This window comes from Bacillus sp. AP8 (assembly GCF_000321185.1).
GTDB classification, from domain to species: domain Bacteria; phylum Bacillota; class Bacilli; order Bacillales; family DSM-1321; genus Bacillus_AD; species Bacillus_AD massilioanorexius.
Genome location: NZ_CAPG01000010.1, coordinates 1 through 43,470, shown reverse-complemented (window position 1 = coordinate 43,470; position 43,470 = coordinate 1). Strand labels below are relative to the sequence as shown.

Genomic DNA, 43,470 nt, shown 5'->3' with positions numbered 1-43,470 from the left:
TGTTTTATGATCGCACTAATAGATGTCCACATGTCTCATGGAGGTCAACCATCCCATGTCTCACAGAGTCTTCGCTCTCAAATTCCTACGTCCAATCTTTCCATGAGGTGGATGTCAGTTATGCTGCCCCGTTTCTTCAAGCGAATTTATTTACAGGGTATTTTGGATATTAGTTAAATAAAACAAGCCCTAGAGAAATAATCTAAGGAAACAACAACTCAACTTTTCTATAAACGTCCCATCTTTTTTTACAAACATCGTGACTTTTTTAATACACTAGTTTCATGATAGTTCACTTTTCCATATTTATTGAGAGAGTATAGAACACTTTAAAATATAAGTATCAAGAGAAAATTATATTGAGGAAAATAAAGAAATGAACAAAGTAAAGAAACAGGAAAAATAAGAAGAAGTGGTATTTAAAAAGACTTTTCGCCAATATAAAATAGTAGACATTAACTCATCAACTTTTAGTAAATACACAAACGATGGTTGCCATAAGGATGTATAGAAAAATACTGAAATCAGAATTATAGATAATAACAGGCATTTCGATTATATAAAAAGCGTGTACCTCTTAAGGTAACACACTTTTTTTCATACTATTTTAATAACTATCATCAATTATTATTAAGGTTACTCTCATATTGAATTTTATTACTTAGAACATCATCATAAAATTGCTCTTTCGTGTCAATATAATCAATAGATTCTTCAATCTCCTGCAATTTCTCCAGCAACGCTTTTTTCTTAAATTCCAGTATGCTTTTTCTTTTCGGTATGGATGATTCACCTATTAAACATAAATTAAGATATTCTTTCATTTCCTTAATGCTCATTCCACATTTTTTCAGACAGGATAGACTTTTTATCCATGCAATATCCCTGTCATCAAAAACTCTGTAGTTGCGCTTATCTCTTTTTACATTAGGTATCAGTCCTTCATTGCAGTAATATTTTAGTGTTTCATAGGTCATCCCTACTTGCTTACATACTTCTTTCATTGAATACATAAAAACCTCCTATTTAAACAGTCCAGAAGTTAAAAATAGATATTGACCGGTAGTTACTACCGGGTAATATACTTTTATTGTACTTAAAAAAGCAATTACAGTTAAGGAGGAATAGACTATGGAATATGTAAAATTGAATAATGGTGTAAATATGCCAAAGCTAGGTTTCGGGGTATTTCAGATTCCAAAGGAAGAATGTGAAAAATGTGTACTTGATGCAATTAAAGTAGGTTACAGACACATTGATACAGCACAATCTTATTTTAACGAAGAAGAAGTCGGTAATGCAATCAGTAAGTGTGGTGTACCGAGAGAAGAATTGTTTATTACTACAAAGGTATGGATTGACAATTACGGTTATGAAAAAGCTAAACAATCTGTATTAAAGTCTATGCAGAAGTTAAAAGTTGATTATATCGACTTGGTTCTGCTTCATCAGCCATACAGTGATTATTATGGTGCCTATCGTGCACTGCAAGATTTGTATGAACAGGGAAAAATCAGAGCGATTGGAGTTAGTAACTTTTCTCCAGATAGATTAGCTGATATTGCAGCCTTTAATAAAGTTACTCCGCAGATAAATCAAGTAGAAACAAATCCATTACATCAACAGATTCAGGCACAGCAAAATATGATAGAGCGTAATATTCAGATAGAAGCGTGGGCTCCTTTCGGTGAAGGGAAAAATAATATGTTCCAAAATCCTGTCCTAAAAGAAATTGCTGATAAATACAATAAATCTGTTGCACAAATTATTTTAAGATGGCTTATGCAAAGAGATGTTGTTGCTTTGGCAAAATCTTCTCAGGTAGAACGTATGAAAGAGAACTTTGAAATATTTGATTTTAGATTATCAAAGGAAGATATGGATAAAATCGCTACTTTAGATACGAAAACAAGCCTATTTTTTGACCATCAAACTCCAGAAACTGTTGATTGGTTTAGACAAATGATAGAAGAAAGAAAAGGTAAAATTTAATATCTTTTGCATAAAAAAGAATGTTTTCCTTTATTAACGCTAAAAAGTGGAGATAATGTGGGAAATGATAGTTATATATTTTAAAGAATATGAAAAACAGATTTTTCAGCGTCCTGACACTAGTTACTTAATAACAAGGCAATTTAATACTGAACCTTTTTACCCGTACCACTAGATAAAAAGAGAACACAATTATATTTTACCTCAAAAGAGTTTGACCTATCTTGAGTTCATAGATGAAAATTATTATCCATGAACTAAGGGCAGCATAAGAGAATACAGGAAATCAAGATTATCTTCTCAATGCGACCATTCAAGGGTCGCATTTTATTGTATGTAAGGGAATTTCAATTTACAAGTGCTCTGATTGTTATTTAGAAATATATTTTGGATATTAACCAAAAAATTTAATGAATAGGAAGCATCTATCCTCAAAGTATTTTCCATTTTATCTCTCCCTTTAGTTGCAAAACAAAAAAGAGCTGATCACACAGCTCTTGATATAGAAGTAAAGCCCCCGTTAATTGAATAAAAAACTAAAGGACCTAGAGACGTTCTATTCTTTTATCACTTCAAAGGGAGCAGCGACATATGTGGCTCCAAAACTTTGTATAACTCTGTATTCACCTGTGACTAATTTTTCTTTCAAGGAACTTAACAAGCATGTTTTTGATTTTTTCTCATTAAGCTGAAGAGTGTACCCTGTATCAATAACTGCTATATCTTCTTTAAAAGGATAGGAATACCAAGTTCCATTTATATTTCTCTCTAAATAAAACCCCTCACCGTAAGTAAATTCATCTTGACTTTCATTCTGAAAATTAACAGTGATTTCATTATCCGTTGTTTTATATTGTTCTTTTTCAGTCTTTATTGATATACCATTATTTGAACTTAAAAGTTCTTGTTCTGTTGCCTTTACAAGCGTTTCTTCCGACTCTTCTATTACCATTGATTGAGTTTCCGTTTTCACATTTCCACTACACACTACTAAAATGATTGTTCCAAGTAAAAATCCAAGAGAAAAATATTTTTTCAACATTCTCACCCCTTAAAAAAACTACATCTGTTAAAATGCTATGCATTCTATTAATCATTATATGCTCTTTCATATAAGTTTGAAGGGTCTTGAGAATAGATTATAAACAAATAAACTGGGAGGATCTAACAAACTTTAAGATAATTATTTCAATTCAATCGTATCCAATAGGGGGATTCATGACCTTGAAATTGGCCTCACAGAACGTATAAACATAAAGTGTAAAGTACTAGCTTCGAGCGAGCAGAAGTTTCCATTAGAAACTATTTGATTCCCTATTTTCAAGCTACACCTTTAGATAAGATTACAATGTATGATATTAATCAGTTGTACGTACAGAAATTACAAACTGGGCTAGCCAACGCTACTGTCAAACTCATGCATAATATCTTGTCAAAGGCTTTTCAAAAGGCTCTTAAATGGGGATTAATTAAAAGAAAGGATGCATTAGCCGATTACAAATTACAGCAGGACGAGCATCCAATGGATTTGGTTTTCCCTTCAAAGAACGGCACGTACCTAGAGCCGAGAAATTTGTTGCGCAAATATAAAATGCTCATTAAGAAAGCAAACGTACCGTATATACCGTTTCATAATTTGCGTCATACACATGCAACGATTTTAATGCGGATGGGTGAAAATCCAAAGGTTGTTAGTGAACGACTCGGTCATGCACGAGTCGGTATTACGTTGGATATCTATTCTCATACAAATGAGGAAATGCAGAAGAAAACTGCAGAGAGATTTGATGAAAACTTCTGGACATAATGGACAAAAAAGAAAAAATACAACCGCTAGAAGCATTGATACTGTAAGCTGAAGTGAGCTTTTTGTGCAGTCTATGTGCAATGAATAAAAATACAGGGATAAAATGGTTTTATCTAAAAACAAACAAAAAGCCCAAACCCTTGATACCACTGGGTTTGAGCTTCGCTAAAATGATGACCCGAGAGGGATTCGAACCCTCGACCCCATCCCTGTCAATTTTGTTTGGTAAAACCAAACTAGTTCAACTAAATTAAATACGTATGAAAAACATTGATTTAATAAGATTTCTATATCCTTTAAAATCAATTCAGTTAAATAAATTAAACTCAAAAAAATAATTATGTGAGCAAGTGGTCTTCCAAACACAGCAAAAATATCAATTATTTAAAATAGGATAAAGTGAATGTAATTCATAGTAGGAAAAATAATTCTCCTTGAAAAATTTTAAACAATAGTACTTTATGGAATGTCTTATATGTTTTCTATCATGTGAATTAAGAGGCAACAACAATTGGAAGTTCTCTCTATAAAGATTTAAGATACTTGAAGAAGTGCTTTTAATAAAGTAAAGCTATACTAAATACTAAATTTTTTTTATAAGAGATAGAAATAGAAATGTTACTATATCCTTTATTTTTAAATAGTTGATCAGCATTATTATGTAATACTACAGTTGGTTCTCCTTTATTTTTTTTACAATTTCAATGTCTTTCCATTTTATATTAGTATTTGTTAAAAAACCCTCTTCAAGCGCTTTAATAACAGCTTCTTTAGAACTGAATCTGCCAGCAATATATTCAGTCCTTCTACTCTCAGGGTAATCACTTGCTAGTTCAAGTTCTCTTTGAGTGAAAAGAAAATTCATATATTTTTCATTTTTAAGTATAAGCTTAAATTCGTTTTTCTCTGATATATCTATACCGATTTTCATAATTTCATCCAATAACAGTTGCCAATTTATTTTTTATTTTTTCATTTTTTAATATCTTCACGCTCTCTAACTCTAAATGTTGTTCTAATGTCTGAGTCCATTTATATGAAATGCGATACTTTCCATTAGTATATGAATCATATTTACCCTTTAATGCAAATTCTTTAATAGAACTTTCAGTACGTAAAAGTTCATTTTCTTCTAAAATTTGATTTGTAATTGTTTTCATATTTAAATATTTATATAAATATTCATACATCTCAATCAATGCTAAGTAACCATAGCCAATTCGATATTTTGGTAAAATACTTATTGATAGTTCACATGTTCTGTTTATCCAATCAATAGATGTGATCCAACAGTAACCAACAATCTGTTCTAGACTTGTTTTAATTATATAATGACGTTTGATATCTTGTTGATGCGATATGCCTTGTAAATGAATATTCTTAATTTGATTCTCATCAAACAACATAGAAAGATGATTTAAATTTTTTTGTACATGATAATCATATAGAAGATCCATTCTATTTTTAATATCACTTTCTTCCAAATGAAAAATCAATAATTTATTTTTCATCCCGCTTCCCTCCAATCAATAAAATATAACCTTTGATTATGAAACACACCATCATAAAAAAGATGATTATTCAGATTAGCTATTTCACAAAAACCGATTTTTTGAAAAGAGGATAATCTTTCATCATTTATTTCTTCAAATTTAATAAAATTGCCAATATTATAAATATCATGAATAATATCTAAAAATTCAACTATTAAAATATCACTTTCTAATACATTATCCTTTAAACAAAGAAAATCAATAACTGCAAGGTCATCTGTAAAATCTATTATTTCTATTAGAAAAACCCCTACAATTTGATTTTCAATGTAAGCGTTATATACATTAATGTTTTTTTGTACAAGTTTCTTCTTAATCAAATTTACATTGTCCAAATATGGGTTAACTGAAAAGTAAGTTGTTTTGACATTCGATATTTGACTTAATGTATCCGTACTTTCATCTAAACTTATTTTACGAAAGTCTATCATTAATATCTCCTCCCTTCATTAGAGCCCAAATTTCTCTATTTCTTCTTTTATGGCTCCAAAATAGATGTCCAGGAATAACACCTTCTTTTTTAAAACCAGCATGTTCTAAAATATTGATTTCATTTTTCCTTTAAGGACGAATAAATCCATATATTCGATTCAATTGTAATGTATTGAAAGCATATTCAATTGATTCTTCAACTAAGTCCTCAATTTTAAGATTTAAACTATCAAATATTGAGATTTGTATTTTAGAACGTCTATTAATGAAATCTATATCTTTATAATAAACAAAAGCTTTTTCTGGTACTTCTAATAGCCTTTCATCTTTTACATTAGTGGAAACATTATATTTAGGATAATAAATTTGAGGATTATTCTCTCTTATAGAAATTATTTCCTCAGGAATCCAATCCCACTCATATATTCTTTTTGAAACTCCCCTGTATCCCATTAACATTAGCTTCCCCCCAATTCAACGCCAAATCTACTTAATTCTTGAACTTTTTCTTTCTGACTTAATTCCAATTGTTCTTGTTTTGTTATAAATTTATGAAAATATATAATCGCATGTGATCTATCATCTTTTTGAATTAAATTATCCAATTTCCCTTCTATTGTAAAACCAATGTTTTTTAATAATGTTATATAATCATCATCAAATTCAACACAGTTAGTTGCTAATTTAATAACTCTAGATTTATGAGTGAACGCTTGAATAATCTGCTCAAGGATGTAACTACATGTTTGAATATTTAATTTATTAGAGAATCTAAAATCAATACTATAGTGTTTAGCAGCTTCCATTACAAGGTTGAATTCTACTAAACCTATAACCTTATTATTTGAAGTAATAATCATTGTTTCGGATTCTACTAAGTTGAGTATTTCTTCCTCACTTAAGTATTTAGGCGACATAGTCTTAAAGTAAAAATTTGATTCAGTAAATAATTTCAATATCTCTGTTGAATAGTGATTTTCATAATTTTGAACCATAAAACTTACGTTTCCACTTTCTTTTAATCCGGCAATTTTAAATTCATTTCTTATGACTTTTAACACAAACATCATACTCACAAATCCTAAAATATTCATACAAGAAATTGTCCAATATAAGTATTCCAGTTGATTATAATGACCTGTTAGATACCAGCCAACAATAATTATTGACAAAAAATAAACTAAATTCAGTCCTAATGCTAAAAAGCCTTTATTAATCTGTTCTAGTGTTGTAATAATCATTAGAATAACACCAAAGAATACAAAGGATACTTTACTGTACATATAATCGAATCCATACCTACAGTATAGACAGATTATCGAAAAGCTAAACAGAAATGAAGAGGAGAAATATATAATGAATAACTTTGAAATTTTAACTGCACAAGACATTGCAAAACTGTTAAAGGTATCTCGCGCTACAGCATACGAAATTATGGATCGTGACGACTTTCCAACGATTCGAATCGGACGAAACAAGCGAGTAATGGCACACGAATTCATGAATTGGATTCAAAATCAAACAAATAAACAATTAGCTTAAGGGGGATTTTCATCATGTCAGTCAGAAAAACAAGTAAACATTCCTGGTCTTTTAGAGTTGATGTAGGGAAAGATCCTACTACTGGAAAACGCCGTCAAATATATCGTGGAGGCTTTCCCACTAAGAAAACTGCCGAACTAGCCAAAGCTGAATTTATGACTAAAGTGAAAAACGAAGGATTCTTTACTCCTATTAATGAGATTATGGAAACCTTTATACATAGATGGCTATACACCGTTTACAAACATGAAGTACAATCAACAACCTTTGAGCGTGCAGAGAGCACCGTAAAGAATCATATCTTACCGGCTTTTGCTCAATCTAAAGTAAACGATATAAAAACATTTGATGTTCAGCAATTCTTATCTAATAAAGCAAAAGATGGTTTATCACCAGCTACTGTGAAGGTGATTAAAAACACACTAAGCAAAGCATTCCAAACAGCGATTGATTGGGAATTAACTCGTAAGAATCCAACCGAACGCGTAAAATGCCCTTCTATTGAAAAGAAAGAAAAAGAAACTTGGAATCCTGATGAAGTCAAGAAATTTCTCAATGCATGTGATGAATTACGCTGGAAGGTTGCTTTCTCACTCGCTATACATACAGGGATGCGCCGCGGTGAAATCCTTGCTCTTAAGTGGGATACAATTAATTTTGAAGAACAAACTATTAAAATCGTAGAATCGTTAGCTTATACAAAAGAACAAGGGCTTTACTTCAAATCCCCTAAAACAACAAACTCTATTCGTGAAGTAGTTATTCCTGCAAGTCTTGTCTCCTTGTTAAAAGAACTCCAACACGAGCAGAAGAAAATGAAACTGCGAATGGGGCCCGCTTTTCACCATTACAATTTAGTTGTTAGTACAGCTGACGGTAAACCGATACACCCTCGTAATCTAGCAAGAACATTCACACAGCTAATTAATAAAGCAGGCGTTAAGAGAATCTCCCTGCATGGGCTACGACATACGAATGCTACGATTCTTATGAAACAAGGAGTCAATCCTAAAATCGTCAGTGAACGTTTAGGGCATGCGAATGTGGGAATTACTTTAGATATATATTCTCATACTGATTTAAAGATGCAACAAGATACAGCCTCTAAATTGGAAGAAATACTAGCTTAGCTTTAGCTACAAGTAATAATCTTTATAGAATAAGTCCTTATATTTTCATAGTAGATTTGTAACCATCTTAAAGACTGCCTTATGCAGTCTTTAAGATATCATTTTAGAATTGAGAAACTAATTATTTATTACTTATTTCTTAATATCTTCTTTATCTCTCACATGCCCAATTATCTTTATCTCGATCATGTTTAGATGCATAAGCAGGATGATCAGAAGCTACACCATTAGGATAAACCTTGCGCATTTCTGTACAGTTTTGAAACGATTCACTTATACTTGCTTGTACTTTAGCTTTAGCTTTTGCCTGTGCCTCTGCTTCAGCTTTTGCCTGCGCCTCTACTTCAGCTTTTGCCTGCGCCTCTGCTTCAGCTTTTGCCTGCGCCTCTGCTTCAGCTTTTGCCTGCGCCTCTGCTTTAGCTTTTGCCTGCGCCTCTACTTCAGCTTCTGGTTCATTTTCAGTCTTCACTATTTCATTTGATTTACCATTTTCTTCTATATTTTTCACTTGAACATCATCATTCTTATCCGCTTGTTCTGATTTTGTGCCACTAAAAGCTGCGCCTAAAATCAAAAATAGGATGATACCTGATGTAATTACCCAACCTGGTTTTTTGAAAGAACTTTTTCCTTTTTTATTTTGGTACAGCATGTACCAACCAATTATAAATACAAGTGTACCGATAAGTGCTATTGGTGTAGCAGTAGCCATAAATAGCATAAATACAAGAATAATAGCAAAAATGTTTCCTTTTAATTTTTTCACCCTATTAAACTCCCCCTATTCTTTCATATCGAAACAACAAATCAACCATAATTATACATTAATTACATATTTTATTTAACATATTACAAAATATCATTAGGTTTATAAAATCTATCCCTAGACCTCAAAATGTGAATCATAAGAAAAATTTTTTATATATTGACAACAAAAATATTTATGTGATATTATAAAAATTTGCACAAACAACATATATGTGTTACTCTTAAAAAGGTTACCATATATGGAGGTGGAGTATTTGTTTCAAATTGGCGATAACATCGTTTATCCAATACATGGAGCAGGTATTATTAAAGCTATAGAAGATAAGGAAGTTTTAGGGAAAATACAACAGTATTATATTATCAACATGATCAATAATGGAATGGACATCATGATTCCAACCGATAAAATATTTAACCATGGAATCCGAGCTGTTACTGAACTTGTTGCAATAACTAATCTAATACAGATTTTTCAATTTGGAGATTCAGATAACACACTTGTGCGGAAACAACAATATAAATTAAATACTGAAAAAATTAAAACAGGTAAAATACAAGACAGTGTTGAAATTGTACGTGATTTATTACGTTTAAGACAAGAAAAAGCACTGAATGAAAGCGAAAAAAAAATGTTGAGCCAGGCACAGAAATTCCTATTAAGCGAATTAACATTAATCGAAGGAATCACCGAAAAACAAATGGCCATATTTTGTTGAAATAATGACCTCTCTTTTCAATCAATACGAAGATCATCTATATGGATAAAAAAGGTTGAACAACCTTATGACGCTCAATCTTTTAATTTTCATTTGCAATAACTACCTCTTTTACTGTTTAGATAGTAATATTCATGTTTCCTCAATCAAACAGAAATGATTTTATCATTTTTCTCTATCATACAACATAATCAATCACTTAATTTTTAACCCTGATTCACACTGGCACGGTCTAGGAACCGTAAGGATGAAAGAGAGGTAGGGCTTTCATCGTTTTAGGTATTTAAAATAAACGAACTAGTTAGTATAGGATAATCTATATAACTAAGTTGAAGAAGAGAATAAAAAATTAACTTGCTGTCTGCTTAAACCTATTTAATTGGACTATGTGTTTTTGGGTGCTTATTGTCCTTGTTATTAAAGTACTGTTCTTTAGCAGTACTTTTTTAAATTTCTTGGGGTTTGGTAGGGGGATTAGTCTCGATAGCGAGTAGCAATCCGTAACGTAGTGGAGGATCTAGGGTTTTTATAACTGTGTTTATTTTTGATTTAATAAGATAAGTTTGAATGATGACGCTGTCTCTAAGAAACTAAGTACAGAGATTAATCGTATTTTTGTAGCCATAACAAGGAGTGATCAGCTATAGTAAATAAAGATTGATCGAAGTGATGTATCTTTTATAATCAGGTACGATTTTTTTATAAAAAAGTTTGATTATTTTAATCTCCTTTATTTCATTAAAGCCCCCCCGTTAGCTCTATAAGATATTGCTTGTTTTTATTCTGTATATTACTTTTATAAAAGTTAGATTAGGGATTATGAATATTCTGTGTTATACTTAAGCCTACCATTGTAAATACTACTTGTTTCATTTTTTGTTGCATACAAACCCTATTCAAAATTGAATAGGGTTTTTGTACATAAAAAACGAAATTCACAATAAAAAAGACCCTACAAGAGGGTCTTTTCTTAGCTAATATTAAGCTTTTTGAACGTTAGTAGCTTGTGGGCCACGTTGTCCTTGTTCTACTTCAAACGTTACAGTTTGTCCTTCGTCTAAAGTTTTGAAACCTTCAGTTTGGATAGCTGAGAAATGTACGAATACGTCTTCTCCACCTTCACGCTCAATGAATCCAAAACCTTTGTCTGCGTTAAACCATTTTACTTTACCTTGTTCCATAATTGCTGCCTCCTAGTGTGGTAATTCCACACAATGTGTTACTATCCTTGCTCAAATACCTTAGACGAAAAACAAAATTTATTCTCAATCTGAAACCGAACAAAAATAATTCTTCTTTAGAATAACATATTCAGCAAGATATAGCAAATGAGTAAAAAAATCAGAATGTTTAGCTTGTAAATTCGTAGTTTCCTGATGCTACCCCTCTTTACATACTAAAAAACTCTTATCATTCATTACAGGAATGTTTCCTCTTTTGTTCCATTAAGAAAAAATTCAAATAATAGTCTTACTCTTAAGCTAAACTGCTCCTTTAGCTTAATAAGAACAAGGATGTATCAGAGCAACACTCTTTTAACACGAAGCCTTTAAGATATATTTTCTAAAATAGTTGACCATACTAAATAATACACCCTACCTCCATCTCAACATGGAGGTGTTTTATTGTCTGTCAAAAAAGTCGGGAAGGTATGGTCGTTTCGAATCGAAGCCAATCCAGATCCTCGTACCGGTAAACGGAAACAGATATACCGCAGCGGCTTCTCTTCAAAGAAAGAAGCGCTAGAGGAAATGTATAAGCTGCAAATGAAGGTGATGTCTGGTACGTACAATGAACCAACAAAATATCTATTCAAAGATTTCATTCTGAATTGGCTTCATGGAACGTACAAACATGAAGTGCAAAGTACGAGTTTTGAGAGAGCAGAAGCTTCCGTTAGAAACCATTTGATTCCTTATTTTCAAACTACGCCTTTAGATAAGATTACAACGTATGATATCGATCAGTTATATGCGCAGAAATTACAAGCCGGCTTGGCTAATGCTACGGTCAAAGTCATGCATAATATCTTATCCAAAGCCCTTCAAAAGGCGCTGAAATGGGGATTATTCAAAAAGAATCCGGTAGTGGATGCGACTCCTCCTTCCATTAAGAAGAAAAGGAAGCAAATATGGTCGGTGGAAGAAGCGAAAACCTTTCTGGAAGTGTGCGAGCAAGAGAATTACCTCATACCATTCCTATTAGCCATATTCACGGGCATGAGGCGTGGTGAGATTCTTGCTCTTCGTTGGATGAATGTTGACTTAACTAAAAGTGTGATTCATGTGGAAGAGTCATTGGCACGCACGAAAGCGGAAGGCTTATTTGTAAAGGAAGTGAAAACATCCCATTCGGAACGTGACGTTTTCCTCTCCCCTAGCTTGCGGGAGGCATTAGCCACTTACAAACCGCAACAGGAAGAGCATCTATGGATTTGGTTTTCACTTCAAAAAACGGTACGTATCTAGAGCTACGGGACATATTGCGGAAATATAAAATGCTCATTAAGAAAGCAAACGTACCGTATATACCGTTTCATAATTTGCGTCATACACATGCAACGATTTTAATGCTGCGGATGGGTGAAAATCCAAAGGTTGTTAGTGAACGACTCGGTCATGCACGAGTCGGTATTACGTTGGATATCTATTCTCATACAAATGAGGAAATGCAGAAGAAAACTGCAGAGAGATTTGATGAAAACTTCTGGACATAATGGACAAAAAAGAAAAAAATACAACCGCTAGAAGCATTGATACTGTAAGCTGAAGTGAGCTTTTTGTGCAGTCTATGTGCAATGAATAAAAATACAGGGATAAAATGGTTTTATCTAAAAACAAACAAAAAGCCCAAACCCTTGATACCACTGGGTTTGAGCTTCGCTAAAATGATGACCCGAGAGGGATTCGAACCCTCGACCCCATCCCTGTCAAGGATGTATTCTCCCACTGAACTATCGGATCTTACAATCTATTAAAAATTCTAAATGGTTTATATCATTCACTATAATATGGAAGAAAGAGGATTGTCAATGCATTTTCTCATCCGCTTTCTCTTCTAATTTCTGTATTATTGAAGATTGTTGTTTTTGAATAACTTTAGTAAATAAAATCAGTTGATAAAAAGGTTGGTTGCTTGGAACGACGTCTGAGGGAACAACGGAACTGGCGAGGCCCTTCACGGAGCAAGCAACATACCTCCTTGCCCCGAAAAAAAGCATCCTGTAGCGGAATTCCATTTATATTAACTACTTGTTAATAGGCAACAAAATTTTCGAACATAGACTTTCTACTTAGCATAAGTTCTTAAACAAGTCATTCTTTACTGTCTTTCATTTCTCATAAACATTTTTAAGATAACGACACCCGCTATCAGCATATAAAAGATCGATAGGCTGCAGGCTGCTAGAAACCCGATTGGAAGTCCGTTTTCACTGGATTGTTTTAATGGTTCGTATAGAAAGCGTAAGGGTGGTAGTACCCACAATATGAAGGTCAACCCTTTTGGTAATAGTGCTTCTATTTGAGTGTATGCTAAAGACATTGTTATCGTTAGTGAACATAGAAGCCAAACGTATTTGGATTCTGTTATTTTGGTCGCTGCAAAAAAGCTCCCTGTTAAAATACCTAATATACCTAAACCGAAATGACAGTATAATGCTAATATGTGATCAGTTGTTGTAACAGTAATAGTAAAGCTATTACTAATAATTGGGTATATATGAGCAATGATTATTAAAGGAAGCATCATAATAATGCTCGTTGCCCATTTCCCATACAGAAAATGCTCTTTTTGGCGGAGATGGACAATTAAAATATGCTTTTCGGCTGCTTCTTCTAGTCTTGATACATTCATTGAAATCCACGTCATAATAATGTACAAACCTACCGCAGAGTTTGCATAGCTGCCTAATATATCATTACTTTGATAAGCATATAGGATGACTACCCATGTTACATAAATGGCAACTGGTGGGATAAAAATTAATGAACGAATATAATTTTTTAATTGATAGGTCACAAACGATTTCATGTTATTTCTTCTCTTTCACTTCTATTATTGAGCAATCATGCTGAAGCAAGTATAGTAAGCAATCATCACATTCTCTTTCTCGTACAAGTAAATCGATAATATTTCGTTGTTCACTTTCGATTTTCCCATAAACTTTTAGTTCTTCTACTTGTAGCTTAGGTGACATTTTGACCGTAATGATTTTCATTCTTGTTTTCTCAGTGATAGCTTCAAATTTTATCATTTTCCCGTTTTCAAGAACCAATTGCTCTTCAGCTAATAAATCAACAGTTTCCTGTTCATGGGCAGTAAAGATTAGAGTTAAATCACGTTCTTTTTCTTGAATCATTTGAAGAAACGCTTTTTTTGAATCATCATCTAATCCAGTTAAAGGCTCATCTAATAATAAAATATCGCAATCATTGATAATTGCTTGAATTAATCCAGCTTTTTGTTTAGTACCTTTCGAGCAATGTTTAAGAAGAGTGTTCATATGTGGCTCGAGCTGAAATAACGTACTGTAATAATCGATTTTCTTCTGTACAGATTTAGGATGCTCTCCCCCAATAGTTCCGATATGTAATAAATATTCTTCTAGTTTAAAACGGATATGCTCAGGAAAATGTTCGGGAACATATCCAATTTTCTTTCCAAATGTATGGATCTCTCCAGATGAAGGAGCATAAATACCCGCAATCATCTTTAATAAACTACTTTTACCTGAGCCATTATGGCCTAAGATTGCCAGCTTTGTATTTTGGACAACTTCGAAGTTTAAATCATTCAAAATCTTTACATTATCAAATTTTTTCGAAACATGACTGGCTTTTATGGCATATTCTTTCATGTTCTTACCCTCATCTTTATATAGCTACTTTCATCTTATTTTATCAAATCTTACTTTAGAATAGCAGTACCTATGATTCAGAACTTTTAAACCAATCCAATATTTCGAAAAGAATAGAAATGCATGCAAACAGAAAAAAATGAACCGCTATGCTACAATTTTAATATATTTAGAGGAGGATTATGATATGAGTATTCCAATGGGGAAAATTCAAGAAATCGTGTTTCATAGTGATTCATTACAAGAAGATATCACTCTGCTTGTATATATACCTGCCAATTTTTCACCTTTACAAAAATGTACAATCTGTATTGCCAATGATGGAAAAGATTATTTTCAAATGGGAAGAATCGGTCGTGTAACAGACTCATTATTGTATGAAGGAGAAATCGAGAATATCATTATAATAGGTATTCCTTACAATGATGTTCAAGATCGTCGCACAAAATACCATCCTGATGGTGAAAAATTTGAAGCCTATGTTCGTTTTTTAGCTCATGAGTTGGTTCCATTTTTAGAGGAAGAGTTTCCTTCCTATGGTGTAGGACACGGAAGAGTATTAATTGGTGATTCATTAGCCGCTACTATTTCATTAATGACAGCCTTACGTTATCCACATACATTTGGCAAAGTACTAATGCAATCTCCCTATGTAGATGAAAAAGTGTTAAGTGCAGTTAAGGAATGTAAAGAACCACATCTCCTAAAGTTATATCATGTGATTGGCAAACATGAAGTCGATGTACCTACTACTGATGGAAAAAGAAGTAACTTCATAGAACCAAATCGAGAGCTACATAAAGCCATTTTAGAAAAGCAATTTCCACATTTCTATGAAGAATTTGATGGCGAACATACATGGAAGTATTGGCAAAAAGGTCTGCCACAAGCGTTACAATATATATTGTCTTTAGATGAATAAGACTATTAGATTAATTGATACTTAGGTTGATCTATTCATTCTTCTCATCAATTTATAATGGTATCAATTGGGTACTTACTGTCTCTAAATCTTTCACATATACCACAACACCTTTAGATTTTAGGGACAGTTTGAACAAAATAAAATAATTCCAAATATTTTTAATTTTTTGTTATAATGGAAGAACTTATCAAATATTAACTAATTACCTTTTATGAAGGAGGCTTTTTTATGAAATTTGGTATTGCTATATTTCCATCAAAAAAACTTCAGGACTTAGTCAACTCTTATCGTAAACGATATGATCCACACTATTCTTTGATACCCCCACATTTGACACTTGTATATCCATTTGAAACTTCTGAAGCAAATGTAAGAGAGATTGTAAAACAAATTGAAGACATTACAACAAATAGTCAACTAATTGATTTAAATATTTTAAAGGTTAGCTCGTTTCAGCCAGTAAATAATGTCATTTACTTAAAGGTTGACGCAAATGAATCACTTGAAGCTTTACAAAAACAATTGCATAATAACGTAACAGATACTGAAGAGGAATATTCCTATGTTCCGCATATAACACTTGCCCAAAAGCTATCAAATGATGAACATTCAGATATACTAGGGCAGTTAAGTATGCTAGATTTTCGACATAATGAAATCGTGGATCGTATTCATTTGTTATATCAATTAGATAACAATTCATGGTCTGTATATGAAACATTTCGTCTAGGAAAGGAATCATAATTAGTGAACGTAGAAATCGTAAAAAATAAACAACAGCTAGAAGAAGCATTTTCTATCCGTACAAAAGTATTTATCGAAGAGCAAAAAGTAGACGTAGAAGAAGAAATTGATCAATTCGAAGAAAGCTCAACTCATTTTCTACTTTATAATGAACATCAGCTTGCCATTGGTACTGGACGCTTTCGCGTTGTCGATGGAGTTGGAAAGGTTGAACGTATATGTGTTCTTCCGGATGTTCGAAAAAGCGGCGCTGGAAAAATCATTATGCAAGCGATCGAAGATTATGCCATGAAGCAAGAGCTTCCTAAGCTCAAACTAAATGCACAAATACATGCCATTGGTTTTTATGAAAAGTTAGGATACAACGTTGTTTCTGACGAATTTTTAGACGCTGGAATCCCTCATAAAACAATGACAAAAACGCTATAAACTAGCTATGGTTATTCTATTAAATGGCGTTTATCTCTATTGAAGTGTTTGACCAACATTAAACAATTAAATACCTAAACAAATGAGGGTGACAGGAGAATATTTCAGTTCTTCCTATCACCCTCATTTTATATAATCCATCTTATTCAACATTGTCGATTTCAAATTATATCTATTGTTTATCGGAATGGAGTAGTAATAATATATCCTGTATAATACATCCATTCTTTTAGAAAGAACGGTAATTTTGCTTCAAAAGTTCGATAGGCAGAAGTTGGTGTTGGAGAAGAATATACATTTAAATCTAGTTCTTTTGCTAGAATGACAGACCGTTTCATATGTAAAGGGTCACTCACTAAAATATAGGAATCGAAGTCGTAGTGTTTTTTCTCTACTTCTTCAAGCGCATATTGTAAATTCTCTTTTGTCACCATTGATTTCTCTTCTATTATTATATCTTCTTTCTTTACGCCTTTTTCTATAGCATAATCCATGGATGCTCTTGCTTCAGATTTCACTTCACCAGGAGCTAATCCCCCAGTAAAAATAATATAATCGACAGTTCCATCTTTATATAATTTAATAGCATGGTTGACTCTTTCTTTTAAAACTGGTGAAGGTTTTCCGTTCCATGCTGCTGCGCCTAATACTATAGCAGCATCGCTTTTCTTTTCATCATTTTTCATACCGAAAAAATATACACTTAATCCTGTATACATAAAAAAACAAAAAACGACAATAAAGGACCATTTTAAGAACCTAAACATATACCAATCACCTTTAAAGAAAATTTTGTGTAAAAAAAAGTCAACAAGGTCATCATACAACGTTTTCTAATGAAAAACTAGCATTTCACAAGTATTTTCAATATAAAAATTGTTAAACGAGCAAAAAGTCCTCGCATCTTCCCATTTTCTTTTTTTGTCAAAATTTGTTTTTTATTATGATTTTCTATCAAAAGTTCAAACGTATGAAGTAAACTTTCTAGTTCTAATTAAAATCTGCATAAAAATAACGGATTTCTAAAAAATAGTAGTGTTTAATAGTACAGTGAGTCATTATGTTCCGCTACTACTTACTTAATGGCAACAAAGTCTAGAAAAAAACAAATAAGCTATCCCCATTTTCATAAGAATAGCTTATCCTGACAAAGATGATTTTTTAAGTAATGGTGTCAATGAGTACACCCTTTCCAGTAATATGCGGAGCGCTTATAAAAGGCTGCTCAATCGTAACATTTCGTTTTTTGTTCTCTTTTTTTTCTATATAAGCAGGCTTTTGCTTTGATGGATTATTATAGCCGTTTTCTTCACTTTTCACATGTAATATAGCTGCAAACAGAGGCTGTATTCCTTTTACATTTTGATAGGATGCTAGTCTTTCATCGCTATAAGAGACTCGATTTCCATATTGAATAGATTCAAAAGGAATGACTGGAGGAATATATCCCATGTTTATCACCTCTACTTTTTAAAGTATCTATTTACATATTTACCCTTTTAAAAAATTTTGAAACACACGTATTATATACTTTTGGTTTAGTCTATGATTTGTTAATATGAAGATTGACTACTTTTTAACACTAGTGATAATGATTTGAGGGAAAGTTCATGAAACATGCAAAATTTCATCAAGAAATGATTGATTTAACTAAAATATCCGCAGATCTCCTTCAAGTTACATTTGAACGAGGTAAAAAAGGATTGTTAACTTGTCCTGTATGTAAAGAACAAGTTCGACTTTACCTAGGGATAAACGAAGCTCCACATTTCTATCATGTTGGTAAATCAAAGCCTCCATGCGAAATGCATATCGCTTCACCTACTTCGAAAGAATCAGACATGTATATTGAAAGAAATGGGTTTAAGCTCCCTACATCTAGAAGTATTACAAAAGAAATTGAACCTATCTCATATAAAAATTCGAAACCGATAAGTGGAAATCCTGCTTATATTTTATCGAAACCTAAAATAAGTGAAAATCTTCATCCTTATTTGCATTTATTAGAGGAGCAAGGTGGTGTCGTTCTAGATAACGATCAGCTTCAGGCTGTAACAACGATTGATGGTCCTCTCCTCGTTCTATCTGGCGCAGGTAGCGGAAAAACTCGCGTTCTAACGGCACGAACAGCCTATTTAATGAGAGTTGCTCAAGTTCCTCCATCGGAAATTTTACTCGTTACCTTTACAGCAAAAGCTGCTAAGGAAATGAAGGAAAGGATGCTTGGTTATCCTGATATTACAAACAAAGATGTAAATTGCCTAGTCTCTGGAACGTTCCATAGTATTTTCTATAAGATTTTACTTTTTCACGAACCACAATATTGGCAAAATAATGCTCTTATTAAATTCGATTGGGAAAAAGAATTTATTCTCAAATCTGCTGGTAGAGAACGTGGACTTGACGATAAAGAATTTGCCTATGATGCTGCTTTGCAGCAAATCGGTTTGTGGAAAAATTCACTTCTGTTCCCTGAAGAGATACGTGCACAAGACAAATGGGAAGAAGATTACTTATACCTATATAAAAAATACGAAGCTGAAAAAAGCCGAATCGGAAAATTTGATTTCGATGATATGTTAATTGGCTGTTATACGCTTTTTATGAATAATCCTGATATTCTAGAAAAATATCAAAATCGTTTTAAATATATCTTAATAGATGAGTTTCAAGACATAAATAAAGTGCAATATAAGCTTATGAAAATGCTTAGTAGAAAATCGAATAACATTTGCGTTGTTGGCGATGATGATCAATCCATTTATGCATTTAGAGGAAGCGACCCATCCTTCATATTAGATTTTGAAAAGGATTTTACAAACACAAAGGTCATTAAGCTTTCACAAAATTATCGTTCATCTCATCAAATCGTTGCTACAGCCAATCGAATTATCGCCAAAAATGAGAGACGAAAAGTCAAAACAATGGTAGCACAGCACGATCAAGGAAGTGCTCCTATCCTTTTTTATCCACAGGACGAAGAACAAGAAGCAACCATGATTGTGACAGATATCGCTGAAAAAATTGAAAATGGGGCAAACCCATCTGATTTTGCTATTTTATATCGTACACATACAATGTCTCGTGCCATTTTTGAAAGATTAGCAGAATCCAATTTACCATTTGTTATTGATAGTGATGCAGAAGCGTTTTATCAACGTCGGGTTGTTAAAAGTATGCTTGCCTTTCTACGATTATGCCTAAACGAAGATGATCTAGGAGCATGTGCCGATTTACTACCTGCTTTGTTCCTAAAAAACAGCATGCTTCAGGAGATAAAAGCACAAATCATTTTACAGGATTGTAGTGCATTAACAGCTCTTTCAAAAATTAAAACGGGACATGCTTTTCAAGAACGAAAACTATCAAAGTTAGCTACACAAATTAGAAGTCTGCAAAATTTGCCACCTTACGCGGCACTTGAGCGAATTGAAAAAGATTTTGGCTTCAATGATTATGTCAAAAAGCGTGGCAATGAAGGCAGCAAGATGGAAAAAGGATCGGATGATGTTCGAAACTTGAAAGTTGCCGCCAAACGCTTTACAGATTGCCAGACATTCATTGAACATGCAGACCATATGAATGCTATGAATAAAGAAGTGAAAAAACTTTCAAAGCACTTTCCTGATGCTATCTCACTAACGACTATTCATCGCTCCAAAGGACTTGAATATAAAAATGTTTATATTTTAAGTGCAGTTGATGGTGGTTTACCACATGATTTCGCCATGGATGATTATAGAAAAGGCAACAAACATGCCCTTGAAGAAGAACGACGCTTAATGTATGTTGCTGCAACAAGAGCACAAGATCAGCTGTACTTCTCCATTCTCCAAAGTCGAGGTGGCAAAACAGCGTATCCATCACGTTTTTTATATATGTAAATGTATCCGGTACTATAATTTGGCTATAACTTAAGCATTATGGGAACTCCTTGAAATAAGAGAGTTCCCTATTTTGTTATCCTTAGGAAACGTTGGTTTCTTGAAAAAACAAGAAGTGTTTAACCCAAAAGAGTATTTTTATATTTATTAAATGAAATGTAAATTTTTTTGTAAAGGCTGTTTTCTATAAGATTGTTGCTTTACAATATGTTCGATGAATAAAATCAGTGTATAAAAGGTCGGTTGAATGAAGCCTAAGGAGTGAGACTCCTGTGGGAGCAACGGGATAGGTGAGACCCCACAGGCACTACGTGCCGAGGATGCTCTCCGCTCGCCCCGCGGAAAGAGCATCCTGAAACGGAGTTCAAACAATACTCACTCCTTGTTCATTAGAAACAAAGTTTGCAAAACGAGCCTTTGTAAAAGAGGCAAGAGGCGTCTAAAAAGAGATTGAAAATCCCTTTTTAGACAGCCTCCTCTTTTCTTAAGTATTCATATTACGATTTTTTATTATTTATCATACTAGCAATTGTACTAAAATCAAGCTGCTTACCGTCATTGATAATCGAGCTTACAATTTTATCTTCCAATTCTTTATTAACCGGCTTACCTGCCATTTTCGACACACGTTTGATGACACCACGAACTGTATTTTCATCTTGGAAATTAGCGCCTTGTAAAGAATTAGCTAAATCCATTACATCCTTCATATTAACTCCTGTTTTCTTTTCCATGTTTTTAAAAAAATTAGTATCCATTGTTTAAGCCCTCCTTCTCTGTATGGTCATTGTATGAACAAATGATAAAAAAGTGCTTAGACACTGGAAACTAAATAAAAAAACATTTGGTGAAATTTTTTCTCTCGTCCATACCATTTACCCAATTCTTACATATCATAATGTGAGATTTATTTTAAAGGGGGGTAAACTATGTCTCAATCTAAGAAACGTCGTCGTTGCAAAAGATGTAATCACTTAACTTCTTGTAAATTTCATCGAAATCGCTGTCGACCTCATGAAAGTTCAAGTTCCGATTTATGTTCTACAAGTGTTATGATTAATAAACGTTCTGAAAGTAGTTCAAGTTCATCTAGCTCTAGAGAAAGCAGCCAATCTAGCCGTCATAAAAGACATTGCTGGAGAAACACACGTAATTATGGACGCTGCTGGAAAAAAGGAGAATCAAACTTCCCTGCTTAGACGCCAAGCTCTAATCGTAAACTTAACGAGGAGAGAAAATAACGTGAATAGAACAACACTAAGGGGCTGTCTGAAAAGTGATACATTATCACTTTTCAGAGGCCCCTACGCTTTATGTGATCTCCCTTTTTTATGGATATGTTTACATACATGTATTCTTCTTTTCTAAAAAGCTGATGCTACACGCTTTGTCCTGTTCTTTGCTTTATTTACTGTATAGAGTGTGTTCATCTAACACCATCTATTTTATGTAGCAGATATTAATTAACATATCTTTACAAACAAAAAAGGACGGTTTCCCGTCCTTTTTGTCTTAGCAACAGAATGAAGCTCCTACAATTATTAATAGGATAAACAGTACTACGATTAAAACAAACGTTGAACCGTATCCTCCACCGCATCCACCGCCATAGCCATATCCTGCACCGTAGCCTGCACCGTAGCCTGCACAACAGTTACCACCATATCCGTAGCCACCAAACATTCCCTTCACCTCGCTTTCGCTTAGTTCTTTTTAACATATGACAAAGTAAAGGATTATGTTTGGGCTTTTCCCTACCATCTTATTAATTTTCATTACAAGTTCTGTAAAATGAATCGTTAAAGTTGTAATATTCTATAAAAAAGCCAGTAGATTTTGATGAAATTTCAACCCTTAGGTTTAAAAATGAGAGCACCTATAAATCCGAAAATAATTGCGGATGAAATACCTGCACTCGCGATTTCAAACATTCCAGATAATACTCCAACTAATCCATGCTTCTCCGCTTCTTGTAATGCTCCATGAACAAGCGTATTTCCAAAGCTAGTGATTGGAACTGTCGCTCCTGCCCCTGCGAAATCAATGAGTGGCTCATACCAACCGAAACCATCTAACACGGCACCAATCACAACTAATAAACTAAGTGTATGTGCTGGAGTCAATTTAGCGACATCAAACAATAATTGACCGAATACACAAATCAGTCCACCAATAACAAATGCCCAGAAAAACATTGGCAACATATCGTTTTTCATTCCTTTCTTACTTTTATTCGTATTGTATAGCTACAGCATGTGCAATACATGGGATTGTTTCACCTTGTTGAAACGACAAAGGTGATAGTAATGCACCGGTACTAACTAATAAAATTCGTTTGTATGTTCCTTTTTTCATTTCATTTAACAAATGACCATAAAGTACGGTAGCGGAACACGCTGCCCCACTTCCGCCCGAAAAAACGTCTTGATTTTTACTATAGATCAACATACCGCAATCTAAAAAGCGATCTTTTTGAATCCCAAATCCATTTTCTTGCATTAAATCATACGCAACTTGATGACCAATTCTTCCTAGGTCACCCGTAATAACGGCATCATAATAATTCGGTCCCAAACCTAAATCTTTATGATGAGCTATAATCGTATCAACAGCAGCAGGAGCCATCGCCCCACCCATGTTATAAGGATCTGTTAAACCCATATCGACAACTTTACCAATAGTCGCTGCCTTTACTTTATGTATCGGCTGTTGAATATTCATACTTTTCCCTATCAAGGCAACACCTGCACCTGTCACAGTTGACTGAGCTGTTGGTGGCTTTTGCCCTCCATAATCGGTTGGATATCTAAACTGTTTTTCAACAGCGCCTTTATGGCTTGAAGCACCCGTGATAATATGATTTCCTCCATTATAATTGACAAGAAATGAAGATAATGCGAGACCTTCCATTGAAGTGGCACAAGCTCCAAAGATTCCAATATGAGGAATGGCACTCGTTCTTGCAGCAAACGTTGTGGGCGTCATTTGATTGATTAAATCTCCAGCTATAAAAAATTGCACTTGTTCTTTTTCTATTTTTCCTTTTTGAAGAACAATTTCTATTGCATCCTCCAATAGCTTTCGATTTGCTTTCTCATGTGATTCTTTGTTAACGTAATTATCATCATAAAGAAGGTCAAAATCATTTGCTAACAAACCATCTTTTTCTAAAGAACCTCCTACTACTCCTGTTGACAAAATCGCAGGTGCATTAGCAAAATTCCATGACTGTTTGCCAACTAACATGGTTTACCCTCCAATTCCTTTAATAATAGTCTTAATAAGTGCAACTACAAATGCAGAGAAAACACCAAATAAGATAACGGATCCTGCTAATTTAAAGATATTTCCACCTACGCCAAGAACAAAACCTTCCGAACGATGTTCAATTGCAGCAGATATAACGGCATTACCAAAGCCAGTAACTGGTACTGCACTACCAGCTCCACCAATTTGCCCAATCTTCTTATACAAGCCAAAGCCAGTTAAAATCATAGAAAAAAACACCATCGTCGCAACGGTTGGATTGCCAGCTGTTTGTTCAGTAAAATTAAAAAAGTATATATAAAAATACGTAACAAATTGTCCAATCAAGCAAATGAATCCACCCACAAGAAAAGCACGAATGCAATTACCTAATACCGGCCTTTTTGTTTCGTCCTTTTGCTCTAATTCCTGATATTTTTGCTGTTTAGGAGTCAGCTGATCTTGTTTTGCCATGAATACGACCTCCTTATGCCTGTTCCTTCTGAAGCTTAATGATTTCTTTGAATTGCTTTCTTGCTTTTTTCCTTGAATAATTCTCATCCTTCAAGTCTTCATTTAATTCAACGGCCTCTAAAAAGATTTTATAATCACTTGAAACGGTAAACTTATGGTCACTATATTTTTCTTCTAACTTCTTTTTTAAATCTTTTTCAATCTTTTTCATGCCAAACCGTTTCATATGTTTTACTTTGTAAGCCACAAGTACTCTTTTTTTCCCAGTGATAATAGCAGCATCATATATATCAGGAAATTCTAGAACATACTTCTGCAAATCTTCAGCAAACTTAAATTCTTCGGGTGTTTCATATAATACCGCTGGGTGAGGATTTGTCGTTTTAAATAATGCCATCTTGGCTTCGCCTTTTTTATTCGTATCCATACAGCCTGCTATAAATAAAAAAGCCCCTAACATCACTATGAATAATAATCGAGTCCATCGAACCATTATCATTTTTTCACTCCTTACAATTACTGCTATGACTTTATAATTTACAAACTCAGAAAAATTATGAGAAAAAACGTGTTTGTATTGTTTAAAAGAAACATAATTAAAATGTTTGAATCACCATCAAAAAATAAAAAAGACATTTCATGTTCAACCGAACCACTTTTGCTGCAAATTTATATTCATAAAGTAGCAAAATCTTCTCATAAAAGTAAAAGGCTCTGTAACGAATAGCCGTTAATTTCCAACCAGAAATGAATAGTCAAAAATCCGTAAAACTCCTACGACAGATACAAGAAAAACAAGAGACCACAGTGTATTAGAGGTGAGGAGGCTTAGTAGTACCGCAAAAACAAATGGATTCAAGCCATTATCAACCATTAAATTTAACATAACCAAACAAAAAAGAAATGCATTGCTGCATTTCTTTACAGTTCTATATTTCTTAATAATATTTTTTCTTTTTACCACAGCCACATCCACCAGATTTTTTCTTGTAATTTGGTTCTTTCTTAACTGGCTGCTGATAAGGATTTTGATATGGATTCGGATAAGAATGAATAATATATTTATTCTGCATCACGGAGCATACCTCCTAATATTTATTTCTATACTCTACTATATGATTGAAAATAAAGCTTGTTTCATCCTTTTGCCTAAATGCAAGTATTTTAACCAGTTGCCTAAAAAAATCCGTAGCTTCAAGTTACAGTTATTTTTATATGAATCAGGCTAAGTATTTATTCTCGGATAAAAAACTGAACAACGGTCTCAAACAAAGAAGCAAGACCTGCTACTGCTAATACGACTATAATTGGATTGGACCAATAAGGGATAAGATAAGATATAAGTACAATGAACATCGTAATCCATACACCTGTACACCAATAACAGCTTAGTAGCTCCCCAATCCACCCTTTTAAGCCGGATTTTTTCGGTACAATATATACTTCCGTTTCTCCTTGCGCATTTTTTTCTACTACTTCTTCAAAAAAAGGCTTTCGTAAAAAAGAAGTGATTTTATCAAATACAATTAAACGTGTTAAACGAAAGCTCGCTAAAGACAACAACACTAAATCCAAGAAATTTTCAATCATTAAGATCCTCCACTTTCCTTTAATGCTCTATGACAAATACACTAAAATAGGCAAGTAACTCATTCATTTTGAAACGTCTCTTCATACTCTGTAAGTGATAGATGTTAAATAACTATTAGGAGGAATATGAATGAGTTGTGGACATGACAATTTTACAAACGACTGTGTTTCTTCAACCCTACAATCTGTAGCAGAAGCTCAGGAAAGAATTGAAGAAGATTGCAGATCTGGTTGCCGACAAGCTATCGAAGAACTAAATGGCCAAATTAGAAATAGAGGTTTTGACACAATTCCTGTGCTATTAACGTGTGGATGTAACCCATTCTCAGCAGCTGGTTGTATAAGAAGCCGTCAAGAAGATCGACTTTTCAAAGTAGTGAAAAGCTTCTTATTCCGTGTTAGTGAAGTTTCTTCAGAAACTGGTTGTGCAACATTAGAGTTACTAAAAGTAATTCCTGATCATACTAGCTTTGAGGATTTCGATGGTACTCTAGAAAGCAATCAAGCCCAATCGACTTCTCAATGCGAGTCAGAGTTCGATGAGTTTTTAGCTGATGAATTACAGCGTGCAAAGAAAATCGTTCGAACTGGCATATGTGTAACAGTTGATTTGAAAGCATTTACGTCCGTTACATGCTTACCACCAATTCATACTGTTTAATGAGCAAATAAAGGCTACTGTGTTCAGTAGCCTCTATTTTTATCATGAATCTGAAGTGCTAATATCTCTATAAATTTTCCACTTTAATTTCTTCTATATCGTCCATTTTAACAATCATCGTATCATCTCGATCTCCAACTAAGACCTTTACAAAAAAATCTTCTCCTCTCTTCCTTTGAACTTGCCCTCTTACCCTTTTGCCTTTAATGACCATAAAACAAGTTGGTTTAGGTACTGCAGCTGGCATTCTCGCCAAGTACGTAACGAGTTCTTCCTTTGACATCTCATTAAATTTTTGCTTTTTATTTGTTTTTCTTCTAGGTGGTCTTTTTTTTCCTTTTTCATCTTTCTGGTCAAGCTGGACACCTGTTGACACTTCGACTACTTCCTTCGAATCCTCCATACTTTGTTGTTCATCATATATGGAAATTTCACTAGCAAATGGAGTTGTTTTCACTTTTTCAGAGCTAACAATCACAATTTCATCGGTACTATTCTGATGCAATCCTTCATCAGACTTTTCAGTATGCTCTGTTTCCTCAATTACAGCTCGATATTGATCCTGCATATTGGATTCTGGAGGCGAAATTTCTGGCTGAACAATATACATATATGGTTGTTTTTGATCTTGATCTTTTTCTTTACTCACATCTTCCCCTCCTGACATTCAATCTACTTTGTCAAAGGATATATTCTATAACGATACATATTCTGAATTGAGATAATTATGCATGTCCATGTAAAAATTAACAGTACCGTAGTATATTAATAAAGAAACGACTCAAAAATGATATCTTATCATCTTTGAGTCGTTTCTTTATTTCTAAGCATTCGTTGATAATGTTATTTTTCCACCATTTATTTGACGAGATTTCGATTGAATCACCGTTTTGAGTTAATTCTTTAGTCATACTTGTATGATTGTTATAAGGATTTGTCCGATTATTCATCAAACCAACCGTATCCTTCATTATATAAGTATTCAGATTCACCTTCATTATGTCACCTACTATCCATGCATGTATTGTTAGCTTTTATATAGTCTACTTATCAGCAAGTTTCACTCTTTATATAGTGTAAAAACTTAAACAATAAGTACTAATAGCGAAAGCGAAAGACAGTCTTCAAAAAACTGCTAAACTCTATTCAAATAGGCCCATGCCATTTGAGCATACAGTTCTGCACCTGTAGTAAGAGCTTCTTCATCTATATTAAACATTCCATGATGATGGGCCCATTCTGTATCTTTTGTAGGATTACCACTTCCAACAAGAGCAAAGCTTCCTGGAATCTTTTCTGTATAAAAGCTGAAATCTTCCGCTACCATCGTTGGCTTTTCGTTATATACTTGATCCTCGCCAAATGCTTCCGCAACAACTCTTTGGACAAGTAATGCGCTTGTTTCATCGTTGACGACTGGTAATGTACCTCTTCTATATTCTACAATCGCTGTTGCTCCATAAATACTAGCTATATTTTCTGCATAATGGTGAAGCTGCTTTTCGATATGATCCCTCGTTTCAGCATCAAAGCATCTTACTGTTCCTTCAATTACAGCATTCTCTGCTATAATATTAAATCTAGTGCCAACATCCATTCTCCCAATAGTCAGTACAGCTGGATGATGTGGATCAATAGTTCTTGAAACAATCGATTGTACATTCATAACAAAATTAGAAGCAATAATTGCCGTATCAATACAATCCTGCGGAATAGCTCCATGGCCTCCTCGACCTTTGAAAGTTACTTTAAAAACGTCAGCTGATGCAAATGAAGCCCCTGAAACACAAGATACCTTATGTGTAGGCATTTGCGACCAAATATGTATCCCAAAAACTTGATCCACTCCTTCAACGGCACCTTGTTTAACCATCTCCTTAGCACCTTCGCCAACTTCTTCGGCAGGTTGAAAAATCAAACGGACATCTCCATCCAACTCAGTTCTTATCTCATTCAATACTTTTGCTGCAATTAAAAGCATCGATGTATGAGCATCATGTCCACACGCATGCATTTTTCCAGGCTTTTTAGATACATATTCAATATTCTGATTAAGCTGATCAACAGACAATGCATCCATATCTGCTCTTAATGCTATCGTTTTACCTAATTGCCCACCCTTTATCGTTGCAATCACTCCTGTAGGTTCAGTTCTCCGATAAGATACCCCCAAACGTTCAAGGTATTTGCATATAAATTCTGTAGTCTGTTCTTCCTCCCATGATAATTCAGGTTCACTATGCAACTTCCTACGTATTTGAACGAGCTCGTCATTATATCCTCGAATCATTTCTGTTATTTTGTCATGAATAACCAAGATAAGTCTCCTTTCCAGTAAAAAATCCTTTTTAGCTGAACATTTGCTTACATAGTAATAAACTATGCCAATAGGAACATAGGGTTGTTTCAAAAGTGATCTTTTCATCGCTTTTGAAACAATCCCTCTCCTTCTACTTCAAGAAACCTACAAATATACCCGCCAATACAACTGATACAATAGTAACCGTTATAAATCCTCCAACTAACATTGGTGGTAGCATGTGATTTGTTAGAACCTCTCGTTCTTTTTCGTCTTTCGTTAATGACTTAATAACTTCATTTGTAATGATATAATCAGCTGGAAAACCAAATAGAGCAGTTAATGATACAGCAAATGCCATATTCGGACTAACTTTTAATATTTTCCCGGCGATAAATGAAAAAATATACATTCCTACAACCGCTAAAGCTATGCAGATCACTAACGGATAAATGATTTCAATCATCATGCTTGGTGTCGCAGATTTTAAACCATCAAAAATAAATAGCATAAGTACCATCAGTACGAACCCGAACCCATTTGCTTTTTGTAACGGCTGTTTCTCTAAGAAACCTATTGTAGTTGCAATAACACCAAAAACTAAACAAAGTACAAACGGACTGATTACTACAATCGGATTTAAAAGAGTGGATACTGAATATGCAAGAAAACCTACGATGGCTACTCTCAAGAATTTAAAATAATCTGTGTTATATTGTTCTGGTAATTTTTTAAAAAGCTTTAATTCCACCGGTTCTTTTGTAGAAGCTATTTCATTATTAGCTTCCTTCATGATTAATTTTCCATTTCTTAAATCAGTTAGCAGTCTTTTCCCTTCTTTTTTCAAAGCTATCGCCGTTAGCGGATAGCCTGCAAATCCTTGCATTACATAAATGACAATCGCAAAGACCGATAAACTCATTAAGCCAGCTTCTTTTGCTCCTTCTGACATAATTAACGCAGATACGACTCCTCCTACCAAAGGTGGGATGGCAACGATAACAGTCTGTACATCAAAGATAAAGGACGCTATTCCAAATAATAAAACAATAATTCCTAAAATTCCTGATAAAGCAATTAGTATCGTTTTCCATTGTCTAATCAATTCCTGGATAGAAAGTAGAGTTCCCATGTTAACAATGAGAAGATACATAACCATAGTTGCTACAACAGGTGGTACACCTGCTATTGATACGATTTCTTTCGGAAAAAACGTCCAATAGCCTAGTAAAAATAAAACCGCACAAATAAATACAGATGGAATCCATGCCTTCGTACGAACCGCGACAATATCTCCAATAAATAAAATACCTAATACGATAACTAATGCCAATAATTGAGACAATGAATTCCCCTTCTTTCATATGAACTAGGCACAATCAGTATCTAGAAATAGTCCACATCCCTAGATTGCTGAATTTATGATAGTTAAGAGCCCCTTCATTTTGAAATCAATCAAGCTCCTAACTAAAACCTCTTATTTATGATGACTCATACTATTGTTATTTGTTATTTTCTAAATAAGCTAATGTTGCATTTCCCAGAACTTTTGCTGCAATTAACATACCACTTTCATCAATATTAAATTTCGGATGATGATGAGGGTAATTAGCCTGTAAATTCGGGTTACCAGCACCAGTAAAGAAAAAAGCTCCTCTAACATGATGAAGATAATAGGAAAAGTCCTCTCCGCCCATTTGTGGTTTGCTTTCTTCTACAGCTGTAACTCCAGGTACAGCTCCTGCAAGCTCTTTAATAAAATCCGTTTCTTCCTCATAGTTATTTACAGCTGGGTATCCCTTTTGATATTCAAATTCGCACTCTACATTGCCAGCAAGGCAAGTCCCTTTTATAATACGATCAATTTCTTCTTCAATCGATTCTCGAATGCTTTCTTTAAACGTACGAACCGTTCCCGACAGAGTAACGGTATCCGCAATAATATTCGCTGCATTTTTCGCTTCAAAAGAACCAACCGAAAGTACAGCTGAATCAAGTGGGTCAATTCTCCGTGATACAATTTGCTGTAGATTCCCTACTAGTTGTGCTCCAATGACAATACTATCCTTTGTTAAATGAGGCTGAGAGCCATGGCCACCTCTCCCTTGAATTTTCACCTTAAAGAAGTCAGCAGCCGCCATCATAGGACCAGTACGATATTCTACTGTACCTATAGGAGTATCTGCCCAAATGTGTTGACCGAAAATGACATCTACACCATCTAAGCAGCCGTCTTCAATCATTGCGATTGCACCGCCAGGAAGCACTTCTTCAGCATGCTGATGAATAAACACGACATTTCCTTCGATTTCATCTTTCATTCGATTTAATACTTTCGCAAGTACAAGAAGAGTTGCCGTATGTGTATCATGTCCACAGGCATGCATGACCCCATCCACCTTTGATTTATAAGGTACATCCGTCTCCTCTTGAATAGGTAAAGCATCAAAATCAGCTCGTAACGCTACTGTCTTACCTGGCTTTCCTCCTTCTAAAGTTGCCACAACTCCCCGGCCACCTACTTTTACACGAACTTTATGTCCTAAATTCTCATGATACTGAGCGATATATGTAGGTGTTTTTTCTTCTTGAAATGAAAGCTCAGGATACTGATGTAAATACCTACGAACCTCAACCATCTCTTCATATGCTTGATCTAACAATTCATATAGCTTTTCCAAAACCATTCATCTCCTTTAATTTTTCAAAGTATTTGAATCAGATTAGTAGATTTAAAGATTATAAATTGCCTATGTTCAAACAAACTCTATCTAACTTTTACAAATAGAAAAGAATATAACCATTTGATCAACTAGTTTATACAGAATATATTAAATTATCTGAAAATAAATAATCAATGGTTATTTGTACAATAAAAATGAAATTGTATTGTATACTTGTCTAATACGGAGGTGTTTCCATGATAAAAAATCAACATTTATACTCCTTACTACATAAAAAGTTCCATAATACAGCTTTTCAGATTTATTATTATCAAAATATTCAATCACAACATCAATTACTACTAGAACACGGAAATATGAGAAAAAAATATGATTTATTATCTTTACCATATACAAATGAAAAAATAACTATATACAAAGATGAAGCAATGACTCTATTGTGCTTTACATATTCTGATGATCATAAAATCCTATTATGTCTTTCGTCTACTAACATAGACTTTTCTATAGAAGATTTAGAAACACTCTATGTAATTTTCTCCTATTTACAAATGGAAACAAAAATGCAAGCAAAAGAAGATGAGATTTCTAGTATGATTGAAAGCATCCGCTCCGTTACATCTTCTCTAGAACTAAAAGATGTACTAAATAATATTATCTTTCAAGCATTAAGTGTCATACAGGCAGCAGATGCAGGGTATCTACTCCTCTATGATGAAATTTCTCACTGTCTTACACCTAAAGTTGCCATTGGATTTAACGACAATTTATATGAGATAAAAATGAAAATTGGCGAATCGATAACTGGAAAAGTTTTCAAAGAAAGTGAAGCTGTTATTTATTATTCACGGTCCGATATTTACAAAGGAATGAAAGATATATCTGAACAAAACTTTCATTATATTCAGAGTTCGATTGATTTTTTAAAATTGAAATCTATGATTTGCGTTCCATTATTACTTGGGGAGAAAAAAATAGGGGTAATGACTGTCCAGCAGCATAATGCAAAAGGGCAAATGTGTGAAGAGGATTTACGATTATTGCAAGGCTTTGCGGTGCATGCTGTCATTGCTATCAATAACGCTAGACTTTTTGAACAAGCCAATAATCGCTTAGAAGAGATCACTAAGCTAACGCAGCAATTAGAGAAAAAAAATGAATTGTTATCAAGGAGAGCGGTAATACATGAAATGTTAACCCAATTCTCATTGCAAAATAAAAGCTTGGAGTCTATTATTCAAGAATTAAATCGTATTATGAATAAAGAGCTTTTCTTTTATGACCATTTAGATTCACAGCTTTTCCCAAAAAAGAAATTGAACTATCCATACTTAAGTAATGATGAATGTTCTTGGATACTAAGAACCTATAAAAAACCTTTCTTCATAAATATTGTCGATAAACAAGATATTACCTATTATATTTATCCTATTCTTTCTAATCATGTTACATTGGGGTGCTTTATCTTACCTTTTTTCTCACCCATTTCAGCACACGATAAGATGACCATTGAACAAGCATGTTCTATTCTTGCTCTTGAATTAACTAAAAGAAAAACACAAGCAGAGGTTTACTATAAAAAAACACAAGAATTATTTACTGAATTATTACAATTCAATGAACCTAGAGTACTAGAAAAGCATGGCGAATCACTTGGTTTCAATAGAAAAGCTTTCTTTACCATCCTTTTATTAGAAGTATCATCTGATTCAGAAAAAGACTTCCAAGCTTCTGAGGCTTTTATCCATCGATTAATTTCAAATATCAAACAAGTTATCCCTGAACAAGGGTCAATGATATTTGGTTTTCACAATAAAGTTACCATTCTATTATCAGCAATTGATCCTATGAAAATAAGCCAATTTATGGATGAACTTCAAGCTCTAATCTTTAAACTTGCTAATCGTGAAGAAATGAATGTATATGGTGGCCTAAGTACTCAGCAGTTAGGTATTCCAGCGATTCAGCATTGTTATAAAGAAGCTCTAAAAACTTTATCTTATGCTCTAAATCAAAAAAAATCAGGGATTATGAATTACAAGAAAATAGGAATAGATCGTTTGTTTCTTTCACAAACAACTACAGAAATTGAGAATTATTCCAATGATATTTTATCACCTCTAAAATCTGAAAAAAGTCGTAATAACGACCTAGAAAAAACGCTGTACACATATGTTTCCTTAAATAAATCCGTTAACGAAACAGCAAAAAAGCTGCATATCCATAAAAATACACTGTATCATCGAATTAAATTAATTGAGGAACTATTACAGCTCAAATTGAATCATCCAGATGACTTTTTACAAATATTATTAGCCTGTCATTTGCAAGGAAAATTAGCAAAGCCTATCGTCTCATTATAATTTATCTAAGTTTCTATTTTCAGAGTTGCACCCCTCTTATTCAAAATAGTAATGTATAACAACCAAATACAGAGGCTTCCCTACTTGGGATAGCCTCTACTCTACTTTTGCATCATTCATGTTATCTAGTTTTCAATTAATATCTTATTCTTTGAATTTAATCCATCCATGATATAGCAATAGTTCCAAAACCCGCATGGACTCCTGCTACCGGGACTAAATATTGATCGAGTAGAGTAATTTCACGATATTTTTCTATTAACTCTTTCTTCCATGACTCAACTACTTCTTTATTTTTAGCATGACTAAAGCAAAATGTACGTACACCCCGTTTATATGCCTCTTCGATTTTTCCGGATAAATACGCTTTTGCTTTTTTATCACTTCTGATTTTTTCATCAACCACAACTTTGCCATCATCAAACTTTATGATAAGTTTTATATTTAGCAAACTAGCAAATTTTTGTGCACTACTCACTCGACCACTCTTCTTTAATTGCTCTAAGCTAGCAGGAAGGATATACATATTTGTTTGTTCAGGTAATGTACGTAAAGTTTCAACAATTTCTTCAAAACATTTCCCTTCCTTTTCCAATTCAACACCTTTTTGAACCATATATTTCAAGCAATAATCTCCAATCTTACTATCAATCACCTCAACATTTGGAAATTCTGTAATTACAGATGCCGTACTAGAGCTTTGATAAGTTCCTGTTAAGGCACTTGAGGCATGAATAGCAATGGCGTAGTCATAATCCTTTTTAAGTTTCGTGTACAATTCAATAAAATCTCCATAAATCGGTTGACTTGTTTTTGCTTTTGTTTGACTTTCTTTTAACTTTGTATAGAATTCTTCTGTTGTGATATCTACTCCATCACGATATGATTTTTGGCCAAATATAACATTTAAAGGCACAATATATATGTGATTTTCTTCACAATATTCTTTAGATAAAGACAAAGCACTATCTGTAATCCACGCAATTTTTTTTCTCATTATATCTCTCCTGATGTCAAAATCCCGATAATATTTAAATTTATCTGATTTATAAAGGAAGCTACCCAACCGTTTGATTGAGTAGCTTCCAACTATGGTTTATCCTAAAATATGATATCCTGAATCAACATGAAGATTTTCTCCAGTAATTCCTCGTGACATATCACTAAATAAGAATACAGCTGTATCTCCCACTTCTTCAGGTGTCGTTACTCGACGTAAAGGTGCACGTTCTTCGATTTCCTTTAAGATCGAATTAAAATCACTAATACCCTTAGCTGATAATGTACGAATCGGTCCAGCAGAAATAGAATTTACACGAATTCCTTTTTTCCCTAGGTCGCTAGCCAGATATCTTACACTTGCATCAAGTGATGCTTTCGCTACTCCCATCACATTATAGTTAGGCATTACGCGTTCTCCGCCTAAGTAAGTTAAGGTAACAATGCTACCGCCTTCTGTCATTAGCAATTGAGCTTCTTTTGCAACTGCTGTTAACGAGTAAGAACTTATATTATGAGCTAATAAAAATCCTTCACGGCTTGTTTCACAATAATCACCAGCTAAGTCTTCTTTATTAGCAAAAGCTATACAATGTGCTACCCCATGTATAACACTAGCTTCTTCTTTAATCTGTTTAAAGCATTTTGCAATATCTTCATCACTTGTTACATCACAAGGCAACACTGAGTATGATGTGTCTAAAGAACCTGCTAATTCTCTCACACTTTTTTCCAGTCTTTCACCTGCATATGTAAAAATTAAGTTTGCTCCAGCTTCATGCAATGAACGTGCAATTCCCCAAGCAATACTACGTTTATTAGCAACTCCCATAACAACAAATGTTTTTCCGTGTAAAGAAAGAGTCATCTCTCCTATGCCTCCTAATTAGAACAAGTTATTAGTACCTAGTACTAATATTTATTATAACTAAAAAATGGTTATCTGAAAAGAAGGAGTTTATGTTTTTTAATAAATTTTTCTTTAGCGTCCTTTTTTCTATATGGTACTTGTTACTATTTATTGTTCATTATGACCCCAATCCGTGCATTTTTTACATGTACATGACACATCTCCTTACTTGTAGCTATTGTTTTTTCACGCTACTTCCCAAAGGGCCTTACGGATCAGAATCTAAATGTAAAAAAGACGAATAAAGATGTAATCTCACATCTTTATTCGTCTTTATTCACAAGACAATTACTCTTTTTTATAATAAATAACTCATCAATAGTGTAGCTAAGCCAAAATAAATTAAAATACTAATAATATCACTAATTGTTGTAATAAATGGCCCGGAAGCTACAGCAGGGTCAATTTTCATTTTATGCATAAGCAAAGGTACAAGCGTACCTGCTAAGGTAGCAAATATAATCGTAGCAAATATAGAGAATCCAACCAAGATGCCTAAATATAAATCTCCATACCAAAAATAAATGACACCAGCTATAATTGCACCACATGTGGCTCCTGTAATCATCCCTGTACTTGCTTCTCTAAAGACTAGCTTCCACTTACTAACTTCTTCAAGTTCTCCAGTTGCAATTCCACGAACAGCTACGGCTAGAGCCTGTGTTCCAGAATTCCCGGCCATCCCACCAATTAAAGGAATAAATATTGCTAGCATTGCTTTTTGACTTAATGCATCCTCAAAACGTCCAATCAAACTGGCCGTCAGCATTCCTAAAAATAACAAAATAATGAGCCAAGGCAACCTTTTTCTAGCAGCGCTGAAAGGATTTCGATCTACACGATCACCATCTGGTAAACCGGCTAATTTAGAATAGTCATCTGAAGCTTCTTCATCCATAACGTCCATAATATCATCAACAGTAATAATCCCAAGTAAGTGATTTTGAAAGTCGACAACTGGAACAGCTAAGAAATCATAGTCTTTCATCATTCGTGCTACTTCTTCCTGATCATCACTAACTGATACGTGCGTCACACGATCATTCATAATTTCAGAAATCATCGTATCATCATCACTAATGATTAAATCACGTAAAGAAATAACACCGACTAGTTTTTTATCTTCATCTATAACGTACACATAATAAATAACTTCTGCTTCTGGAGCTTCCTTTTTCAGAATAAGCATTGCCGAGCGAACCGTCTGATTCGCAGATATGGCAACAAATTCTGTTGTCATAATACTACCAGCTGTATATTCTTCATAGTGTAAAAGCTCACGTATTTCCTGAGCAGCTTCATCATCCATTATCGTTAAATAGCTTACCACTTGTTCTTTATCAAGTTCATTCAGAACGTCTACAGCATCATCTGTATACATTTCTGCTAGCATATCTGCAGCATATGAAGGATTCATTTCAGATAAAATCTCTTCAACATTTTCATCATCTTCATCTAAATTCTCAAACAGCTCAGCCATTTCCTCTGGAGATAGGTAAAGATATACTTTCGATCGATATTTATCATTTAATTTTTTGAAAAACTGCGCTTGGTCATATGGATGGAGTTCCATAAATTCATCTCGAAAGTCATCAAGCCGATCATTTTTCAATGCTGTTAATAATAGTTCATCATCATATTTTGGAGCTTCTTTTTCATATTGCTCTTGCATTGCATTACCTCCTCTCGGATAGCGGCTTTACTTCCTTACATGTAAAGTCAACTCACCTTCACTATACTAGCAAAACTATATGGGCTTGTCGCTAGTTTATTGTATTCTTACACAAATTTTTTACAAATATGAACTTCTATATTAATATTCACTATATCTGAAGAATGAAACATCACAATTAGAATGATATTATAAAGTAAAGCATTCATTTGGTGTGCTACAAAAAAGAGTCAGTCAAGTTTTAGCTCCTATATATTTACCATATACAAATATCCGTAAAAAGTGAGGAATGTAAAATGAAAATCGATATCATTGGAGATATTCATGGATGCCTCCCAGAATTTGAACAATTAACAACTACCCTCGGATATAATTGGTCTTCAGGCATTCCCATACATCCAGAAGGTAGAAAACTCGCATTCGTAGGAGATTTAACGGACAGAGGGCCACAATCCATCAAAGTCATCGAGATTGTTTTCGAACTCGTTAAGAAAAAACGTGCCTTTTATTCCCCTGGTAATCACTGTAACAAGCTCTACCGCTACTTTTTAGGAAGAAACGTTAGTATCACACATGGTTTAGAAACAACTGTAGCTGAATATAAAAGTCTTTCACCTAATGAGCAAAAAGTTATATCCGATAAATTTATTGATTTATATGAAAATAGCCCTCTATATCAAGTCCTGGATGAAGGAAAAATAGTTATCGCTCATGCAGGAATCCGCGCTGATTATATTGGTCGTACTGATAAAAAAGTAAAAACATTCGTATTATACGGTGACATCACGGGTCAATTCCATCCTGACGGTCATCCTATAAGACGAAATTGGGCAAAATACTACAAAGGTTCTGCTACAATCGTATACGGACATACACCTGTAATCGATCCATTCATTTTAAATAATACCTATAACATAGACACTGGCTGTGTATTTGGTGGTAAATTAACAGCCCTACGCTATCCTGAAATGAAACTAGTTAGCGTTCCTTCCTCTATGCCTTATGTATCCGAAAAGTTTCGAGATTTAGATGAATAACAAAAGAAGCACATTCCAAATGAAATGGATGTGCTTTTTGTTATTCTTGTTTGTTTATTGCTAATTTTCAGTGCGAAAAATTCGATTATTTACTTAATCACTGCTTCATTCAATTCAAAAAAACAGCAAGAACCAGAGTCCTCGCCGTTTGTTATTCAATCAGCTTCTTCATGTCAACAGGCATTTCACAGTCAAATGTCATCAATTCATTAGTATGTGGATGAATAAAAGACAGTTGCTTACAATGTAAGGCTTGTCTATTAATCAATAACCTTGAGCCCCCATATAAGTCATCTCCTAGGAGTGGATGATGGATATACGCCATATGGACACGAATTTGATGTGTTCGACCTGTATATAATTTCAGTTGGACATGTGTGAAATCTTGATAGTTTTCTAATACTTGATATGAGGTTCTAGCATACTGACCATCCATTCTAACTTCTCTTTCGATGATGCTAGTAGACTTTCTTCCAATAGGCTCCTCAATATCATTTTCCCCTTCTAATTTGCCGTGAACAAGAGCTTCATACGTCCGGCTCACTCCAGCTGCTTTTTGTTGTTCACTTAATAAATGATGGATATAACGATGTTTAGCAATTAACATTATTCCTGAAGTATCTCGATCCAAACGGGTAACAACATGGACTGTCGAGGGAATTTCATTTACTTGATAATATCCAGCAAGTCGATTAGCGATACTTCCAGTAGGATGCTCTCTTGATGGAATTGTATTGACAAATGGCGGTTTATTTAAAACTAATACAAAATCATCTTCATATAAGATATCTAAAGGGAGATTTTCTGGTAATAAACCTTCACTTGTTGTTTCTAAAGGGAAGAAAACCTCAACATTGTCTCCACTTTTCAACAGATAACGAACATTTTCTTCTTGACCATTAACTTCAATTCTTCCACCTTTAAACTTTATATCCACCAATGCGGCTTTAGAAATATGCTGCTCTTTTAAAAATTCTCGTAATACCTTTGAATCTTGGCTCTCGTGAATCGTCCATGTTAATTTAAATGCTTTCATAAAACAATCCTTTATCCTTAAAATCTTTCTTACATTATTAATCAGCTATAAATGAATCTCTTACTCTTCTCCAGAAAGGAAAAGGACGGAAACGAGCGAAGCGAATTTTTTCATCTGCCACTCGATATTGAATCGATTTAACATCCTTTTGTAGAATTTGCAAATGATCTACAGTGATAATAAAATCTTTCTGACTCGGTGGTCTTAACATACAAGTGTGATGATCTGGGAAAATCAATGGCGAACCGACAGTTCGGTATACACGATTGTTAATAGAAGCCATCTCCGCTAATTGAATAGCTCGAATGGATGGATGTATAATCGCACCACCAAGCGCTTTATTATACGCTGTACTCCCTGAAGGAGTCGAGATACAAAGGCCATCTCCTCTAAATGTTTCGAAGTTCTGACCTTTGACCTCAACATCCATCACAAGTGTTCCTTCAACGCTTTTTACAGTCGATTCATTTAAAGCTAAATACTTTGAAGCTCTGCCTCCATGTCTGTATCGAACAATAATCTCTAATAACGGATACTCAACTACTTGAAAGGGCGTTTTTGCAATTGCAATCACTAATTTTTCTATTTCATCAGGCGTCCAATCGGCATAAAATCCTAAATGACCAGTATGTACACCAACAAATGCTGTTTGGTCTAAACGCTGTTTATATCGATGAAATGCATATAGAAGTGTTCCATCCCCACCAACAGAAATAACAATATCCGGTTTTTCCTCATCTAACACTAAGTCAAAATCCTGCAAGTACGTTTTCATTTTTTGCATGAGTGTATTTGACTTAGTATCTCCCTTTGAAGTTATGGCGAATTTCATAATATCCTCCTGCATGAATAGTTCTTCTCTTCCCTTACATTACAAAAGATTATTTTTATTCTGTCCCTCATCATTCTTTCTTGAAAAAACTCTCTGTGCCTCTTGAATTTCAAGAGCAATTTCAGACATTTCTTTATCTAGCAAATAGGCTGCTTCCGCTGCACGCTGTAAGCGTAATTTTATATCCTGTGGAAATTGACCTTTATATTTATAATTTAGCGAATGTTCAATAGTAGCCCAAAAATTCATAGCTAATGTACGAATTTGAATTTCAGCTAAAATATTTTTTTCACCATAAATGGTTTGAACAGGGTATTTAATAACAACATGATAAGAGCGATAGCCACTGCTTTTTTCGTGAGAAATATAGTCTCGTTCCTCAACTATTTCAAAATCATTTCTATTTCTTAAGAGTTCAACCACTATCTTTATATCGTCAACAAACTGACACATCATACGTAATCCCGCTATATCTTGAAGCTCTTCGTCAAGTTTGTCAATTGAAATGCCTTTGCTCTCAGCCTTATCCAATATACTAGCTACAGGTTTAACTCTCCCTGTTACAAATTCAATGGGGGAATGTACCCTTTCTCTTTCAAATTGCGATCTCATTCCTTTTAACTTTATCTTTAGCTCCTCTACAGCCTGTTTATATGGAGCTAGAAAATCTTCCCAGTTCATCTATAGCACCCGCCTCAAACTTGTTACAAAAATACTTTTTCAACTACAGAAACCATTTCTTCTCCATAATTTGCATTATCTTTAATATTGTCGATTAAATAATCTAACTCCTCCATAAAACTCGGAAGTTCAATACTTGTTTTGCTATTTTGTAATAATACTTGTAGTTGTTTTATTCTACCTTCATTAATCGTTACCCAATAATCATGAGGCAGTGATAACCATACATACTCATTTTGATACTCCATTATGTATATAAATGCCACATTGTCAGAATCTACTAACATCTGGCCAGTTGGATGAAATTCTGTAATATTTTCTGTATCGATACTTAAAATCAATCTATTATTTTCAATCTTTGTGTTCAAAAGTTTTATTACTTTACTCATATGTATAAATTCCCCTCTCAAGCTAACAATTTTATTTTACCATATCCCTTAACGTATTCCTAAGGTTGAAGTAAGATTCTATATATAGTCATTTTCGAAAGGATGTATACCATGAAACAAGAAATAGAAATAGAATTCAAAAATCTTATTACAGAAAAAGAATTTCGTACTTTATGTGAGAAGTTCTCAATAACTGAAAAAGACTTCAAATATCAAATTAATCATTATTTTGACACTGAAGATTTTTCTTTAAAAAATCATCAATCTGCCCTACGGATTAGAGAAAAAAATCATTCATTTACATTAACATTAAAGCAACCTCATAATGAAGGGTTGTTAGAAACACATGAAGAATTAACCGAAGCAGAAGCACAATCTATCATTTCTAATGATAAAAGTATAAATGGTTCCATTTCAAATATCTTGCAAAAAGATTTTGACATTTCAGCCAACCAACTTATTTCTTTCGGTTCACTTGCCACAAAGAGAGCTGAAATCAATTATAAAGGAGGAATTCTTGTTTTAGATCATAGTAGTTATTTAGGAAACGAGGATTTTGAGTTAGAGTATGAAGTGACAGATTTCTCAACAGGTAAAGAATATTTTGATAATCTATTGCAATCACTAAATATTCCACATCGCAAAACCGATAATAAAATAAAACGATTCTACAATGCAAAATTCAAATAAGAAAAGCACAATCACCATAAAATAAGAAACATCAGCTAAATTCGTATCTCTTGTTGGCAACGCCAATGTGACCTACCTCCTGTATAGAGGTCTCCGCCCATCATAAGACAAGGCTGATAAAAGGTTGCTCTCGGACCTTTTGGACAGATTGGCTTATCACCTCGAGGGGCTATGGTGTTGGAGCTAGACAGTAATCTTGGTTCAAAAACCGGAACTGGTCCTTATAAATGGATTAATCATACATTCTTTACATGGATGGAGTTGAAAACGTGAACGTACAAGATATCAAAACTCTAATAGAATTACAATTTTTACAAGGTTTATCAACTAATCAAACCAGTAATGATTCATCTTCTACATCGGGGTTATTTCAACAATTACTATTAAGCTTCCTAAACGATCAAACTAATACATCAACGATTAGTAATACACTCGGAACAATTAATAGCTTAGCAAAAAATCTTGATGGAACGACTCAATCGAATACGAATAATTTTTCACTAAATTATCCTACGATTTCACCAAAGATACCCAATATTTCACTAACTGGTTCTGCTCAAAAATATGAAAAGTTAATTGGAGAAGCAGCTGAAAAATACAATATTCCTGCTAAACTGCTTACATCCATTATTAAGCATGAATCTAATTTTGACGAAACAGCTACGAGCCATGTTGGTGCATCCGGCTTAATGCAATTAATGCCATCAACTGCAAAATGGCTCGGTGTTAAAAATATTTACGATCCAACAGAAAACGTTATGGCTGGAGCAAAATATTTACGGCAAATGCTAGATAAATACGATCAAAATACAACGCTTGCTTTAGCTGCTTACAATGCTGGTCCTGGTAATGTGGACAAGTATAACGGTATTCCACCATTTAAAGAAACACAAAATTATGTGAAGAAGGTATTGAACACTTACCAAGCATAAGATACTAGGTACTTTGAATTACCTTCGACTTGAACAGATTCATGGTTACTAACAAATACAAATGAGCTATGAATAGTCTTTGTTTTACAATTAAAAACTGAGAAATGAATTATAGCACTACTTTCCAATTGATTCTTAAGACTTACACCAATATACCTAGTCGCTACACACTAACACTAAAAATTAACAAANAAA

General features: G+C 33.8%; 50 protein-coding genes and 1 tRNA gene. 17 read left to right on the top strand and 34 right to left on the bottom strand.

All coding sequences use genetic code 11. The features are described from left to right. Positions 1–620: 620 nt before the first annotated feature. Positions 621–1,013 (bottom strand): MerR family transcriptional regulator, encoded by a 393-nt coding sequence (locus BN349_RS01830; RefSeq protein ID WP_019240565.1) that lies wholly within the window; start codon positions 1,011–1,013, stop codon positions 621–623. Between the two features lie 118 nt (positions 1,014–1,131). Here BN349_RS01830 and BN349_RS01825 point away from each other — a divergent pair, with 118 nt between their 5' ends. Continuing rightward, entirely contained in the window at positions 1,132–1,992 is an 861-nt protein-coding gene (locus BN349_RS01825; RefSeq protein ID WP_019240564.1) for an aldo/keto reductase, read from the top strand. A 556-nt stretch (positions 1,993–2,548) separates the two neighbouring features. Here BN349_RS01825 and BN349_RS01820 read toward each other — a convergent pair. After that, positions 2,549–3,034, bottom strand: a complete 486-nt coding sequence (locus BN349_RS01820; protein WP_019240563.1) for an immunoglobulin-like domain-containing protein — start codon at positions 3,032–3,034, stop codon at positions 2,549–2,551. Between the two features lie 306 nt (positions 3,035–3,340). Here BN349_RS01820 and BN349_RS24665 point away from each other — a divergent pair, with 306 nt between their 5' ends. Further along, complete coding sequence (locus BN349_RS24665) at positions 3,341–3,799, top strand: tyrosine-type recombinase/integrase (RefSeq protein ID WP_148335393.1); 459 nt, start codon at positions 3,341–3,343, stop codon at positions 3,797–3,799. A 667-nt stretch (positions 3,800–4,466) separates the two neighbouring features. Here BN349_RS24665 and BN349_RS23050 read toward each other — a convergent pair. The 5 genes from BN349_RS23050 to BN349_RS01790 all read right to left on the bottom strand — a co-directional run bounded on the left by BN349_RS23050 (position 4,467) and on the right by BN349_RS01790 (position 7,025). Then, positions 4,467–4,730, bottom strand: coding sequence for a holo-ACP synthase (locus BN349_RS23050; protein ID WP_019240561.1), 264 nt, complete (start codon positions 4,728–4,730; stop codon positions 4,467–4,469). 4 nt (positions 4,731–4,734) lie between these two features. Further along, positions 4,735–5,310, bottom strand: a complete 576-nt coding sequence (locus tag BN349_RS01805; RefSeq protein WP_019240560.1) for a GNAT family N-acetyltransferase — start codon at positions 5,308–5,310, stop codon at positions 4,735–4,737. Continuing rightward, positions 5,307–5,783, bottom strand: a complete 477-nt coding sequence (locus BN349_RS01800) for a hypothetical protein (protein ID WP_019240559.1) — start codon at positions 5,781–5,783, stop codon at positions 5,307–5,309. The genes BN349_RS01805 and BN349_RS01800 overlap by 4 nt, the downstream gene beginning before the upstream one ends. Before the next feature lie 130 nt (positions 5,784–5,913). Further along, positions 5,914–6,243, bottom strand: a complete 330-nt coding sequence (locus BN349_RS01795) for a hypothetical protein (RefSeq protein WP_019240558.1) — start codon at positions 6,241–6,243, stop codon at positions 5,914–5,916. Continuing rightward, positions 6,243–7,025, bottom strand: coding sequence for a hypothetical protein (locus tag BN349_RS01790; RefSeq protein ID WP_019240557.1), 783 nt, complete (start codon positions 7,023–7,025; stop codon positions 6,243–6,245). The genes BN349_RS01795 and BN349_RS01790 overlap by 1 nt, the downstream gene beginning before the upstream one ends. 115 nt (positions 7,026–7,140) lie before the next feature. Between BN349_RS01790 and BN349_RS01785 the strand changes: the two genes are divergently transcribed. After that, complete coding sequence (locus BN349_RS01785) at positions 7,141–7,326, top strand: helix-turn-helix domain-containing protein (protein WP_019240556.1); 186 nt, start codon at positions 7,141–7,143, stop codon at positions 7,324–7,326. 14 nt (positions 7,327–7,340) lie between these two features. Beyond that, positions 7,341–8,456, top strand: coding sequence for a site-specific integrase (locus BN349_RS01780; RefSeq protein ID WP_019240555.1), 1,116 nt, complete (start codon positions 7,341–7,343; stop codon positions 8,454–8,456). Between the two features lie 151 nt (positions 8,457–8,607). Here BN349_RS01780 and BN349_RS26540 read toward each other — a convergent pair whose 3' ends face one another. Then, a complete protein-coding gene (locus tag BN349_RS26540) occupies positions 8,608–9,222 on the bottom strand; it encodes an excalibur calcium-binding domain-containing protein (protein ID WP_019240554.1) in 615 nt (204 codons plus the stop codon). A gap of 241 nt (positions 9,223–9,463) precedes the next feature. Between BN349_RS26540 and BN349_RS01770 the strand changes: the two genes are divergently transcribed. Further along, a complete protein-coding gene (locus BN349_RS01770; RefSeq protein WP_026089115.1) occupies positions 9,464–9,940 on the top strand; it encodes a CarD family transcriptional regulator in 477 nt (158 codons plus the stop codon). A 980-nt stretch (positions 9,941–10,920) separates the two neighbouring features. Here the strand turns inward: BN349_RS01770 and BN349_RS01765 are convergent. Then, complete coding sequence (locus BN349_RS01765; protein ID WP_019240552.1) at positions 10,921–11,121, bottom strand: cold-shock protein; 201 nt, start codon at positions 11,119–11,121, stop codon at positions 10,921–10,923. Positions 11,122–11,565: 444 nt separating this feature from the next. On the opposite strand from BN349_RS01765, the gene BN349_RS01760 reads away from it, so the two are divergent. Continuing rightward, positions 11,566–12,408, top strand: a complete 843-nt coding sequence (locus BN349_RS01760) for an Arm DNA-binding domain-containing protein (protein WP_019240551.1) — start codon at positions 11,566–11,568, stop codon at positions 12,406–12,408. Beyond that, positions 12,369–12,656: a tyrosine-type recombinase/integrase gene (locus tag BN349_RS26535; RefSeq protein WP_019240550.1), complete on the top strand. Its 288-nt coding sequence runs from the start codon at positions 12,369–12,371 to the stop codon at positions 12,654–12,656. The genes BN349_RS01760 and BN349_RS26535 overlap by 40 nt, the downstream gene beginning before the upstream one ends. 175 nt (positions 12,657–12,831) lie before the next feature. Here BN349_RS26535 and BN349_RS01750 read toward each other — a convergent pair. From BN349_RS01750 to BN349_RS01735, 3 genes are all read right to left on the bottom strand, one after another. Further along, positions 12,832–12,903: transfer RNA gene (locus tag BN349_RS01750), tRNA-Val, on the bottom strand. 358 nt (positions 12,904–13,261) lie between these two features. Further along, positions 13,262–13,972, bottom strand: a complete 711-nt coding sequence (locus tag BN349_RS01740; RefSeq protein WP_019240548.1) for a hypothetical protein — start codon at positions 13,970–13,972, stop codon at positions 13,262–13,264. A 1-nt stretch (position 13,973) separates the two neighbouring features. After that, entirely contained in the window at positions 13,974–14,798 is an 825-nt protein-coding gene (locus BN349_RS01735; RefSeq protein WP_019240547.1) for an ATP-binding cassette domain-containing protein, read from the bottom strand. Positions 14,799–14,985: 187 nt separating this feature from the next. Here BN349_RS01735 and BN349_RS01730 point away from each other — a divergent pair, with 187 nt between their 5' ends. The 3 genes from BN349_RS01730 to BN349_RS01720 all read left to right on the top strand — a co-directional run bounded on the left by BN349_RS01730 (position 14,986) and on the right by BN349_RS01720 (position 16,896). After that, positions 14,986–15,720 (top strand): alpha/beta hydrolase, encoded by a 735-nt coding sequence (locus tag BN349_RS01730; protein WP_019240546.1) that lies wholly within the window; start codon positions 14,986–14,988, stop codon positions 15,718–15,720. A gap of 231 nt (positions 15,721–15,951) precedes the next feature. Continuing rightward, positions 15,952–16,467, top strand: coding sequence for a YjcG family protein (locus BN349_RS01725; protein ID WP_019240545.1), 516 nt, complete (start codon positions 15,952–15,954; stop codon positions 16,465–16,467). 3 nt (positions 16,468–16,470) lie between these two features. Continuing rightward, a complete protein-coding gene (locus BN349_RS01720; RefSeq protein ID WP_019240544.1) occupies positions 16,471–16,896 on the top strand; it encodes a GNAT family N-acetyltransferase in 426 nt (141 codons plus the stop codon). A gap of 179 nt (positions 16,897–17,075) precedes the next feature. Here BN349_RS01720 and BN349_RS01715 read toward each other — a convergent pair whose 3' ends face one another. Beyond that, a complete protein-coding gene (locus BN349_RS01715) occupies positions 17,076–17,663 on the bottom strand; it encodes a YdcF family protein (protein ID WP_019240543.1) in 588 nt (195 codons plus the stop codon). Between the two features lie 394 nt (positions 17,664–18,057). After that, positions 18,058–18,348, bottom strand: coding sequence for a hypothetical protein (locus BN349_RS01710; RefSeq protein ID WP_019240542.1), 291 nt, complete (start codon positions 18,346–18,348; stop codon positions 18,058–18,060). Between the two features lie 158 nt (positions 18,349–18,506). Here BN349_RS01710 and BN349_RS01705 point away from each other — a divergent pair, with 158 nt between their 5' ends. Then, positions 18,507–20,780 (top strand): UvrD-helicase domain-containing protein, encoded by a 2,274-nt coding sequence (locus BN349_RS01705; protein ID WP_019240541.1) that lies wholly within the window; start codon positions 18,507–18,509, stop codon positions 20,778–20,780. Positions 20,781–21,277: 497 nt separating this feature from the next. Here the strand turns inward: BN349_RS01705 and BN349_RS01700 are convergent, their stop codons facing one another. Then, on the bottom strand, positions 21,278–21,538 hold the full coding sequence (locus BN349_RS01700) for a stage VI sporulation protein F (RefSeq protein WP_019240540.1): 261 nt from the start codon (positions 21,536–21,538) through the stop codon (positions 21,278–21,280). 171 nt (positions 21,539–21,709) lie between these two features. On the opposite strand from BN349_RS01700, the gene BN349_RS25705 reads away from it, so the two are divergent. Next, entirely contained in the window at positions 21,710–21,979 is a 270-nt protein-coding gene (locus BN349_RS25705) for a hypothetical protein (RefSeq protein WP_148335391.1), read from the top strand. A 313-nt stretch (positions 21,980–22,292) separates the two neighbouring features. On the opposite strand, the gene BN349_RS23035 is transcribed toward BN349_RS25705, so the two are convergent. The 7 genes from BN349_RS23035 to BN349_RS01660 form a co-directional block, all read right to left on the bottom strand. Next, positions 22,293–22,463 (bottom strand): YjcZ family sporulation protein, encoded by a 171-nt coding sequence (locus BN349_RS23035; RefSeq protein WP_019240539.1) that lies wholly within the window; start codon positions 22,461–22,463, stop codon positions 22,293–22,295. A gap of 164 nt (positions 22,464–22,627) precedes the next feature. Beyond that, entirely contained in the window at positions 22,628–22,984 is a 357-nt protein-coding gene (gene spoVAE, locus BN349_RS01690) for a stage V sporulation protein AE (RefSeq protein ID WP_019240538.1), read from the bottom strand. Positions 22,985–23,009: 25 nt separating this feature from the next. After that, the gene (gene spoVAD / locus BN349_RS01685; RefSeq protein ID WP_019240537.1) at positions 23,010–24,026 is read right to left on the bottom strand and encodes a stage V sporulation protein AD; all 1,017 of its coding nucleotides are present in this window, start codon (positions 24,024–24,026) and stop codon (positions 23,010–23,012) included. Positions 24,027–24,029: 3 nt separating this feature from the next. Beyond that, positions 24,030–24,500: a stage V sporulation protein AC gene (gene spoVAC / locus BN349_RS01680; RefSeq protein ID WP_019240536.1), complete on the bottom strand. Its 471-nt coding sequence runs from the start codon at positions 24,498–24,500 to the stop codon at positions 24,030–24,032. A 13-nt stretch (positions 24,501–24,513) separates the two neighbouring features. Continuing rightward, positions 24,514–24,999, bottom strand: a complete 486-nt coding sequence (locus BN349_RS01675) for a hypothetical protein (protein WP_019240535.1) — start codon at positions 24,997–24,999, stop codon at positions 24,514–24,516. 439 nt (positions 25,000–25,438) lie between these two features. Next, positions 25,439–25,576, bottom strand: coding sequence for a hypothetical protein (locus BN349_RS25700; protein WP_019240533.1), 138 nt, complete (start codon positions 25,574–25,576; stop codon positions 25,439–25,441). A gap of 157 nt (positions 25,577–25,733) precedes the next feature. Then, a complete protein-coding gene (locus tag BN349_RS01660) occupies positions 25,734–26,090 on the bottom strand; it encodes a DUF1360 domain-containing protein (RefSeq protein ID WP_019240532.1) in 357 nt (118 codons plus the stop codon). A gap of 130 nt (positions 26,091–26,220) precedes the next feature. Here BN349_RS01660 and BN349_RS01655 point away from each other — a divergent pair, with 130 nt between their 5' ends. Beyond that, positions 26,221–26,751 (top strand): CotY/CotZ family spore coat protein, encoded by a 531-nt coding sequence (locus BN349_RS01655; RefSeq protein WP_019240531.1) that lies wholly within the window; start codon positions 26,221–26,223, stop codon positions 26,749–26,751. 67 nt (positions 26,752–26,818) lie between these two features. On the opposite strand, the gene BN349_RS01650 is transcribed toward BN349_RS01655, so the two are convergent. From BN349_RS01650 to BN349_RS01630, 5 genes are all read right to left on the bottom strand, one after another. Beyond that, complete coding sequence (locus BN349_RS01650; RefSeq protein ID WP_019240530.1) at positions 26,819–27,400, bottom strand: CotO family spore coat protein; 582 nt, start codon at positions 27,398–27,400, stop codon at positions 26,819–26,821. A 97-nt stretch (positions 27,401–27,497) separates the two neighbouring features. Further along, a complete protein-coding gene (locus tag BN349_RS01645) occupies positions 27,498–27,749 on the bottom strand; it encodes a hypothetical protein (RefSeq protein WP_019240529.1) in 252 nt (83 codons plus the stop codon). Positions 27,750–27,886: 137 nt separating this feature from the next. Further along, the gene (locus BN349_RS01640) at positions 27,887–29,041 is read right to left on the bottom strand and encodes an amidohydrolase (protein ID WP_034293306.1); all 1,155 of its coding nucleotides are present in this window, start codon (positions 29,039–29,041) and stop codon (positions 27,887–27,889) included. A gap of 160 nt (positions 29,042–29,201) precedes the next feature. Further along, entirely contained in the window at positions 29,202–30,395 is a 1,194-nt protein-coding gene (locus BN349_RS01635) for a hypothetical protein (protein ID WP_019240527.1), read from the bottom strand. A gap of 157 nt (positions 30,396–30,552) precedes the next feature. Continuing rightward, entirely contained in the window at positions 30,553–31,731 is a 1,179-nt protein-coding gene (locus BN349_RS01630; protein WP_019240526.1) for a M20 family metallopeptidase, read from the bottom strand. A gap of 239 nt (positions 31,732–31,970) precedes the next feature. On the opposite strand from BN349_RS01630, the gene BN349_RS01625 reads away from it, so the two are divergent. Next, positions 31,971–34,097 (top strand): helix-turn-helix domain-containing protein, encoded by a 2,127-nt coding sequence (locus BN349_RS01625; protein ID WP_019240525.1) that lies wholly within the window; start codon positions 31,971–31,973, stop codon positions 34,095–34,097. 157 nt (positions 34,098–34,254) lie between these two features. Here BN349_RS01625 and BN349_RS01620 read toward each other — a convergent pair whose 3' ends face one another. From BN349_RS01620 to mgtE, 3 genes are all read right to left on the bottom strand, one after another. Then, positions 34,255–35,094 carry a DegV family protein gene (locus BN349_RS01620; RefSeq protein WP_019240524.1) on the bottom strand — a complete coding sequence of 280 codons (840 nt, stop codon included), beginning with the start codon at positions 35,092–35,094 and terminating at the stop codon, positions 34,255–34,257. A 99-nt stretch (positions 35,095–35,193) separates the two neighbouring features. Then, a complete protein-coding gene (fabI, locus tag BN349_RS01615; RefSeq protein WP_019240523.1) occupies positions 35,194–35,964 on the bottom strand; it encodes an enoyl-ACP reductase FabI in 771 nt (256 codons plus the stop codon). Between the two features lie 340 nt (positions 35,965–36,304). Then, complete coding sequence (gene mgtE / locus BN349_RS01610; protein WP_019240522.1) at positions 36,305–37,678, bottom strand: magnesium transporter; 1,374 nt, start codon at positions 37,676–37,678, stop codon at positions 36,305–36,307. A gap of 296 nt (positions 37,679–37,974) precedes the next feature. On the opposite strand from mgtE, the gene prpE reads away from it, so the two are divergent. Continuing rightward, positions 37,975–38,715, top strand: coding sequence for a bis(5'-nucleosyl)-tetraphosphatase PrpE (prpE, locus tag BN349_RS01605; RefSeq protein ID WP_019240521.1), 741 nt, complete (start codon positions 37,975–37,977; stop codon positions 38,713–38,715). A gap of 151 nt (positions 38,716–38,866) precedes the next feature. Here the strand turns inward: prpE and BN349_RS01600 are convergent, their stop codons facing one another. From BN349_RS01600 to BN349_RS01585, 4 genes are read right to left on the bottom strand one after another with little or no spacing between them, the layout of a single operon-like run. After that, positions 38,867–39,751: an RluA family pseudouridine synthase gene (locus tag BN349_RS01600; RefSeq protein WP_019240520.1), complete on the bottom strand. Its 885-nt coding sequence runs from the start codon at positions 39,749–39,751 to the stop codon at positions 38,867–38,869. Between the two features lie 37 nt (positions 39,752–39,788). After that, positions 39,789–40,583, bottom strand: coding sequence for an NAD kinase (locus BN349_RS01595; RefSeq protein WP_019240519.1), 795 nt, complete (start codon positions 40,581–40,583; stop codon positions 39,789–39,791). A 39-nt stretch (positions 40,584–40,622) separates the two neighbouring features. Continuing rightward, positions 40,623–41,264: a GTP pyrophosphokinase gene (locus tag BN349_RS01590; protein ID WP_019240518.1), complete on the bottom strand. Its 642-nt coding sequence runs from the start codon at positions 41,262–41,264 to the stop codon at positions 40,623–40,625. A 23-nt stretch (positions 41,265–41,287) separates the two neighbouring features. After that, on the bottom strand, positions 41,288–41,653 hold the full coding sequence (locus tag BN349_RS01585) for a hypothetical protein (protein WP_019240517.1): 366 nt from the start codon (positions 41,651–41,653) through the stop codon (positions 41,288–41,290). A 111-nt stretch (positions 41,654–41,764) separates the two neighbouring features. Between BN349_RS01585 and BN349_RS01580 the strand changes: the two genes are divergently transcribed. After that, on the top strand, positions 41,765–42,343 hold the full coding sequence (locus BN349_RS01580) for a CYTH domain-containing protein (RefSeq protein ID WP_019240516.1): 579 nt from the start codon (positions 41,765–41,767) through the stop codon (positions 42,341–42,343). Positions 42,344–42,612: 269 nt separating this feature from the next. Further along, complete coding sequence (locus BN349_RS01570) at positions 42,613–43,275, top strand: lytic transglycosylase domain-containing protein (protein ID WP_019240514.1); 663 nt, start codon at positions 42,613–42,615, stop codon at positions 43,273–43,275. Positions 43,276–43,470: the final 195 nt, after the last annotated feature.

What these genes read in the sequence shown, in the direction of transcription:
- BN349_RS01730 (WP_019240546.1), top strand. Translation starts at nt 14,986, where the DNA reads ATGAGTATTCCAATGGGGAAAATTCAAGAAATCGTGTTTCATAGTGAT.
- BN349_RS01705 (WP_019240541.1), top strand. Translation starts at nt 18,507, where the DNA reads ATGAAACATGCAAAATTTCATCAAGAAATGATTGATTTAACTAAAATA.
- BN349_RS01700 (WP_019240540.1), bottom strand. Translation starts at nt 21,538, where the DNA reads ATGGATACTAATTTTTTTAAAAACATGGAAAAGAAAACAGGAGTTAAT.
- BN349_RS01830 (WP_019240565.1), bottom strand. Translation starts at nt 1,013, where the DNA reads ATGTATTCAATGAAAGAAGTATGTAAGCAAGTAGGGATGACCTATGAA.
- BN349_RS01620 (WP_019240524.1), bottom strand. Translation starts at nt 35,094, where the DNA reads ATGAGAAAAAAAATTGCGTGGATTACAGATAGTGCTTTGTCTTTATCT.
- BN349_RS01820 (WP_019240563.1), bottom strand. Translation starts at nt 3,034, where the DNA reads ATGTTGAAAAAATATTTTTCTCTTGGATTTTTACTTGGAACAATCATT.
- BN349_RS01805 (WP_019240560.1), bottom strand. Translation starts at nt 5,310, where the DNA reads ATGAAAAATAAATTATTGATTTTTCATTTGGAAGAAAGTGATATTAAA.
- spoVAC (WP_019240536.1), bottom strand. Translation starts at nt 24,500, where the DNA reads ATGGCAAAACAAGATCAGCTGACTCCTAAACAGCAAAAATATCAGGAA.
- BN349_RS25705 (WP_148335391.1), top strand. Translation starts at nt 21,710, where the DNA reads ATGTCTCAATCTAAGAAACGTCGTCGTTGCAAAAGATGTAATCACTTA.
- BN349_RS01640 (WP_034293306.1), bottom strand. Translation starts at nt 29,041, where the DNA reads ATGATTCGAGGATATAATGACGAGCTCGTTCAAATACGTAGGAAGTTG.
- BN349_RS01800 (WP_019240559.1), bottom strand. Translation starts at nt 5,783, where the DNA reads ATGATAGACTTTCGTAAAATAAGTTTAGATGAAAGTACGGATACATTA.
- mgtE (WP_019240522.1), bottom strand. Translation starts at nt 37,678, where the DNA reads ATGCAAGAGCAATATGAAAAAGAAGCTCCAAAATATGATGATGAACTA.
- BN349_RS01770 (WP_026089115.1), top strand. Translation starts at nt 9,464, where the DNA reads ATGGAGGTGGAGTATTTGTTTCAAATTGGCGATAACATCGTTTATCCA.
- BN349_RS01825 (WP_019240564.1), top strand. Translation starts at nt 1,132, where the DNA reads ATGGAATATGTAAAATTGAATAATGGTGTAAATATGCCAAAGCTAGGT.
- BN349_RS23050 (WP_019240561.1), bottom strand. Translation starts at nt 4,730, where the DNA reads ATGAAAATCGGTATAGATATATCAGAGAAAAACGAATTTAAGCTTATA.
- BN349_RS23035 (WP_019240539.1), bottom strand. Translation starts at nt 22,463, where the DNA reads ATGTTTGGTGGCTACGGATATGGTGGTAACTGTTGTGCAGGCTACGGT.
- BN349_RS01710 (WP_019240542.1), bottom strand. Translation starts at nt 18,348, where the DNA reads ATGGGATATATTCCTCCAGTCATTCCTTTTGAATCTATTCAATATGGA.
- BN349_RS01780 (WP_019240555.1), top strand. Translation starts at nt 7,341, where the DNA reads ATGTCAGTCAGAAAAACAAGTAAACATTCCTGGTCTTTTAGAGTTGAT.
- BN349_RS01715 (WP_019240543.1), bottom strand. Translation starts at nt 17,663, where the DNA reads ATGTTTAGGTTCTTAAAATGGTCCTTTATTGTCGTTTTTTGTTTTTTT.
- BN349_RS01740 (WP_019240548.1), bottom strand. Translation starts at nt 13,972, where the DNA reads ATGAAATCGTTTGTGACCTATCAATTAAAAAATTATATTCGTTCATTA.
- BN349_RS01585 (WP_019240517.1), bottom strand. Translation starts at nt 41,653, where the DNA reads ATGAGTAAAGTAATAAAACTTTTGAACACAAAGATTGAAAATAATAGA.
- BN349_RS01580 (WP_019240516.1), top strand. Translation starts at nt 41,765, where the DNA reads ATGAAACAAGAAATAGAAATAGAATTCAAAAATCTTATTACAGAAAAA.
- BN349_RS01590 (WP_019240518.1), bottom strand. Translation starts at nt 41,264, where the DNA reads ATGAACTGGGAAGATTTTCTAGCTCCATATAAACAGGCTGTAGAGGAG.
- BN349_RS24665 (WP_148335393.1), top strand. Translation starts at nt 3,341, where the DNA reads ATGTATGATATTAATCAGTTGTACGTACAGAAATTACAAACTGGGCTA.
- spoVAD (WP_019240537.1), bottom strand. Translation starts at nt 24,026, where the DNA reads ATGTTAGTTGGCAAACAGTCATGGAATTTTGCTAATGCACCTGCGATT.
- fabI (WP_019240523.1), bottom strand. Translation starts at nt 35,964, where the DNA reads ATGACTCTTTCTTTACACGGAAAAACATTTGTTGTTATGGGAGTTGCT.
- BN349_RS01735 (WP_019240547.1), bottom strand. Translation starts at nt 14,798, where the DNA reads ATGAAAGAATATGCCATAAAAGCCAGTCATGTTTCGAAAAAATTTGAT.
- BN349_RS01655 (WP_019240531.1), top strand. Translation starts at nt 26,221, where the DNA reads ATGAGTTGTGGACATGACAATTTTACAAACGACTGTGTTTCTTCAACC.
- BN349_RS01645 (WP_019240529.1), bottom strand. Translation starts at nt 27,749, where the DNA reads ATGAAGGTGAATCTGAATACTTATATAATGAAGGATACGGTTGGTTTG.
- BN349_RS01765 (WP_019240552.1), bottom strand. Translation starts at nt 11,121, where the DNA reads ATGGAACAAGGTAAAGTAAAATGGTTTAACGCAGACAAAGGTTTTGGA.
- BN349_RS01600 (WP_019240520.1), bottom strand. Translation starts at nt 39,751, where the DNA reads ATGAAAGCATTTAAATTAACATGGACGATTCACGAGAGCCAAGATTCA.
- spoVAE (WP_019240538.1), bottom strand. Translation starts at nt 22,984, where the DNA reads ATGTTGCCAATGTTTTTCTGGGCATTTGTTATTGGTGGACTGATTTGT.
- BN349_RS26535 (WP_019240550.1), top strand. Translation starts at nt 12,369, where the DNA reads ATGGATTTGGTTTTCACTTCAAAAAACGGTACGTATCTAGAGCTACGG.
- BN349_RS01795 (WP_019240558.1), bottom strand. Translation starts at nt 6,243, where the DNA reads ATGTTAATGGGATACAGGGGAGTTTCAAAAAGAATATATGAGTGGGAT.
- BN349_RS01785 (WP_019240556.1), top strand. Translation starts at nt 7,141, where the DNA reads ATGAATAACTTTGAAATTTTAACTGCACAAGACATTGCAAAACTGTTA.
- BN349_RS01660 (WP_019240532.1), bottom strand. Translation starts at nt 26,090, where the DNA reads ATGATTGAAAATTTCTTGGATTTAGTGTTGTTGTCTTTAGCGAGCTTT.
- BN349_RS01675 (WP_019240535.1), bottom strand. Translation starts at nt 24,999, where the DNA reads ATGATAATGGTTCGATGGACTCGATTATTATTCATAGTGATGTTAGGG.
- BN349_RS01625 (WP_019240525.1), top strand. Translation starts at nt 31,971, where the DNA reads ATGATAAAAAATCAACATTTATACTCCTTACTACATAAAAAGTTCCAT.
- BN349_RS01595 (WP_019240519.1), bottom strand. Translation starts at nt 40,583, where the DNA reads ATGAAATTCGCCATAACTTCAAAGGGAGATACTAAGTCAAATACACTC.
- BN349_RS01790 (WP_019240557.1), bottom strand. Translation starts at nt 7,025, where the DNA reads ATGATTATTACAACACTAGAACAGATTAATAAAGGCTTTTTAGCATTA.
- prpE (WP_019240521.1), top strand. Translation starts at nt 37,975, where the DNA reads ATGAAAATCGATATCATTGGAGATATTCATGGATGCCTCCCAGAATTT.
- BN349_RS01725 (WP_019240545.1), top strand. Translation starts at nt 15,952, where the DNA reads ATGAAATTTGGTATTGCTATATTTCCATCAAAAAAACTTCAGGACTTA.